The sequence below is a fragment of the Ferdinandcohnia jepli genome (assembly GCF_047246645.1).
Classification (GTDB): domain Bacteria; phylum Bacillota; class Bacilli; order Bacillales; family Bacillaceae_L; genus Ferdinandcohnia.
The window spans coordinates 1-57,671 of record NZ_JBFOKR010000020.1; the positions used below are offsets into that span (position 1 = coordinate 1).

Here is a 57,671-nt window from a genome sequence, read left to right on the forward strand (position 1 = left end):
CGAGCGAATGGCTAGTTCTTACTCGGCGGGAATCCCACCCGCTATATGATACGACCTAGGCTCGGCCGCACACCTGCTTTGTTAGTGAAATAATTTCTACAAAAATGGCTGCTTTTCCTTCTTATGAAGGAAAGCAGCCTTTGATCATCATTTACACTATTTATTTTCTAAACCAATTTTGAAGTTACCATCTTTAACAACATGCTTCCAAGTCAGCATCTATTAGTAGTGTATTTATTCACATTAAAAATAGATTACTTAGATTGATAATAAAAACTTTAAAAAGCCCACCTATATCATTATCATTCCTCAACAACCTTTAAATCAAATAGATAATCAGATAACTGGGTACCTTCGAAGCTTTCTTCTGTTATATTGCCTTGATCATTTCTTTTTTCACCCGTTTTCATCATTGCGAATGTTGAAATATAAAAAGCTTCAACTGGTAACTGGTCATCATCTAATAATTGTATTTTTCCATTAGATAAGTAAAAATGAGTTCCATTTTCTACTGCATAATTTATTCGTTCTCCTGTGCTTCGTATCACATAGGAAGAAAAGTCACCCTTCGCATGAGTAATATCTTTAATATCAAGAACATTAAGATTTTCAAAGAAATGGTCAGCTTCTATTAAGCGATTGTATTGAATCCATGTATCAGACTGACTATTCGTCACTTGATAGCTACTCTTATCAATATCATATCGAATTTGATAAAGATTAAAACTATTACTGTTTTGTCCAATAAGTTGCCAGCTTAAGTCTTTAATTCTACCATCTTTCACATATTCTATTCCAAAATCCTCTAGCCTTAAATTTTGGTTCTCTAGCTTTAACTCTTGCTTAATTAGTTCATACTCATCTTGAAAGTTCACCTTATATACTGAACCAAGTTCATGTTCGATTAATATTGGGCGGCTTTGCCATTCTTGAATGGCAAATGGCAATATCCAATGTACAAGAATAAATGCTAAAAAACCAAAGATAGCTGCCAATCGTTTTACATCTACGTTTATTGTAGGTCGAAGAAATAACAAGTACACTACAAACCCAAGAGGAAGTGAAATTTGATTGATATTAAAAGTAAATGAACCTAATATAAAGTATCCAATTATTTTTAATGCAGAGAAGGACTCTGCTTCTTCCTTTTTCAACACTAAATATAGAAAACTACCAATAAATATAACTGTGTAAACAATAGCTGCCAAAGCTTCAATTATCGATATACCAGCTATCGAAATAGATGGATAATATAGTTTGTTTACAATAGCAAACACTAAAATAATTGTTAATAAAATGCCAAAAATTACCCCGAATCTTCTCAAAGTACCCACCCATTCCAAATCTTCGTTTAACTATCCTGCTTGTTTAGATTAATAACTTCAACAAAAAGTGCTTTAATCCTTCTTGGTTTCAAAGCACCCGGTAGTTGAATAAGAAGATTAGTAATCCTTTAAGCCACTTAATTAATTTGAGTTAAGATCACGCTCAAACTCCTGTATCCATTTATAATCCAATGGAGCATTTACTACTACATAAATTCGTGTTGTAGCGACGACATCGCGTTCGAAAGTAAAAATCTCATAATCTCCGTTTTTATATACTATGCGAAGAGTAAACTGTTCTTTTGGATAATCAGAAGACCAACCCTCTTTCATAGTTAATCTTACTTGATATTGATTTAAAAATTCACCAAGTTGTTTTATTTGTTCTTGGCTAACCCTTGGAATTTCAACTCCGTTAAGTTCTCTTTCTTCTGTTGTCAAAAGAATACGGTCAACTTGTTCAATATTAAGTACATCATCTAAGTCTTGCAAACGGTATTTATAGAAAGTAAAAAATATAACAATAAGTAGAATTAGTGCAGCAACTAGCCCAAATTTCTTCAAAATGACACCACCGGCCTTACTATTTAAGGTTTGAAAAACTCGAATAATATCCTTTCTCAACTTCTTGGATCAACGCACGGGTTAGTTTTATAAGTAATGTATTCAAGTATTTGTAGCAAATCTCATTAATTGCCAAGCTAGCTTTAAATCTCTATTATCGAGTAGAGCCAGAGAATTCAAGCTGTTTTTTATGTATTTTTTTTACCCACTCGAGGTCATTCCAAATTGTAGGTTTGTCAATCGTTTGATTTTCTCCACGCACCAAGAAATCATAACTATCTTTTGTATCAGTATACCAATCAACAATAACTAACTTGCCGTTTATATTACGTACAAGAAATTCATTGTTTTCACCATAACTACCTACATCCTTTTTAATTTCTACTGGTAATTTTAAATAGAGAAAGCCTCCATTCACATCATCAGTATAATCAACTTCCCAATCACCAATCTCAATATCTTGCATATTATCATTTAAAATTCCCTTCGCATCATGTTGGGCTTGAATTTTCTTTTGAGTATACTGTTTAAGGTTATCGTTATCAATATATGTATCCAATACCAGATTCGATCCGTTCCAGACTGCTTTATAATAGTCATTAAGAATTCCCATACACATTTCATAAGCCGTTTCAAAGTCAACCTCAGATATTTCACCTTTATTTTTGGCTAAATAGTCATAATGATTTTGCGATTGATTTTGTTCGGTGCTTACTGTAATCCCTGTGTTAATAGCACTATCGGTTGTGACTACAGGTGTACTATTTTCGTCTTTATTAGTAGTAGAGGTAGTATCCTGTATACAGGAGCTCAGAGTAAATAACATTACTATCAAAAAAGAAAATTTCATTTTATCCCTCCAACTCAACTTTAACCTTATACTCCTTTTATGCTTTGACGATGTACGTGTAAAATTCGTTACAAAATAACTTAGTTTTTACCTTTAGTAGAATAAGATACATGAATATGCATATTTATTAAGACTTTTTTGTTAGTACGTTTACCTAAAAATCACATTAATCCTGGGATTAATGAGAAAATTAGTTATCATTATTCACGTATTCTACTTTACTATATTTTTTCAACCTAGAGTCGCTTTATCTTTGTTGCTAGAAACCCAGTATAATTTAACCAGTATTCCTTAACTTTATCTGGTTGTCTAATCTTCAAGGTTTATAACCAGTTAATGAAAGAAGTTAAAATTGCATTTCTCCTGTTAAAACTCCTATAAAAATAATCGCAACAATAATTGCTAATAAAGAAATTAAAACTTTTCCATATTTCCTAAAAGGTTTTATGTGTTTTTGAAACCTAATATAAAGATTAAAACAAATGATAATTATAGCAATTCCTGTAATTATTGCTAGTAAGTCGGTATAAGAAAACGGCTTACTAATATATTGGTCTAAATAAAAATTGGCGAAGATAATTACACAACATAGTACAAATTGAATTGAGAAGTATTTTATAACGTTCATTTTTCATCTTCCTTGTTATCTTAATTCCTGGTCCACTTTTCGGGTTTGGTAGTTTAGTAAATTCAATAAAAAAGGGCATTAAACCTTCAATAGATTAATGCACCTAATGTTTGGCCACAATATATTCACAAGATGTTTGGTTGAACTGAGATTCTAATTATTCACTTTTTGAACCGGTTTCCTCTACCAGACTATCTATTCAAATAAAAGTGAATTCAATTTACTATCCCTCTAATGCTCAGATATTGATCTATCATCTTCACTGGAAACCCAAGAATACTATAATGATAACCTTCCACTTTCCAATTTGCTTTTCTAACACTATGACACTCTCTTTAATTTAAAGATGCCATTTCCAACTTGAACAAAAGATCTCTTGTTATCCGAACAAGTATTAAACTACATAAAAAGAAGTTTCACAGATTCTATTAGATAAAAATCGATAAAATCGGAAGTACTAATAAGGCAATAACTACACTCTGAATCAATGTGAGTAAAATGTCCTTTTTCCATGAATTACTCTTTGGATAGCGATTATTAACTCTTTGGAACACCAAGAAAACTATCCAAAAAGTTAATATAGTATAAACTGCAGATAGAACACTATCGTACAAATCAATTCCTCCTCTTAGGTGTGTTTTATGAATATTGAAATTCTTTATTTATATATTACCATATTTCTCCATGAGAACTTCAAATAATCCGATCTAGTAATAACATAACAAGACAGAAATTTTTTTTCTTAATGATAACAAGTGAGTGGTAAAAAAATATGGATGCAGCTGCACCCATTTATGATTCATGGCTATTGAAAATTGTGAACTAGCACATCCAGTTTCTACTTTTTTGTTAAATGATAGCTTTGTCTAATATGGTCATGAATTATTTCCTGTGGTATGGTGCCGTCTAGAATTACAGAATTCCAATGTTCTTTATTGAGGTGAAAAGCTGGAACTATAGAAGAATAATTTTGGCGATAAAAATCTACCCAATCTCTATCACACTTTAGGTTTATCCAGATATGGTCGTTTCTATTGAAAATCCAGGAAAATACTTTCTTGTTCTCTTTATGACGTATCAATGTCCAATTCTTATCGTTAAATGGATAATCTTCATATGAATTTCCTAATTTTAAACAGAATTAATAGCTTCCCTTCTCGATTTCACTTACTACACACTCCTAATACCCACAAGGTTATTCACTCGTTCTTACAATATCGAATAACCAAGAAATAAAGTTATGGACTTTTACATTGTTTTTTATATTTTGGAATTCCATTTGATAAATCTTATAATAGCGTTTGTAATTAAAAGCATAACTAATGCAAATACCAAAGCTGACCACTTAAATTCGCGTGTTAGAAGCCCATAAATTAATAAAACCAAAAAACCACCTATAATACTAACTAACAATTCCTTTGAAGTCACTGAATTCCCCCTAATAGGTACATGATTTTAATAAATGATAAACATATTTCTTGAGACACAGCATATGACAACATCTAAGATATATAAGAGAATAAGACAGCCTACTATATCGAGAAATATTTTGGTTTCTCACTAAACTTCAACAAAAAACAAAGCTAATCCTTCTTTAACGATCATTTATTCCAAAAGAAAAATATGAATCTTACACCAATACCTATGCACAAAGCATAAAATACATGGAAGAAAAAGGAATAAGGAGGATAATCATGTTTTCAAATCTATATTTCCAATATGTTCCACATCATAATGTTGATAATTATAGAAACACAAATGAGGATTCACTTACAAAGGATATACAGAAAGCAATTAATGCGGAATATAGTGCGATCGCTTGTTATCAGAAGTTAGCTGATATGGCACCTACAAAGAATGAAAAGAACCAAATACTTGAAATACAAAAAGATGAAAAACGTCATCTTGAGTATTTTAGTGAAATTTATACAACTTTAACTGGAAGAAAGCCGACATATCAAATCAGCGAGGGATGTCCAGACAAGTATAGAGCTGGAATCGAATTTGCTTTCAAAGATGAACAAGGGGCCGTTGATTTCTATTTGGATATTGCAGAAAAAGCAAAGGATCCAATTATTAAAGAAAGATTTAAACGTGCAGCTGCTGACGAACAGAATCACGCTGTATGGTTTTTGTATTTACTATTTTTAAAGAAACCAATCATGAATAGACAAACTCAAAATTTTGGTGCAACTGGTGCATTAAGTGCTACAACTTTAACCTTACCACAAATGTTAACTTTTGCGATCCAAGATGAATATTTAGCTCAAGCAAGATATGATAATATTCTAGCAAATTTTGGATTTATTCGTACCTTTGCTCAAATTAAAACTGCTGAATTGAGGCATATAAATGCTTTATTACTACTATTTGAACGTTATCAGGTGCCATTACCACCCAATAATGCCCAGTCATTCGTAACTACACCAGAAAGTATTAAAGCAGCATATGCTGCGGGAGTTCAGGGTGAAATAGATAATATTGCTATGTACAATAAATTTCTAACATTTGCGATTCCTAATGATGCCAGAACTGTTTTTACTCAACTTCGTAACGCCTCTATGAACCATCTTGCAGCTTTTGAGAGAGGTCTTGCAAGATAAAAACTAGGAGCTTCTTCCTAAACCCTAAAACAACCTACCAGTTTCTTCTCCTGTTTAAAAGCACCCTTTCTCTAAGGGTGCCCGTTGTTATTTATAAAATGATTAATAGTAGAGATTACACTTTTAAGAAGATCAATAGACTTTATAGGTTCTTGATCAAGCTCCAAGTTATGATTTCCACCTTCAACTACTTTCAATTTGAGATTAGGATTATTCTTCAATTGTTCGAAACGCTCGACAACGAAACAAATATCGTTATCCCCTATAATACAAAGTCCCTTTTTATCGCTGTTAACCATTTCGTTAAAAACCTCATCATTTTGTAATATAGGAGTCAACCAAACTACTAATGCTTCTTTAAACATTGGATTATTCAGCAGATAACATACAGCTTTTGTTCCAATTGATTTAGCTACTACATAATAATTACTGTATTTCTTGTTCTTGATTGCATTGTCAATTGCAAGTTGGACATCTCTGGCAAAAGCTCTATTATTTAGAGCATTCATCTCTGCCTTACTAAAGGAATAGTTAATATGTAAAACATCAAAACCTTCCGCATAGAATAATGCTGTTGTATAGTGTAACAATGGAGCTTGCGTTGTGTAACCAGCTCCTGGTAAGATAATCACTAAATTCTCTACTTCTTCTTTCTGCACAATTAATCTAGTTGGAATGCTTTTTGAACCATTATTATTGGTCATTCTTTCACTCCTTACGTACTTATATCACCTTTAAAAAATATATTAAACACCATAATATTGCTTATTAGTAAATGATATGTATCTATAAATTTACTCTTCATTATTTATTATATTTCAGAGTAAATGTCTTCACATATATTACTATTCTATGCTAAATACGACTTTAAGAGTAGTAACAAAGTCAGTTCCATCTGCGCTAATATCTTTCAAGATTCGGTATCGTCCCTCTTCTTTCAGCTGATTCAAAGAAATATTTTGTTCAAATGTCTGACCAGGTTTAAGATCAAGACCAATCATTTCAAAAGCAACATCTATAGAAATCTGTTCCCATTTATCTTGCTTATATATTTCTATTTTATAAGGTAAGCCGAATGACAGGTTTGTAGGACCTTTATTATCTAATTTAAGTTTAAGTGTTTCACTTGAAGAATATGAATCTTTTTCTAAGTATAGCTTTCCGTAAATTAGTTGGTCAGGAACATAAATACTGGAAATCAACGTATCTTCCACTTGACCATCTTCTCCTAAGATTTCAGTGCTCAATATATAATGAACGTTACCGATATTAGGGAGATTTGTTGAAAAATATTCCCTTTCCGACGTAATAGTTTTGATATGTATTATTTTTTCTTTTACTACCTCAATCAGGTTGTTGTCTTTGTCTCGTTTTGTTAATTGAAATCTGACCTCTTTATCTAAACCTACTTCAGCTACAGGATGTGCCAATAAAGAGACTGAAACCTCTGAATTAGGTTTCATTGTCCCTGCAGAAACACCAAAGCCAATGCTACCGCCACCTTCAATGAACCATTTTCCAGTAGGGGCTGCGTATTCAGTATTCTTACTACTATTAGTAATAGTAGTAGTATCATTACTTACCGGATAGATAGAATATCCTTTATCATTATTAATATTTGAACTTTCACAAGCCGATAAAATTACTACCAAAAAAAGGGTAAATGGCAAAAATACTTTGAAATAGTTCATTTATCTCATCCTTTTAAAACAGAAGCTTATATTTAAGTAATTTTTTTTATTTATTTTCAATGACTATAACAAACTAACTATTTTTGCAGGTTCAATGTTCCAACAATTATAGGTATTTCCCCCAGATCATCAACCATATAATCTGCCGTAACGTTCTTCCATTGGTAATCTTTTTTCCAGATTCCTTTCATCCCCACATTTTGTGCTGCGCTTACATCATTATCTGGGTGGTCACCAACAAATATACTTTCATTAGGAGAGATAGATAGTCTTTCCAAGGCACGATTAAAGATTAGAGGGTCTGGCTTCTTAATACCTTCACATTCAGAGATTACTATCGTTTGAAAATACTTTTTTATTCCCAATGCCTCTATATTATTCATTTGGAATTTGCCTTTGCCATTTGTGATAATCCCAAGGACCAGGTTGTTGCGTTGCAACTCTTCTAACATACTAACCAAATTAGGGAAAGGAACGCAATTATACTTTAATTCTACTATGTAATCTTGGAGTAGTTCTTCCCAAGTCAAATCAGTAATTGAAAATTCACTAACTAATTGATGGTACACTTTATCCTTCCAAGTATAGCCCCTGTTATCTAACTCAATAAACCTCTTCACATATGTCGCTTTTGGAATATGACCAACTGCATGTTGAAACCTGTCATACTGTCTATGAATGAACATATTTACTGAGTCATCTCTATTTAACAATGTACCATCTAAATCAAATAAGACTCCTTTAATCATTACTGAACCCACTTTCTTGATTACCCTTATTCTTTTATACTTTGTGAAAATTTTATCATTTTAAATGCCGCTCAATTATGAACCAAGCATAAATTCTAATTAGCGGTATTAGTAAAACGATAAAACCTAATATACTATAAGAACTGTTAGTTAATAGTAGAATAATAGCTATAACCGCGGCAATAATTGCTTTAAGATTCCCAGAGAATCCATTTATCGGTTCATTTCCAACAAAAGCAGTTTTTATGCCTTTTAAAGACCTTGAATAGCATGAATCGTGATATGCAGCTAAAGAAAAGAAAAAAGTAGAGATTACAAGATTACTTCGCTCCTTAATTTCCATTGAACAATTCTCACAATATATATTCTTGTGATATTTTCTCACCTATTCATCTCCTTAGTAATCCAGTTATCTTTAATACGGTTTGTTTAGTAATGGGTTTCATAAAATTCACAATTAGTTTAGTTTAATTTCTTGTCTTCTTCTCTTCTACAACTGATAAGATTTGTGCGTCCCCACCATACTCCAAACGGATCGTTTTTCTTGCATCAACAGGTGTTCTTGCAGTTACTATCTTACTTTGCTTTTCTCCATTGACTTCTAGTTCAACAAGAAAGCATTTAGCTCCACATCTCATATGAACTCCTCCTTTTGCAGATGATAGCGTCTTTATCTGTTGTAATTATTATACCTCTTTTACTGAACAATTTTTGGCTCAAGTTATCTTTAGTGAGCATTCATTTAATCTAATAAGCACTAAGATAAAAATTTCTTTACGATATTTTTCGTTTTTATCACAGTTCCATGACATCGGTTCTTTTAAGGTTTCATTTACGTACCATAAAGTAAGAAATAATTGTGTATAAGAAAAGGAGTTGATTTTATGTCTACATCCTTATATATTGTTGGTATTCTATCACTGCTTATCATTTTATACCTTATCACTAAAGCGATAAAATATAGATCTACCGGTCCTGAAAGTGAAGAAGCAATTGAAAAAGTATGTAAACACTGCCAAGAACAAATACCAAGCAGATATACGAAATCTCTTTGTCCTAATTGTAAAGGGTTCTTGATGTAATATAAAAAAGTGCCTGAAACCCTCTAGGGTCAGGCACTTTTAAATGAGTAATAACTGTAAAATAATGGTAGGACAAGAGAACTGGACCCGCGTCCCGAGGTTTCGTCAGCCTAGAGATATGATTAAATACTTTCCTGCTTTAATCCATCGATGATGTTTTCTTTTTTGATTTTTTGGATGGAGTAAAGCATGGCTGTTCCAACGATAATGAAGATGATTACGATAACGAAAACGACGCTCATCCATGGAATTACAAATCCATATTCAAAAGTTTGATGTAATCCAAGATACATTAAATACATAATCACAACACTAATTGGGAGTCCGTATGTCAATGCCTTGATACCATAAAAAATACTTTCATAATTAATCATTTTATTAAAACCTTTTGGTGTCATTCCAACTGAACGCAGCATTGCAAATTCACGTTTACGAAGTGATATACTTGTTGAAATCGTGTTGAAAATATTAGCAACGGAAATCAACGATATCAATGTGATAAATCCGTATGTGAATACAGACATTAAAATAACTAGCTGTTCTTGTTCTTGTCTTCTTTCTTGTACGTTATAGACATGCATATTAGCTGTTTTAACTTCATCCAATACTTTCTGAGTTGCTATTGGATCAGATGAATTCATATACAAGTATGGGCTAATTTCACTTGCTGTCTGCTTATTTGAACCAACAAGTTGGTATAATGTGTCCTTACTTACAATAATATCTAGTCCGCCGAAGCTTGCTGTATGAACACCCATCGGAGCTTGATCAGTTAATGCACCTATCTCAACTTTGTTGATAAAATCCGGTTTTTCTCCATCACCTTCATAATTAAATGCATATAAATCTAATGTTTCTCCAACTTCACTTTCTATTGTCTTAGCTTCAATAAATTTACCAGTTTCGGCATCCTGATATTTGGTATGTTCAATAATAATTGCACTTGGTTGATTTACATTTGTTAGTTTTTCAACATCTGCTCCAATGCTTTTAGCATATTCTTGAAAACTTTCATTGTCTAACCCATGGATAGATGCGTAATAAGGATATTTGCCATCCATAAGAATTGATTCATCTTGTGCAATTTGTTCACGTATTTCTTGAGTAGCCTTTTCAACTTCTATATATGCATTAACATTAGCCTCATCAATCGTAACAGAATCTGTTACATAATCCAGTTTTTTTAGTGGCTCTAACTCCTCTGAACCAATTCCAGAACCAAACACCTGTATGTCATAGCTAATGTCACCTTGAGAAAGTTCCAGTGATTTACTAATATTACTCGTAAAGAATGAAACAGCTAAAAACAGAACAATACTAATAACTAATGAAAACACGGTTGCTTGATATCGTCGTTTATTACGTTTTAAGTTTTTAAGTCCGATTTCAGCTTCCATCCCGAACAACTTACGAACAACCTTGGATGTTTTTACTGCTTTTCGTGAAAGTTTTACATCCTGCGTTTGACGAATTGCATCAATGGCTGATACTTTAGAAGCTCTTTTTGCTGGATAGAATGTCGAGATGAAAATAGTTACAATTGAAATAGCACATGCAACGATAATTGAGCTAGGTGTCACGATTACCTTAAATTTTTCATCAATATTCAGTGCTCCTGAGAGAAATGAATTAATAAAATAAAACGTAATGGCAATACCACCAATCCCCGACAGTAACCCAATAGGGATACTAATCGCTCCAATGATTCCACCTTCAAAAAATACAGAGTTTCTCTTTTGTTTTTTCGTAGCTCCAACACTTGCAAGCATTCCTAAATGTCTTGAACGCTCTGAAACACTAATTGCAAATGCATTATAGATAAGGGCAACGGAACCAACAATAATTACAGCCATAATAATTCCTGCAAGTGAGAATAATGTGATACGCAAACTATCATTTTTCGTTACACCATAATAACGAAGGAGTTCTGAGTTATATGATACTTTTGATATATTATTCTGCTCTGCCAGTTCTTCAGCATGTTTAAAAAGTGAACCTTTAACCTTATTTAATACAACTACTGCATTTACCTTTTCAGAGTCACTTACTAAACTTTTATCAGTATAACTTACAATCGTATAACCCGGTGCCCATGATGGTTCAAAGCTTGGGCGTTTAATTGTACCAACGATCGTAAACGTTTCAGTCCTTTCAATCTTCAGATCTTCAATTACTGTTCCCTCATCGTCTGTAGACAACCCATAGGATTGACCAAGGTCTTCTTCTTGCTCGTTGATAACGCGACTGCCAATTTCAAGTGTAAGCTTATCGCCCACTTCATATTTTACACCTGCATTATTTTCAATTTCTTCCGATATAACAACTTCGTTATCTGCTAGTGGTAATCTCCCCTCTGAAATCTCAATAGGGAAATTCGAAAATGCGAGAGTATCGTATTCCTTAATAAATAAATACGGTTTACCTTCATTTTTAGATTCAGGTAAGTGTGCATATCCTAAATCCCGTGTTACCATTACCTTTTTAGTTTCGTTATCCTTCTCAATTGCTTCAATTTGCTCTAAATCCAAGTTCTTATATTGAACATGCCATTCACCATTCTTTGAAATTTCTTCCCGAATAATTAGATTTAAAAAAGAGACTCCAAGAGTTGCAACAGCGGTAATCATCGCTACAGAAATGATGACACCAATAATGGTAACAAGGGTTCTTCGTTTATTCTCCTTAAGATGTCGGATTGTTAATTTATTGATAATGTTCATGGACGAATCACCTCGTCTTTTGCAACCCTTCCATCTTCAATTGAAATGACACGGTCTGCTTGTAAAGCTATTCGTTCATCATGTGTAATAATGATCAGTGTTTGATTGAACGTTTTATTGAACATTTTTAACAGTTCAATGATCTCAGTACTATTTTTGCTATCTAAGTTCCCTGTCGGTTCATCCGCTAACATAATCGCAGGATTACTAATAAGAGCACGTCCGATTGAAACCCGCTGCTGTTGACCACCTGAAAGCTGGTTAGGCAGGTGATTTAAACGTTGTTCTAACCCTAATCTTTTAACAATATCCGCCAGTTGCTTTGGATCTACCTTATGTTCATCTAAAAGCATTGGAAGTGTAATATTCTCTTCAACAGTTAAAATCGGAATCAAATTATAAAACTGATAGATAAGTCCAATTTGTCTTCTTCTAAATATCGCAAGCTGTGTTTCATTTAAATCATATATATCTGTGTTATCAATTAATACCTTTCCAGTTGTTGGGCGATCTACTCCTCCAAGAAGATGAAGAAGAGTTGACTTTCCTGAACCCGAAGGACCAATTATCGCCACAAACTCTCCCTTTTTAACTGAAAAAGATACATTATCAAGTGCCTTAACCGCAGTTTCACCTTTACCATAAATCTTAGACAGATTCTCAATTTGTAATATATTCATCGTGTATTCCTCCATGTTTTTAATCTTACGTTCAGTATATCTGCCTAAAATGACTATTAAGTGACTACGAAAGTGACATTTTATTCACATTAAGACAATTGCTGCTGTTTCTCGTTTAGAAATGTAGTCTAGAATAGGACAAGGGGACAGGTCCGTTGTCCCAACTGGGACACGGAACCTGTCCCTCTGTCCCAGTTATACCACCTGTTTATAAAATTTGATGATGAATTGTGTACCTTTGCCGATTTGGCTCTTGACTTCTATGTCACCGTTTTGGCTTTTGATGATGCTGTGTGCCATGGCTAGTCCAATTCCGACGCTGTCCTCGCCTGCATTTTTCCCTTTGTAAAAACGTTTGAAAATATAGGGTAGATCTTCTTTTGAAATTCCTTTTCCATTATCAGAGATAATTAATTCGGTAAAGATTGTATTCTCTGAATAACTTATAGAAATCTCGCCACCCTCATGTGTATGCTCCACACAGTTTTTTAGGATGTTAATTATGGCCTCTGCGGTCCAGTTGAAATCCCCAATAAAGGAATCTTCTTTTTCGCCATTCACTTTTAATGTTTGCTGCTTAACATCAATTGGTACTAAGACAGGTTGAATCGCCCGTTCTATTAATTCTGAAACATAAACCGGATCTTTTTTAAAAGGAACCGTTCCTGCATCAATTTTTGAGAGCTTTAATAACGATGAAACTAGCCACTCTATTCGCTCAAGCTGCACTCGGATATTGTTCGTGAACTCTTCTCGTTTTGATTCATCTAGCTTTGTGTCACCTAAAAGGTCTGCCATTACCATCATTGATGTTAATGGTGTCTTAAGTTGGTGAGAAATATCTGAAATCGCGTTGGTTAGCTTTATTTTATCCTGTTGCAATAATGCATGGTGCTCTGACAGCATCAATGTCACTTTATAAATATCGCTTTTTAAAATACTAAGTTCACCTTCATGATTATCTCGTACATCCAGGCTGTAGTCTCCGCTTGAGATTTTACGGAGATAACCGGAAAGTTTTTCAATCTCCCTGTATCTCCATCTAGTAAACAGTAGATTACTTGCAATCAATAAGGCTGAGGTTAGAAAAACGACTACAGCTTCTATTTCGGAAAGAAAGAAATAGGTAGAAACTGTTGCAAGTAAAGTAATCCCTAATAATGCTACTAAAAGAATCTGAATCTCTTTATTTCGCAACATCCTACTCACCAACCTTATAACCCATACCGCGCACAGTCTTAATAATGGTTGGACTTTGTGGTTGATCCTCAAGTTTCTCTCGTAACCTTTTTATGTATACTGTTAATGTGTTATCATTCACAAAATCACCAGCTACATCCCAAATACGATCTAGTAATTGCGTCCTTGTAAGAACTTGTCCAATATGGTTCGCAAAGATTAATAGAAGTCGGTATTCCAATGCAGTGAGGAGTACTTCCTCCCCATTTTTATAGACCTTACCTTCTAATGTATTAATCCGGATTTTCTCAATATCTATGATGTTTTTTGCTTGTGTTGTTGTTTGTTTATTATAACGGCGGAGAACTGATTTAATCCTAGAAAGTAGTTCGCGGATTCGAAACGGTTTTGTAATGTAATCGTCCGCTCCCATATCAAGTCCCATCACCACATTCACTTCATCGTCCAAGGCAGTTAGAAAGATAACTGGTTTATCAGCACTTTTCTTCACTAACTCACATAGCTCATAGCCGCTTCCATCTGGTAAAGACAAATCAAATAAGCACAAATCCACATCTTTTAATTGCTGCTCAATAATCTTCTTAGCGTGTTCAGCATTGTGGCAAACAATCGTTTCGTAATCCTCCTGTTTCAACGAATAGTCCAATCCCACCGCTATTGTCTTATCATCCTCAACCACTAGTATTTTCATATATAGCACCTATTCTCGTTTATTTATAATTTCTAGGGTTATTTTACCAGAACTGTGAGTAAGAAAGAACAATCCAACTAAATTAAAAATTTATATTCTATAGAAGAATAATAACAACTGTTCGTTCAGCATTGTACAAGTATCCAAATTGTTTATGATACGGATACTCCCGATACTGTAGAATTTGTATATTTTGTATACTTTAACAAAATAATAGTCATGTATATATTCATCTTTTTAAGAGATTTAATTGTAACAACTAGTTCTTGAGTTAGAGGCTTACAATAAATTCGGAGAAATAATTTCGTTAGAGCAGCTGTTGAGAGAGGTGTTGAAAGGGTATGAGACTGGAGTATTGGATCCTAATTGGTATGTGGATTTTAGGTATTATAGGATTTATCCTTTTAATTCTTCGAAAAGAACCGCGAAAAGGAATTTTGTCACTTATGATGTTTCAATCAATTATCTGGCTTTTTAACATGTTTGTTTTTAAATACGGATTAATAAGCGCACCTGTACGGGAGCTTCCAAAAGCACATGATTTCCCTTTGACACTCGATTATTTTTTTCATCCTTTATTGTTCTCTATCTTTTACATTTATAAAAGAGGCATAGTTATACCCTTTCTTGTTTGGGTTTCTGCTGCCACTACACTCGACATAGTACTCGAACAATATACCGATTTGTTGGAATTCGGGAAAATGACCTGGTTTGGATTATACATGTATTTCGCATTTATATATTTCGTAAGTCTCCTTTTTTGTAATTGGTTCTATAAGGACAAAAAATTGTTTCAAGCAGATAGATGGGAAACTCAATGAGACTAGAGTCTTGGGTTTTTATAGTTGTTTACATACTCACAACAGTACTGCTTTTTTTCATTCCGAAAAATAAATTACGTCTTGCAGTAGTTGCGTTTTTGTTCAAACAAATACTGACTTTTTCTTTAGGATTAATTGTTGTAGAAATAGGATTACTCGAATACCCTGTTCGAATTTTCCCATCCGTAAGTCGAGCGAGCTTCACTTACGAATATTATGCTTATCCAGTTACGTGTGCAATCTTTAATGTATGGTATCCAACTAAGCGGAATATCTTTATTCAACTTGGTTATTATGCTGCTTTTTGCTCTGTACTGACTTTTGGTGAAGTTTTGATAGAAAAATATACAGATATACTGACATACGTGCACTGGAATTGGTATATTACATGGATATCACTTTTTTTGACATTCTTCTTAACACGTCTATTTTGTATTTGGTTTTTCAAAAAAGAATCAGTCAAGCATTAATGTTATTTAGTATGAATAAAAGTTCATCCTACCCCTTTTATAAAAGAATGGCAAAAAGTTAAAGATTCTTAATAAGAGGGGTAAGTTGATCAAGAAAAAAAGCCACTAACCTTTAATAGCTTTAGTCCTAGTTTAATAGTTCCTACTGAATCTCAGGTTCTAAAATACTTGACGCAATTCAATCTGACCTTCCCCTTGTCCTTGGGGATCCGGCATCCTCATTGCCCACTGAATAGCTTCTTCTCTAGACTCTACATCAATCAAAATAAATCCTGCTATCAGTTCCTTGGTTTCTGTGAAAGGACCATCAGTAACCACCTGTTTTTCTCCTGGTTTTGGAAACGAAATTCGAATCCCATTTGAACTTGGGTGAAGTCCTTTTGCCATAACCCGCACGCCAGCCTTAACTAACTCCTCGTTGTACTTATCCATGGCTTCCCTAAGCTCAGGACTTGGAAGAATACCCGCTTCCGAATTTTTTGATGCTTTAACAATTAGCATAAACAACATAAAATTCCCCTCCTCTTGGAGCGATAAAAGTCGTTTGCTTATAAGTAAACGATCCTACTTCTTTAAAATCTAAAAAGTATTCAATGAAATAGCATTTAGCCTTAACATTTCTAGCACCTTTAACTTACGTTGCTAAACACTAATACATTACTAGTCAATCGCACCCATAAATTTTATAACTTTCTATACCTTTAGAATTTCTTTCTCAAAAATTCATCAACTACCCAGAATAGTATTGCGGCTATTAATGTAATTACAATGAGAAATAAATGTTCAAAAAAGAAAGAAAGAACAACTCCAAAAAGCAAACCAAAAATACTATGAATAGAAAAAGCCATTTTTAATCTCTGTTTACTGTATAAATTCTTTGTTAAAAAATCAGATAAGATAGATACCGGTAAACCAATTAGAAGTATAAATGGAGCTGTACCAGAAAGAAGAACACCAAGTGCAGCAAATAAATGATCATAGCCGTCCATTATTGCAAAATAAAAAGTAAGAAATAATCCAGTTAATAAAGTGGTTAATACAAATCCTAAAAATTTTCTTAGAAGCATCAAATCCTCCCCGCTTAGTAAATAGTTCGACATGTTTTGTTGAACAATCCGCTTGTTAGTTATTAACTTCCACAAAAAATACGATAATCCTTCTTGTATCAACGCACCGATAATAAAATGTCCTCACTTCAGTTATCTAACACCAAACTGTTTTAGGACATTATTGTCAGAAGTATTACATTCTAAAATACTGCCTGACCTCCTGTAAAAGATCCGAACTATTCCTCTATAACTTCCCAAGTTTGAATTAGCCAATCAAAAAAAACGGTCTTTTCTTCAAATTGCGGATAATGTGCAGATTCTTCAAAGACGATAAAATCCTTCATTGGGGCCTCGACTTGATCAAAATATGCTTTTGCTGATTTGGCAGATGTCATAAAATCATATTTTCCCATGACAAAATACAAAGGGATATCTAAGCTACTAACTAATGTTGTAATATCATTCTCCTTTTCTTCGGAAAGCAATATTTCCTGAGTAGCTGAAATCCCTCTTAGGTAACGAATGACATCAAGTAAATTATATTCGGGGTTCTTTAGAAATCCTATGTAATAATCCATATTATCATTGATTAACCTTGATGCCCCTCCATACTTCCGTACCATATCTCTAGGAGTAGATGCTTCCCCTTTTTTAATCGAATCTTCAAGAAGTTTGAGTTTCTCTACATCTTTTTGATTTCCAGCTTGATGTGCCTGACTCATTGTAAAATTGAGACTATCTACTTCACTATCAATATAATTAGAAACTTGACCAATCCCGATATAAGCAGCATATTTTTCTGGAGCTTTGTTTGCAGCCTTCATCCCTATGTAAGTACCGAAAGAATGACCAACTAATAATACCTTTTCTTTAGAGAATTCATTTTTCACAAAGTCTGTTAGAGTCAAGAGATCTTTAACATGTTGATCAGAGGAAATATCAGAATAATCCTCAAAGAAGTGAAATGATTTTCCACTTCCCCTTTGGTCATAGTGAACAATAGTAAAATGTTCTTCAAGTGAATCTTGATACTTTCTAACATAGGGAATTTCAGAACACCCAGGTCCACCATGTACAAAAATGATAACTGGATTGTTTTTATCTACACCTCTAATCATAACTTCAAGTTCTGTTCCGTTTATCTCGATGCTCTTTAATAAAGCAATGCTGTTTTCTCCTTTTATCTTAGGTGTCCAAGTAGGAAACAATAGAATAAGAGAGATGAACAGAGTTATTGATATGAAAAAAATGATTACCTTTCTTTTACTTTTCACATAGAAGACTCCTTACTACTTCGGGCTGTACCATGAGTTGGAGAACAACCGGTATGGTATTGAATGTTAGCTCACCAAATATCGAACTCAATTTAGCCGTTTTATTATGTAAAGCAATTTATCTTATTCTTAATAAACTGAGATGATAAATAGCCTAGTATCATAAATAGCATGTAAAAACATTTACAATCCTATCGTTTGTTTATTAACTTCCACAAAAAATGCGATAATCCTTCATGGATCATCGCACCTTTTAGTTAATTAACATTAGTATTTACAGTGCTACTCTTCCCAAAATAATTCGTCAAGTGTTTTATTTAATGCTTTACATATAGAGATACATAAATTGATAGTTGGATTATATTTTCCGACCTCAATCAAACCGATTGTTTGTCTAGTTACTCCTACTAATTTTGCTAATTCTTCTTGAGATAGGTCATGCTCTATTCGAGCCATTTTCATTCGTTTGTTTTTCATACTACTACCACTTGCCTTCTGAGTCTTCTAACTCTTTTTGATTTATTTTTTCACTTTTCCTTTTTGCTATTGAATAAGTGATTCCATTAACCGCAGCAAATAGTGGAGCATAGATAAACAACGAAATAAAAAAGACAGAAATAAAGAAGAGCACTGACTCTTGTTGACTGTCTGCATAATTAACTGCGCTGTTTGTTGCAAAGATTATCGCAAGTATGACCCCTAAAGCAATACCATAAATGATATTTTTCTTACTTAATTTCATTTTACTGTTATTATCATGTAATTCTACCTCATCAGAATAGATACCTAGATACGCTGATCTTGCAACGTAATAAATTGAAGTAACTAATATTACAATCCATTCAAACATTACTGCCCGAAGAGAAAACTCAATGGTAAAATACTTCACAGCAACTGATATCAATGATAGTACCATAATAATCAAGTACATTTCTTTATATATTTTGTTTTGAATATTTATTACACGCTCATCGGTTTGCTTCTTTTTCCATATACCCATTTTATCTACCTCCAGTATTCTTATATCACCATTATACAATATATAATTTACACTACGCAATATATAAATTGCAAAATGACATTTATATATACTATTTTTTAAAATATAAACCTTATACAAATATGATGGATAGCTACCTCGGTTTGTTATGGGTCTATTTTACCTATCGTAGGAAATTGGCCACAAACACCCTTCGTAGCAATAGGGAGTTTCTTCCTGTTTTTTCTTCATTTATTCTTTTCTTCTTGTTCAACCATTATTTGGATAATATAATTTACCTTTGTATGATGAATTTTGGAGGGGAAACAAAATGGAGAAAAAGTGGATTGGTTTACTTTTAACAATCTTGGTAACAGTTACTTTAGCTGCTTGTGGTAGTTCTGATGAAACAGCTAGAGATAGTGAAAATGCTTCTGAGGAGATTCCTAAGGAACAGATTATTCAAGATGAAGTCGCTAAAGAGCAAGAAAATGGAGAATCAGAATCTACTGAAGAAACCAAAAACAAGGATGAAGAGGTTTTTAGATCCTCTGGTGAAAATGAGGAAAAACAAGAACCATCAGAGAACTTGTTTGATTCAGACAAAGTATTTTACTATGCTGAGGATGCAGTAGAAATAAGACTTTCAAATGCATCATTTGTTCAGGAATTTACAGCTACAAATGCAGATGTTGACAGTACTCTAGGTTCACGTACTATTCTTTCCGATTCTGAGACCTTTTTACATATAACAGGTACAATTAATAACGATACAACAAACATACTTCATTATGGTCACAAACTTGCTCCGATTAAATTCTTTTTACTTTATGACGGGAAACATGAATTTGAAAGTTTGGCTGGAACAGAAGAAGAAGATGGTACAAAAATCGGCGGGGCTAGTGTAAATTCATTATCAGAAGGAAAAGTTCATATCTATTTCCAAATTCCAAAAACTGTTTCTGAAACAGATAAACCATTAGTACTTAAGGTTCTAATGGATGAAGAAGTATTTGAAATACCATTACGATAAGAAAAATTATCAAACTGAAACGCTTGGATACTATAATTCCAAGCGTTTTATCATGTTGCAGTAATGCTTCTTTAGCTGAAAAACTGATACACTTTTAAAATAACCCAAAACATAATGATGCTCCATAACAAAATGATAAGTGAACCTACTACCCAATTTTTCGGCTTACTATTCTTCATCATTTCTTTTGATTTAACTTCACATTCGATTATTACTTCTTTTGGTATCATCTTTAATGCTAACATTACACCTAATGGAACAATGATAACATCGTCTAAATATCCGAGTATTGGTATGAAATCGGGTATCAAATCAATTGGGCTGAACGCATAGGCCACTACACAAACTGTAAATAGTTTGGCAAACCAAGGTACTCTTTCATCTTTATAAGCTAAGTAAAGTACAAAGATTTGTTGTTTTAATCTTTTCGCCCAAACCTTTATTTTCTCCATAAAAATATCACACCACTTTTATTTAATGTTTTGTCTTTACTTCCAATATATATAATACTAGATTTGCTTCCCCTTTTCGTCTTTTTACACAACTTCTCCGTTTTATAATGATTTATTAAATAACTCTTATACAGTTACGCAAGTACAAATTATACAAAATGCTTAATTTGGCAGGCATTTGGTGGGATCAATTCTAATAGATTTCCAGTTTCCTTCAGAATCTTTTTTATATTGAGAGATTAATACATCTGTATCATTTGTTAATTGATAAAAGATAAACCGGTAATCTGCTCCATCCATACCAATAAAATCAATGGTTTTGACGTACCCATCTTGTTTAGTAGGCAGCTGTTTTTTTATTAATTTGCACCATTCTCCATACATAATCGCAACTACTGATTCCGCATCATGCTGCCAGAGATGATAGGCTGCACACAGGAAGTCCTCTCCGTACAATTTCATCTGGTTAATTTTGTACAGGTTTTGAACTCTTTTTAAACTGACATAGCCGTAATAGTAAGCAAAATAGGTGACGCCTTTTGATGATCCTTCGATGCTTTCTAGTTCAATAAAAAAAGGAATAATGCCTTTTTCATCAGGTAGTCTGTTCATCTTAATCAAATTTAGGTGTCCAATACCAGCAAACGATTGAAGATATTCATTATAAGAAACCCTTTTTTGATAGTCTTTAGTAAAAAAGTTATACGCAATTGGAAATGGCAACTTTGCCATCCCCACAGTTCCGCACCCGCCCAACTGCTTTTTATTAAGGTTTTCTGCTTCTCTTAAAATACTAAAGTAGTTTAATACAGTTTCATTTGGTGTTTGAGTTAATGTTGAAGGGAGAATAATTTCTTTGTAGTTTTTATCATAATAAGGATCAAAGAATTGACTATATTTGACAGTGGTATTTTTTATTGGGAGGTTGGAAGGGCGGAAGTATTTTTCTAAATCACTGTTTCTTAGTAGCGAAGTTTCGGTTCGTTCAACCGGTTGTCCAAATGTTTGCGGTTCGTATTGCGCTCCCATAACGAGAGTTAATATTTTTCTGGGATAATCATTGAACGTCCGATTTATCCAATTTCTAAGTTGTTTCAATTAGACTCCCCCCTTCAAGACTATACAGTTATACCTTATTCATTTCTTACAAGATTATTAGTATATATGTAAAGTAGAATTGGGTTTATTTTGTCTGTTCATCGTACCTTTTGCACTGGTATTCTTCTTGAACTTACACAATACTGTTGTGGTATATTACATATACTTTTTTTAAACATGGAGTATAAAAATTATTCAATATTTCCTTCTCCAATAAGTGGTGTTCCATCGCCAAATTGACCAAAAGAAAATTATATTCTCATTGATTCCTCTTTTTATCACCATGAATATTAACATAATCATTACCTTAAACATTTAGTATCCCATTAGCTCTTTTTATTTAAGTATAAATTTCCACAGTTCTATCTACAATTTCCGCATTAGATCTTGATTAATAGTGAATAATATTTTAAAAAAGGGAGTATCTTTAAATGAAAAAAATATCTACACTTATTCTCCTATTGATAACATTATTCACATTAAATATTCAGTTAGTTTTAGCCGAATCTAATGCTGATAAAGAGCCCTGGAGTAAGTACCCCGATAATTCAACAAAGACTTTCCCAGATGCTGATTCATTTTATGATTCTCTTGATAAAAATTGGTATGTTGAATATAAAAATGCAAAATTAAATATTCGAGAAAAAACGTACTTTAAAGACATAAACAAAGTGCTGGCTAAAGCTGACAAGTACGGTGAGTCAAGAACTGGTGGTGAAGGTTATCATCCTAAACGCCAAGTATATGTATTTGTAACAGTAAGTGAAGATGGAGAAAAAATGCGTACTGCTGTTTTTGATGCTGAAACTAAGAGATTTATTTCGGGAAGTTCAAATTATGAATGAGAAAAATCCTTACAGCTCCTAAATTTAGGGGCTGTAATACTTTGAAAAGATCCTTATAGTAAACTGGAATAAATACAGGTGCAATTTTGCACCCGAATTCTTGTATAATGTCTCAAAAATAATGAAAACCTACTTAGTTTGAATTTGTATATGATTTTCTTCAAGCTTATGTTTAATTTTATTTGCCATTAAGCTGCGGTTGGTAATATCAAACGTCACATCTTTGTTATCCATGAAAGTTAAGTGAAACTTTTTATCCCCCGCTACTGTAATATTCTCCTCTTTTTTATATCCTTCGTCTATATAGATTGCTTCTTTGATATCATCCCATTGATAAACCTCTTTTGTAATGTTCTTGAATGTGATTTCTTGATCAGAAACAAGTGTATAGACTCCAAAGTTAGCATAATAGCCTAAAGAAATAGATACTACAAGAAAAAATATACCCGCATAATTCCACTTTTTATTTTCAAATATCATCCCAATACAAAATAATACGAAAAAACCAACAGCAACAAACATAGTAGTATTTGCAATAGGTGGCGTTATAACCCAGAAAGTGTCACCGTGTTTAAATAATGTATTATGTATCAAATCTGGTCCGAGGAAACCATACAAAACGCCAGTAATTCCACCGATTATCAATAATACTACCCAATATGTTTTATCAATATTTTTTAACAATTATCTTTTCCCCCTTTGTCATTCACATCATAATATTATTTACGAATAACAATTAGGAAAAGTTTCATTTTTCTAAAAGTAGATGTTCCTCTTAGTTTAACCTTGAATATTTCTTAGTTGTGTAATTAAAAAGTTAAAAACAAAAAGAACTTGGATTAAGTTCTTTTTAGTTTGCTTTACTTAGTTTTACAACACTAACAAGTAATCAAGTTACTAGCATTCTACTATGTCTAATTAGTATTTCTAATACCTACATTGCTACATGGGAGTTATATACCTTTCTGAATTTCGTATAACTTATAATTCTCCATAACCCTACATACACAAACAGAGAAATAATAGATAGCGCATTTAATGTCAAGAAATCAATTCCTGGTAAAAAGTAATTAACTAATCGCCGAATAACAAATATTGAAATTAAGGCAATCACAAAACCAATGCTTTTCTTTGCATAGATTTTCCCGTCCTCACGAACTTCATATCCAGTTGTATAAATTAAGGGTATAGATAAGACTAAACCAAACAACACAGAAACAAGTACTTCTTTTGATGTCATGTGAATGGAAGGTTGCAGTACCACTGAAAAGGCAGGTGACATATAGAGCAGCGGTAACAAAATCCGCAGGCCAGATCCCTTAATTGGACGGACCATGGACCTTGTTCGTCTCCAAAATATAAATCCAAAAATAACAAATAAAATTACATACATCCCATACTGCACGTTTATTATTCACTCCACCTCATATTCTACAATTGTAATTCTTCATCTAAATTAATAATTAAGAAAAACTAAATGTATTCTACTAACTCTTAAGAAGGTTCATTTTTTTAACCATACTTTATCGTCTATGCCCCTTTGGATAGAAAAACATTTAGTTATTAAAACAAAATTTTATAAACACAAAACTAATTTTATAATTTGTTACTTTACTCCCAATCAATATACCTTGGGTCTCCACCAAATAGTTCATCAGCTACTAATTTACCAGCTTTATCAAAAGCCCTAATAGTCCATGTATCCTCAGAATACTCGTCAGTTACAAATAGTACATAATTATCCGTTACTTCTTGTAAATAATATTCTCCAATGTTTTCTCTTACATCTTCTAGTGTTAATTCATATTTATCCAGTGGCGTGATTTCTTCCATGTGGTTTCCAAGCGCAATATACTCAATATTTGAATTTTTTGCAGTTTTTATGGCAACTAAAAAATCATCATCGTCACCAATTCCACTAGATTGGAATGGTTTACCCTCTTCTAACGTATAACCCCATGTACCACCGTCATATCGATAAAACAAACCAAACTTCTTTTCTATTTCTGCAACTCCAAAAGTTTTATGAATCTTATCTTCAAATAATACTGCTTTTGCATAGTCGCCAATATCACTTGAACGAATCATCTCAACATCTCCCGGTACTGCATTTATCTCTTTAAAGTGTAGTTCTGAAAAACTACCGATTAAGAATATACCTAAAATCAAAAGTACAACAAATAAAGCTTTCTTCATTCTCTCACTCCAGACACTTCTTAACCATCATCTATATTATCCATCTTTCTTAGACTTGCTTCGTTAATACATTAAACAAAAAATAAGCGATAATCCTTCTTGTATTAATTAACTAGATTACCTATACCCGATACTCCAATCTCTAACACATTCCAAATAAGACCTAGAATCTTAAAATATAGATAGAAAAATCCCGCAGCTAGAATATAGAACAAAATTTTACTTTTATTCACGTTCTCACACCGTTTATCTTTTTCATCAACATTGTAGAATTATAGGACTCTTCCTATTTTTGATAGAGCCCTATTCACCTGAATCTCACCTTCTAGCTATCATCTCAATTTCAACTTGAGCACCAAGAGGTAAAGATGCAACACCTATCGTTGTACGAGCAGGATATGGCTCTGAAAATTGTTTAGAATACACTTCATTCATTGCTGTGAAATGATTCATATCAGTTAAGAAAACATTCACTTTTTCAACATGATCAGGAGTTAAACCTGCTGCTTCTAGTACATTGAAAAGATTCTTAAAACACTGTTTTGTTTGTTCAACAATGTCACCTTCTACTAGCTTTCCAGTCTCTGAGTCTACTGGAGTTTGTCCTGATAGAAATACTAAATCACCTGATTCAATTGCATGTGAATATGGACCAACCGCAACGGCTCCAGGTGCATTAAATGCCTTTCTTGACATATAAAAATCCTCCTTTAGTTATTAAATAAAAATAGTTGTATGTGATATTGTAATGTATTCGAATAGATAACCACTTATTATGTAGACAGGCTTACCGTAGTATATTTTTAAATCACTTTTTGCTATTATTTTTAAGTTAATTCCTTTTTTTTCTTCTTTCTTCTACCTCCAATCAATATAGCACCCATAAATGAACCCCATCCCAGTAAGTTAATAATTAATTTTCCTTCAAAATCAAGCCCATCATTAGTTAGGCTAAGTAATAAAGCACCTATAAGAAGAAGCGGGATTGCTAATAGATATCTCAAACTCTTATATCTCCTTTATAAAAAATTTAAGTAATCAAGCATGCTAAATGTATATTAACTTATTTTACCATATATTTACTCTGAATAATGCAAAAAGCAGTGTATCTCTTGGTAGAAATACACTGCTCCTATCATTTTTCTTTTAGTTATCTTTTTCAAGCTTCCTGGACTTCATAACTCTTAGATCGCCCAATCTCCCTTACGGAATACTGGAACAACTGTACCATCTTCTTTAATTCCATCAATATCCATTTCACTTGAGCCAATCATGAAATCAACGTGGACCGTTGACACATTTAGACCACTTTCTTTCAGCTCATCTTCTGACATTTTTGTTCCGCCTTGAAGATTTGTTGGATAAGCAGCACCTATTGCTAGATGATTTGATGCATTTTCATCAAATAATGTATTAAAGAATGTAATTCCTGATTGAGAAATTGGTGATGGATCTGGTACTAACGCAACCTCACCAAGACCTGTTCCACCTTCATTATCAAATACAAGCTTCTTCATGATCTCATCTCCCGTTTCCGCAGAGATGTCAACAATCTTTCCATCTTTAAAATGAACCTCAATGCCTTCAACCAATGTACCAGCATAGCTTAACGGCTTTGTGCTGCGTACAACACCATCCATACGACGTGTGTCTGGTGCTGTAAACACTTCTTCTGTCGGCATATTCGCAATAAATTCTTCTTCTTTTGGACTATAACTTCTTGCACTTTCCCAAATGTGATTCTTTGGTAAGCCTAGCTTCAAGTCCGTACCAGGCGCGCGGAAATGTAGTGAATCAAACTGAATGTCATTTAATTTTGCTGCCTTTTCATTCAGAACTTTAGTATGCTCTGCCCAAACTGCTACAGGATCGTCTTCATAAACTCGGCATGTTTTAAAGATTTGATCCCAAAGTGCATCTACCTGCTCTTCAGATGTTGCAAGATCAGGAAATACCTTAGCGGCCCATCCAGCACCAGCTGCAGCAGCAACTGTCCATTTTATATCATTGTTAAGTGTAGCAGTTCTCTGTGCCTTAAAGGCCTTTGCAACTTTACTTTGATAAGCAGAGATCTTACCTGAATCCACTCCATTTAATAAGTCTGGATCACTAGAAACAATTGAAAGACGGCTAACCTTATGGTTTAAAACATGATCATCAGACTCTTGAATTTCATAATCAGGTATATCCGTTAATACTTCCTCAGGTTGGTGTAAATAGTGCTGCTTCGTAATCACATCGTCAGACCATTTAATAATGACCTTTTCAGCACCTAAAGCATAGGCTTCTTTTGTTACTAAACGAGCAAGTGGCGCTTGATCAACTTCAATTGTCATTTTAACCCATTCGCCTGGTTGTACATTAAGCCCATTAGCGACTAAGAGTTTTGCATATTTTTGCAAATTTTGTTCGAAATTTGGAAGAACCATTTTATTACCTCCAGTAATATATGTATATGGTTATACTAGCAAAAGTTTTTGAAAAGTACTAATATATTTGCTCATCTGTTGAAATTGAAGATGGTTATTAGAATATTACGTTGAGAGTTTAAAAAAGATTACCAAGTGTTCAAATCTTGTGTCCTACCTTTTATGATAGCAAATTCTGTTACCAGGGTTATAACAATTAATATTAATTAAGATTCTCCAAAAAAGTACCTTATCAATCATACAAATAAAGGAGAGGCTTCCTATATGTATCAAAAAATAGTATGATTGCCTGAATCATACTATTCTAATAGATTAGCTTTGTTTATTTTCCTGTTTATCAATGAGAAAAGTGATTGGAACGAATAATAAAAATGCTAACAAAAGTAATGTTCCCCCTACGATAAATAACACCATTACCAGTGTCTCATTAAGATTAAACGGGTTTATATTGTACATCCACATTCCGGCAGTTAAGCCTAGAGCACCCAGCATTCCTAGGATACTATGAATAGGTACAAGTTTTTTATATTTAATTGTATATACCTTATAAAATATTCCCCAAGCAAACACCGATAACCATCCAACTAATAAAATATGAGCATGGATGGGTCTTAACGAATAATCCATATTCCCAGACATATGAGATCCTAGAAAAGTTCCAATTATGCCGAATATAGCTGAAAATCGAATGAGCCGGATACTCCAAGTTTGTTCCATGATTTATTCCTCCAAGTTTCTATTTATATTTGGGAGTGTAATTATGAAAGTCGTTCCTTCTGCAATTTTACTATCAACCTTAATTTCTCCCCCATGCAGGTCAATAATTTGTTTAACAATCGATAACCCAAGTCCTGTACCATCGCTTTTTCTGGATGAATCTACACGATAAAAACGGTCGAAAATTTGCATTACAGCTTCCTTCGACATACCGATACCTGTATCTTTAACAGCAATAGTTACAAAGGATTCATTACTAGATAAGCTAATCCAAATACTACCTCCATGTGAATTATACTTTATCGCATTTGTTATCAAGTTGTCCCAGACGTTGCTAATTAGCTCCGCATCCAACATTAACCGAATAGATGGCAGTTTATATGAAACCTCTATTTCCTTTTCCTGTAATCGCCATTGATACCTGCGAATGGTTTGTTTTATCTGTTCATCCAATTGGACCTCTGATATCATCATTGGATAGGCTTTTTGATCAAGGGATGTTAATAACAGGAGCTGCTTTGTTAAATTTGACAGACGTTTTGATTCATGATCAATAATTTGTAAATATTCTCTGAGTTCACGATGATCTACTTTTTGTGATAATAGAAGTTCAGCATATCCCCTGATATTCATTAGAGGAGACTGAAAGTCATGTGACACATTATTAATAAAGGATTTTCGTGCTTCATCATTATGTTGTAACTGCTTCTGCATTGTATTGAAGCTTTCTACTAATTGTCCTATCTCATCGTTACGGTTAAACGTTAACGGATAATGAAAATTCTCTCGAGTAATCTCTTTGGTAGCTTCAGTTAATTTTGTAATCGGCTTGATAAGATGCTTTGCAAACAAAATTACCCCACTAATACTAACAACAGCAACCGCCATAATAAACCATGCTAGAATCATATGAACATCCGAAAAAAGTAGTTCATTGTTTGGACGTAAGAACAACCCGTATCGTTCACCATTCATTGTGAATGGAACACCTACCGTATTCTTTAAGTCATTAGAAAAGTGTCCCATCATTAAAAACTTATCGGAAAATTCGTTCATACCATGATAAATTTCTTCTTCTGAGAGCACCTTTCTGGCATCTCTAGGAAGATCAGTCTTTGTAAAAGGTTTGCCAAAATATGCTTCTTCACCAGATTCGTTTACAACATATATCTGATACCCAAGGTTTCCAATCGACTCTAAAAAGGGTTTAAATGAGTTATTATCAGAATGCATATTTTCAAGGTTTACTGTTATTCTCTCTGCAACCTCTACATTATGCTTATCAATCTTCTGTTTTGTAGACGTCATGTAAATAAAGTTTGCTAAAATCATTCCAACCGCTATACTTATCGTTAAAATCAATAGAGTAGCTACTATGAATTTTCGATACAAAGTGTTCATTCCGATACCTCAAGCTTATATCCAATACCTCGAACCGTTTGAATTTCCACTGATGCATCGTATTTTTTTAAACGTTCCCGGATTCGGTTTATGTGAGTATTTAGTGTTTGCTCTCCACCTTCATAATCAACTCCCCATACTTGTTCAACTAGCACGGATCTAGGTGTAATCTTATTTACGCGTGAAGCTAATAAGCTTAATAATTCAAACTCTTTTAAAGGTGGTAGAACTGTTTCTTGATTAATAATTAATTCAAAGTTTTTCCGATCTATCATAACATTTCCTACTTTAATGACTGTTTCTATGGCACGTTCAACCCGCCGTAAAACAACAGCAACACGGAATAGGAGTTCCTTCACCTCAAAAGGCTTGACAATATAATCCTCAGAACCAGATAAGAAGCCTTTTTCCTTGTCATCTATTTGACCTTTGGCAGTTAGTAGGATAACAGGAATATCAAAATCATTTGTCAGTATTTTTGTTAATTCAAATCCATTCATCTCGGGCATCATTACATCGACAATTGCTAAATCTACTGTTTTTTCTTCCAATAAGTCTAATGCTTCTGCGGCATGATTAGCTCTAAAAACTTGATAACCTTCTCGGCTTAAGTAGATCGATACAAGCTGTTGAATATAAAGATCGTCATCTACAACAAGGATCTTCATAAAAACAAAACCTCCTAAAATGGAGAATACAAAGGAAACCCTTTGTATTCCATTTTTCTATCTATTATGCGATGCTTGCTTATCCTTTTCAAATAATAGTATTAGAGCTGGCAGGAGTATCCCACGTACTAGGAAAGTATCCATTAAGATTCCAATCGCGACAATGAAGCCGAATACGAAAAGGTCGGCGATTGGCATTGTTGTTAAGGCAGCAAAGGTTGCTGCTAGAATAATACCAGCAGAAGAAATTACTCCTCCAGTATTACGGATTGCAATTTCAAGAGCAGCTTTAACTCGATGAGTCTTCTTCTCTTCTATGAACCTCGATGCAAGGATGATATTATAATCAATACCTAATGCTACAAGGAAGATAAAAGCATATACTGGAACACGAGTACTTAATGCATCATAACCAAACAAAATATCAACAAGGAAAATACCAAGCCCCAATGCAGATACATATGAAAGTAAAATTGTCGCCATCATGTAAAATGGCATCTTAACTGAACGAGCCAGAGCGAATAAGAGTACTAGTATTAGTAATGTCTCAAGGATCACAATTGTATAAATATCTCTTGTATTCACATCGCGTTCATCTACTAGTTTAGCAGTTACTCCGCTGAAATATGCTTCTCCAGATATCGAAAGATCGCTTAATAAATTTGTACTTTCTTCACGTAACTCTTCAATTACACTCATAGATTCCGCAGAATATGGATTCGTTGCTAATACGACACTTAGCTTTAAAGCCTTTGAATCTTCAGATTGTGCCATTAATCGAACAGAAGCAATTTCATCATATTCTTGTAGTTTTTCTATAAAAGCAGCTGATTCATTTTCTTCTATAGGTTTATCACTTTCTACTAGCACTGTAGTAGGAGCTAGTTCCCCTTTGTCATATCTAGACTCTACAATTTCATAACCAACTCGAGAAGGCAAATCCTTAGGAAACTTTTTGACTGTATCAAACTCAAAATCAAGATTAAACAAATTCAAAGCAGTTATGATAAGGACAATTCCAACAATGCCTCCAGAAAAACCAGGCTTATTCACAACAAACTTAGCAATTGGTCCCCAAATCCCGTGTTTTACTTCTCTTACCTGGCCGTATTTTGGAACTTTCGGCCAGAATGCTTTACGACCAAATAATGTGAATAAAGCTGGCACCAATGTGATCGATGCTATTATTATGAAAAACATCGCTAACCCGAATATAGGGGCAAAGTTTTGGTAGTCACGGAAATTAGCAAAGAATAATATTAGCATTGCCGCTAACACAGTTGCTCCTGCAAAAAATACAGGCTCTCCAGTTGCACGCATTGCCAGTTTCATAGCATCATATTTACTTTCTACTTTGTTAAGCTCTTCACGGTAGCGTGAGAATACAAATAGTGAATAGTCAATTACTGCAGCAAAAAGTAAAATGCTCATAATAGAAGTCGTTGAGTTATTGATTTCTAACCCACCTGCTCCTAATAAAGCAACACTTTGATTGACTACCTGATAGACTATAACTGTTGCTAATAAAGGTATAAAGGCAAGTAGCGGTGAACGATAAATAGCAATAAGTAGTACTAAAATAATTACTATAGTTGCTTGTAATAACACAAAGTCAGCTTGTTCAAATAACTTGAGTGTGTCCCCGGCAATACCAGCAGGTCCAGTGATATAAAAGGACATATTCTCAAACTTATCTGCTATCCTATTGCCTATTTCTGAAACCTTGTCGTTGATTTCTGAGTATGCGCTATTGCCAAGACCTTGTTCTAATTCCATTGGAACAATCATCGTTGTACCATCTTCGGACATATAGCCCTCTAATGCTTGAGGTGGAAACGCGCTGATATCAAGGATAGTTTCAATTCCTTTAATATCTTCAGCAATTATTCCATTTAGTATTTGTTTAACCTCATCTATACTGATGTCTCCATTCTCATTATGGAATACAAGGATTCCAGGTGTGCCTTGCTCATTTGGGAACAATTCTTCTGTCATTTTCTCTGCTATTATAGATTGTGCTGCATTGGGAAGCGATTGAAAATTTGATACTTTATAATCGCCAAGCCTTGGACCAGCACTTAACCCTACCATCAATACTAGCCAAGCGATAATTGTAATCCACATCCCACGTTTAGTTGATACCCAATCTGTAATGGGATTTAATAGTTTTCTCAAAATGTAAACCTCCTTTTATGTCTTCGCTTATGATCTTACTAACGAAACATAAATTTTATATCAACTTTTGTTTACATTTGTCGAAGGTTTGAAAGGTTAAGGGGAAAGTAAAATTATATTCCAATTAATCTATCCATACATCAGTTCCACCTTATATAACAAATCAATTTATAATTGTTTCAAAGTTATTATTTCTTTCTAGCTTAATCTATTTAATAAGTTATGCATAATTTGGAAACACAAACAAAACCTAACAATAGTTGGAAATTAGTTGGTGGGTGTTGATATGCAATTTTCTCGGACTCAATTATTCTTTGTTCTTATTCTTTTTATAGGGATTTCCAATCATGTGCTCATCATGCCCCATTTACTCACATCAGGAAAACGGGATGCTTGGGTTTGTGTATTAGTTGCATTTGCTATTTTACTATTATGGGGATGGATTCTTTATGTAATTATGAAAAAAAACCAGCAACGACTGTGTCTGCATGACTGGATCAAAGCCCGTGCAGGGAGAATAATTTCGCGTTTTTTAATTAGCGTACTAGTAGCTTACGTGTTCGTGATTACTGCCATTTCTTTTTATGATCTAATTCAATCAGTAAATATATATTTTCTGCCGCGAACTCCATCCTTGGTTGTAATGCTTCCATTCTTATTAATTAGTGTATGGTCAGCCTATACTGGTTTAAAATCGATTGTCTATGTGTCAGCAGTTTTACTGCCAATTGTTTGGATGCTTGGGATATTTGTCGCAACGTTTACAATGAAAGAAAAAGATTATTCCTATCTTTTCCCGATTCTTGCTGATGGTTATCATCCGGTTGTAAAAGGAACCATCATCATCCTTGGTGGGAGCGCTGATTTACTTATACTATTGCTACTTCAGCACCACTTAAAAAAATCATTTACATTAGGTAACTTATTTCTACTCATTACCATATTAGCTGGCTTAATCCTTGGACCAACTATGGGTTCCTTGTCTTCGTTCGGCCCATTTGTAGCCTCTGATATGAGGTTTCCAGCTTTTGAGCAATGGCGTTTGATTACCTTAGGAGAATATATATCACATGTTGATTTCTTGGCGGTATTTCAATTATTAAGTGGTGAAATCATTCGGGTATCTCTAGGGCTCTTCCTTCTTGCTGATATGCTAAAAGGCGATTCCCGGGCTTCTGTTAAAAAGCACGTATTCGTTGTCTCTTCAATTCTTTTAGGATTAATGACATTACTGCCATTAAGTGATATATGGGTGCAAACAATGGTCGGAAAATACTTTTATCCAGCTGCTTTTTTAAGTGCATTGCTACTTTCATTGGCATTATTACTTATTAGCTTCCTACCAATGAAGAAAGGAATACAGAACATATGAATATGACGACGGATATAGATGATTTACTATCAACTGGAACATTGACATGTACTGATTTGAAACGTTTTTTTAATCACTATGCAGATATTGAATTTATACCGATTGAAAAAGAAGAAACTATCCAAGCTTTTTATTGCAAAGGCATGCTTGATTCAACACAGTTAAATGAATATTTTAATCGAATTCTTCTTAGCGTTAAAACTGAAGAACCACGAAGTCAATTCGATGTTATCCCTCCTGTCCAACATATAACTAAAATAAAGGATCTTGTAAATCTCGTTTTTTCAGGATCTCTTATTTTCTACCGCGAAGGTACGACTTTCTTTCATGTGTTTGATATTAGCAAGGTACCACAGCGGAGCCCAGAAGAATCGAAAACAGAGGTTTCAATTAAGGGGCCAAAGGACAGCTTTACAGAAGAGATGAATATCAACATTTCATTGATTCGCAAACGGTTGAAATCTGAACAACTCTATTGCGAAACTTTTACCTTAGGTACTATTAGTAAAACTGAAGTATCCCTACTTTATTTAAATGATAAAGCGAATCAAAGCATTATTCAGGAAATTCGTAATCGCCTTAAAGATTTTCAAGGTGAAAGCGTTGTTGGCAGTGGACAATTAGAGCAATGGTTATCTGATCGCTCATTTTCTCTGTTTCCATTATTCGACTATGCGACACGTCCTGATTTTGTCATCGAAAGCATGATACGTGGAAGATTTATAGTAGTAGTGAATGGGTCACCCTCCGTATTAATTGGACCTATTAATATTTTTGAACTAATTAAATCTCCTGAAGATGTTCATTTTCCTTACTATCTGGTGATTTTTGGGCGGTTTATTAGGATTGCAGGCTTACTCATTGCTATTTTTCTTCCAGGATTTTGGGTTTCGCTTTCTTCTGTCAATATAGATCAACTACCGTTTGCTTTATTGGCCACTGTCGTTGTTTCGCGTGAAGGGTTGCCGTTGCCAATTGGACTTGAAGCATTTTTTATTCTAGCGTTGTTTGAGTTGTTACGAGAAGCTGGGGTTCGAATGCCAACCGTTCTTGGACAAACCATTTCCATTGTCGGTGGTATTATTATCGGTGATGCAGCAATTCGAGCTGGACTTGCTTCCCCGACGATGATAGTAATTATTGCGTTAACAGCAGTTGCAAGCTATACACTTGTCAATCAATCTCTTGTTGGAACCGTTAGTATCCTCCGTCTTTATACATTACTACTATCCATTTTTTTAGGAGTATACGGAGTATTTATTGGATTTTTAAGTGTTCTTGTTTATCTTTCTACGTTAGAATCATTTAAAATAGCCTATCTTGAACCGTTTGCATCGTTAACATTCAAAGAATATTTAGATGCTTTTTTTGTGAATCCATTTGATCGTAAAAAATTTGGAATTTCATTCATTCAGAAGCGGAGAAAATAAAATGAAGCGAAAAACAATTTCTGCCACTCTTGCTTTATGTCTGCTCTTACTAACTAGCTGTGAAAATGACATAGGCGAAATTGAAAATCAAAACTTTGCAACTGCTGTCGGTGTTGACTTCCGAGATGGGAAATATTATGTCTATATTCAATTATTAGGGTTAAATAATGTTGCAAAACGTGAAGGTGGAAGTGTAGCCCCACCTGATGTTTATGTTTCAGAGACGACTGGTGCGACGTTTATTGATGCATTTTTCAATGCGTACCATACAATACAAGAACGGGTCTTGTGGGCGAATGTGACTGCAATTGTTTTGAGCGAAGATGTATTAAAGAAAGGATTGGGTAGTGTCTTCGATGGTCTTACACGTTATTATGAGTTTCGCCCTACCCCATGGATGTTTGGAACAAAGGAACCAATGGTCGACGTTCTTTCATCAACCGGCTTTTTCAATCAAAGCTCATTAGACACAATTCTGCACAGTCCGGAAAGTACATATGAACAAAGCTCAACCATAAGACCTATTAAATTAAATCAATTTGCGCGTGAGTTATTCGACCCTGGGTGCACCACTTATTTACCTTCGTTAACGCTTGATGACAAACAATGGAGGAAAAATAAGAAGCCTGATACAAAGCTAGTAATCGATGGTGCATTTTTTATCAAAGACCATAAATACAAAAGTTATTTTCCGTATGAAAAGCTAGCAGGCTTGCGTTGGATTACACAGGAGACCGTACGAGCTTCAATCTTATTACCAAATAAAAAAAATCCGGAATTTATTACGGTACTCGAAGACCAAATAATTAAAATCATACCAGAAAAACAAGCTGACAACTTTCGCTTCACCATTCTTTATTTTGCCAACGGGATTGTGAGTAACCGCATGAAGAATAATACACTTAATGTGGAAGCTATGGAGGAATTCGTAAAAAAAGGAATCATTTCCGAGGTGAGACAATTATATCAGTTAGGTTTGGAACATGATATCGATTTCTTAAACTTGGAGCACCATCTGTACAGGAACTATAACGCCGATTGGAAAAGAATGCAAAATAAAGATACCTTACTCAAAGAAGATAGTATCAAGTCAATAGAAGCGCATATCACGTTGGAACATTCAGGTTCATTTAAAAACCGGAAAATCACGATTAAGGAGTAAACAAAAAGCTATTCTCTTACTTTGAGAATAGCTCTTTTTGTTGCTATAGACTCTTCAAATATTGTCTCTATACTATAGTTGTGGTATTATCCCCACACTTTTATATAGTTTTTTCCGCTTCGTAATGTTGAAATTGGTCCTAGTACACTCTTTTCTTCCCTTTGGTTCCCTACTAAATCCATATCCAACACTACTTCGCTTCCATCTGGATTTTCAAATTCGGCATCTACGATACGGACTCTTTCCAACGTATTCGTTGAGTGAATCTCACCACTGAATGTCTCAAAGTTTTCAGGGAGCTCAATGGAAAGATACACTTCATTTCCTTCTTCGATAATTTTAACATCAGGATTAAAATCCTTCGCTTCAATCTTCTCGTTTTCTCTATCAAAAGACTTTGCACCTTTAAAGTATGCATTATGGTTAATATAAACCGGCTGTTCAACTTTATTAAATGCTTCATGATCACCGGGGCTTTGATGTACAGTTTCAATGTATTCTTCAAGTGAAGCAGGAGAACCGTTATAATGGGCCGTACCAACATTATCTAAAGCATCTTCTCCTATGAAAATATTATTATAAAAACAGTCATCTCCACCATATGTCACAGCAAAGCCGGCTACCTCTGTACTATGTGGTACATGATATGGTGTGGCACGATCAAGCATTTTCCGATTAACCATTTTACCTCGGATTAAATTATTTACATAGGCTCCACCTTGTGCATGATTATCTAAAGCATAGTCTGCAGTTAAGATGTTGTGGTCAACGATATAAGGACCACTACTCACTTCCACAAATAAATCACGACTGTTTCGGTAAAACAGATTTCTGCTGACTCTTGTTCCTTGTGTTTGCCAATCTAACCAGGTTCCTAATGAACAGTCATGGATCCGATTATTGTGGATTTGCACGTCGATTGCTGCATGTAACTTGATACCAGCAATCTCATGTCCGTAAAACTCACGCTTTATTGCTATATTATAAATATGATTGTTATAGATTTCGCTAAATACACAGCCCAGATGACCGACAATACCATTTTGGCCGCAATCATAGATTGTATTATTACGAATGATATGAGAACCGATTTTTTCTTTGCTCCAGCCAGCTTGCTTTGCTAGAAAAACTGATTCTAATTGATATTGATAGCCAGGCTTATCTTTCCTTTTTGTACGATAATTATTTCCTGTTGAAGCTTCCTTTCCAATACTAATAGCACTACATTTTGAGTCATGAATAATATTGTCCTCGATAATCCACCCTTTGCTCCAATGAGGTCCAATTAATCCAGGTTGGTCGGCTGTTGGAGGAGTCCAAGGGGTTGCCGCCTGGCATAGCTCAAAACCTCTCACCGTAATATAGTTAATGCCAATTTGCTCTGGATAAAAACAAGCTTTCCGTACATTAATTTCTACTAACTCTTCATTAGGATTTGAGTCGTGAAAATTTGCGTAGATGGTTGTAGTAGTCTCATCCACTTCAGCAAACCAAAGATATTTAGTTTGCTCTACGTTTACAACTGGAGCAATCGTTTGTGTCCAGTGGTCCAGGACTTCAGTACTAACTTCAGGGTTATACAATTGTTCAAGGTTTTCAGCCTCATAGAAAGACATGCCATTTAAAATAAACATCACCAAGATGTCTACCCGGATTATACACAACCCAATCCCCAAAGATTTCTTCTATGTATGGGTTATAATCTCCGAAAAATTCATTTGGTAATTCAACTTTCCAGACACTACCATCCACTTGTTCCCATTCTTGAATCTGCTCGGAACCTTTTATAACTACCTTCTCACCTTCAGCTGCTTGATAGGTAATTCTTCTATATTCACTTAATCCGGCATTCTTCGGTTTCACCCACTCGCGATATACACCCTCATGGACAATAATCGTATCTCCCGCTACTGCAACAGAAGCAGCTTTATTAATCGTTAAGAACGGATTTTGTTTTGTACCTTGCGCCTGATCAGAACCAGTTTTTGCTACATGATATTCAAATGGCATGTTATTTCCTCCTTCATGTACAATATACGTCCATTATAGTTGGAAAAATCTCCATGTATCTATTCGAAAAATAGTATAATATAAGACGATATTAGTGTTTTTTTAGGGGGGAGAAACTTGTGGCTTTTTTTGAACGTCATGGAGTTGAAGAGAAAGAATTATTTCAAACGTCTAAACTCAGTAATTTCACCTTTCCTCTCCACTTTCACTATGCATATGAGCTAATCATTGTACATGCTGGAGAATTAGTAGTAACGATTGATCAAAAAGAGTATTTGCTCCGTAAAAATGATGCTGTATTTGTTTTTAACAACCAGCTACATGAATTGAAAACAATGAATACGTCTGAGATCTCAATTGTTATTTTTTCACCTGAAATAATCGGACACTTTTTTATGAATTACAAGGGACACGTTCCAGAAAATAATTGTATACACCTCAGCGCTGTACCCGACTTACCTAAACTGGATTCAATATATCGGCAAAAAAGCTTTCTGTATGATATTTGTGATTCCTTAGTGAAGAATACAGCTTTTATTCCAGTTGAACACTCAACAAAAACGAAGGTGTTACATAAAATATTGCTTTATGTCGATCAAAATTATAGTCGAGATTGCACCTTAAAAAGTATTGCAAAGCAACTCCGCTATGATTATGCCTATCTATCAAAACTGTTTGTTCAGATGACCAATATCACCTTTACCGAATATCTAAATAACTATCGGACTGCTCAAGCGTGTTATCTATTGAAAAACAGTGACCAGTCCATAAGCGAGATAGCCAGTACTTGCGGGTATAATAATCTCAGGTCGTTCAATCGCAATTTTAAAATGATAATGAAAATTTCACCTAGCAGATATAGAAGAGACGAACCTGCCACCCATAAACAGGAAAATGCTACTTTATAATTCAAAGTAGCATTTTCGATTAAATATGTAAGACTCAACTACTCATTTAATCCCTTACCGCTGAGAATGTGCTGCACATATTTCTCTATCCTGGACTCCCGGGTTTTGGATTGTTTAGGCTTTGTAAAATAAATGATGTATGCCCGCTGCCGTCCTGGTGTCAACGCTTCAAAAGCTGTCTTCAAAGCTGGGTGTTCATTAAATTTAGTTTGAAGTTCTTCAGGTATTGTGTACTCTGCGGTCTTTTTAAAGGTAACTTCCTTACCTGCTTGTTCAATTTCGATAGCCTCATGTATATAGTCTTTAATGACATGTTCCAGCTCATTGATTGCTTGAACACTGGTAAAGCGAAACTGACGCTGTGTCTGCGAATTTTCGCCAGGTGCGACTAATCTCCCTTTTGGATCTTTTAATAACACACCTTTAAAAAACATAAGTGCACAATATTCTTTAAATGGTTGAATGATCGCGATATTACTTCCCTGAAACGAGTAGCAGGGTTTACGCCACTTAAATTCTTCTGTTAGTCCGCAATCAAGACTGACTTTTCTCAGTTTCTCAATTTCTACTTTCCATTTTTCAGATTCCCTTACGTATTCATCAACCTTAGGATTAAAATTTGTGTTCAAAGAAACACCTCCCCGTTTAATCATCCGATTTCTCCGACATTTTTATCATAGTAAAACAATGATTTAATTTCTAGTATCTTTATTTCTTTGAATAGGCTCTTTATTTGATCTTTCCACTATTTTATTTAACTCTCCCGTATCCCCTTTTGCATTGATGATTTCTAGTAGTTGATTTAAACCCTTATCAGCTTGATCATTTTTATCACTCATCGTCTGACCTCCTTCATTATCATCTTTAGTATGTAAAACTAGTGCCTATAAACGATCTTTCATATTGGCATACATTGTCCTTACCGACTCATCTATTTCATCACGGGACATCCTCATTGCTTTTTCGGCACGAGCATAACCAATTTCGGTTTTTCCTTCTTCAAGGCCTTTAAAAATTGCATCTGCAAATTCATCTACAGGAGTGCCAAATGTATGTAGACCAGCTCCTCCCAAATCGGTATTAACTGCCGGCGGTGCGACTTCGATTACCTCAATGGAGGTATCTTCGAGTTGGTGCCTTAAACTCATTGTAAATGAATGAACCGCTGCTTTCGTTGCAGAATAAACGGTGCAACTGCCATTGGAGTAAATGCTAACCCAGATGAAACATTAACAATCGCAGCATAGTCTTTACTCGCGAAGTACGGCGCAAATAGCATGGAAAAATGAAACGGCGCCTCGATGTTGGAGGTTATTTCTTGATTGTAATAGTTCCAATCGTCCCTCGCATTTGACGTAAGCAAATTATAGCGTTGCTGTATGCCTGCGTTGTTTACAAGTACATTCACCTCAGGGTACTCGCTTATTACCCAGTCAAACAAACCAATCCGGTCAGATTCTTTTGTGACATCACAAACACGTGTAATTAAATCTGGATATTTTTCCTTAGCTTCATTAAGTTTTGATTCACGTCTACCACAGATAATGACTTTATTGCCTGCTTTTAAAAATCTCTCAGCAAACGCAAACCCAATTCCTGCTGCACCGCCGGTAATAAGTACAGTATTTTCTATTAGCTTCATTTAATCCCTCTTTCATATGACGTAACTGTATTTTCTTATGGATAGTGTAACCTTTTTAAATCTTCTTAAAAGCCATGGTTAATAGATATTGTAGAAATTCTAAATCGCTTACTTTCTCCACCAAATGTGCTATGACCCAATCCAACGTTGCAGAATAACAGTTCGTCCACGGTCGATGCATTTGGTCTATTCCCAGCTGCAATATTTCTTTTGGCGATTGTTTTCATTTTTGGCATGGTCCTTATAATCTTGAGAATGTATTTTCGAATAACAATAAATAAAGGATAAGGACGTAGAAGTTACACAAAAAAAACGCTCATTGTTGAACGTTTTTGCTTGTAATAAATTGCTAACCCTACTCTTAGTTAGTAGGGTTTTATAATTTAGACTCTTATCTTTTAAACTCTTAAACTCTTAGCTTCCTGGTATTTCAATTTTTTTCTTTTCAACTTTTTTAGTCCATTTAAATACCTTGTTAAGTTTTTGATAAATACTCTTGCTTTCTTTCGTCATAAGTGGTCCTAGTATTGCTAAGATGAGAACATATAGGGCAGTAAAAGGGGTTAAAATTGAATTCAAACCAGCGGCAATTCCTAAATTAGCAACAATAATGGAAAATTCCCCTCGAGCCATAATTGTTAATCCAATACTAGTAGAAGCTTTATGAGATAGACCAGCTTTTCTTCCTGAGATCATCCCGGCAACAAAATTTCCGACAATTGTTATGACGGCGGCGCCAATCGCTAACCAAATTGCATCTGCTAAGGTCGATGGATCAATGCTCAGTCCAAAACTGAAGAAAAATATGGCTCCAAAGAAGTCGCGAAATGGCACAACAAGATGCTCAATTCGGTCTCTGTGTTCGGTTTCTGAAAAAACTAAGCCCAATAATAGAGCGCCAATTGCTTCTGCTACATGAAGTGTTTCAGAAAATCCTGCTACAAAAAATAAGATAGCGAATATAACAATAATGAATAGTTCATTTGATTTTATATTTAGCCACTTATTTAACAAAGGAGCACCTTTTCGTGCAATTATGAAAAACAATAACATATAGCCAACTGAAATGAGGACGGAAGTAATTATTCCGAAAGCGGAGGTAGAACCTGCGAGTAAAACACCAGACATGGTGGTTAAAAACAAAGCTAAAAAGATATCATCGAATAATATAATCCCCAAAATCAGCTCTGTTTCGGGATTTGCAGTTCTTTTTAAATCAACTAAAACTTTTGCAACTATTGCGCTCGATGACACACTTAGTAATCCTGCAATAATCAGTGTTTCTAACCAAGGCATACCTACTATAAAACCATAGAAAATACCTAATACAAAATTGATAGCTACATAGATACTTCCACCAACTACAATATTACGCCCCGACTTTGCAAGCTTACCAACTGAGAATTCTAGACCTAGATAGAAAAGTAAAAATAGCACACCTATACGGCCCAAAAATTGGATGATCTCATTACTCTCTATAAACCTTAAATCTATTATTCCAAAGTGTGGTGCATGAGGACCCACCAGCATACCTAATATAATTAAAAATGGTATGATCGAAAACTTAAGTTTATTTGCAATTATTGAACCAATGGCAACAAGGACAAGCGCAGTACCTACATCTAATACTAAATGGTTCATCTACATACCTCACCCCCTACTTGATAATAAATTTTTTATGACCTCTTTAATCTGTTCTCTTTCACCTGAGATTACTAGAGTATCTCCTACCTCAATGACCGTGTTTGGACCTGGATTAAGAGACTTTTTTGTTGTTTTTTTCTTAATGGCAATAACAGTAACACCAAAGTTATTTCTAATATCAATCTCACCAATAGTCTTATTTATAGCTGGTGCATCAGGCTCTACTTGATACCATTCCACAATAATTTCATCAAAAGCAAAATCCACAGTTTCTAATGCTTTTGGTTTGTATGCCATTCCACCTAAAATACCTGCAATTTGCCTAGCCTCTGAATCATCAAAGGTAACATTACTTATTACTTCCTCATGATCATCTTGATCAAAGTGATAAATTTCTCTCCGCCCATCATCATGTATAACGATTACAAGTTTATCTTGATTTTTTGTGATAATTTCAAATTTGTAACCAATACCAGGTAATTCACTTTCTCTAATATTCATTTTTACTATTCCTCCTTTAATACGTTAGATTTTGATTTACGTGTTACGGTTAAAGATTTACATCAATCTCAGTTTTAAGCTTTTCTTCCTTCGATATGCCAAGATATTTGAGTGTTTCAGATGGAGTTGAATGATGAAAATGTTTTTGAAGCAAAGAAATGGCAACACCCCTTTTGTAAGCATGGAATCCAAAAGTTTTGCGCATAGAATTAGTTCCAATCTTTCCTTGAATCCCTACAGCCTCTGCAGCATTATGGATGATGCGATAAGCTTGTTGACGTGTAATGGGCTTTCTCGTTTTAGCTGATTGGAATAAATATTCATCATTGCCCAAATGATTTTCCTGGATATAGTGTTGAACTGCCATTTTAACCTTGTGATTGAGGTATACTTCTTTGGTTACTTTAGTTTCTTTATATGGGAGCAAAATGAAATCCCTTATGGAGCTGTTCTCCTCACAAACATCGCCGGCCTTTATATCCAATAATTCTGTAATTTTTAAGCCTGTGTTAATTCCAAAAACAAAAAGAACATAGTCTCGTTCAGAGTGTTTTTTCAAATATCGTTTTATGGCATTAATTTGCTTAACATCTCTAAGTGCTTCAACATATTCCATTCTTTTTCGCCCCTAAGTAATGTTACATAATCATATTATATAATACTATTATGTAACATTCAAATTTTAAGTCTTTGAATTTATTCTGCAAGTTGTTTTAAAAAGATTCAAATTAAGATTGATACTATAATAGAGCCCCAAAATTTAAAAACTGTCCTACTATTATCATCAGAACAGATTCTTATGAACCAGAAAATTATGAAGAATGTATATCCATTAGTTCATAAACATCGACAACAAAAATACGCGATAACCTTAATGAATCATCGCGCTCTTTAATTCCTCTTTCCAACTCTACCTAAGATTTACTACTTTCAAAGATTACAGATTAATACCTAGTTAAGCAAAAAAACCGCCACTCAATGTGAATGACGCTATCTCTTTCAACTTCTTCTGATTTTTTTATAAGAAATATATAGCAACAAAGGTGGGTTAATCCTGATGAATAACGCAGCTGTTATTTGAACATACGTTACCGTTGTTCCTACCTGTAATTTTTAAGTGATTGTATGAATTCTTTTACGTTTCTTATCTTTTCGTCGGGTTGAACACTAAACTCTAATGTCTGATAATTCGGCAACCACTGTACTCCGACTGTATGTACGTTAGCACCTTTACCAGCCAGAATGTCAGCATCACTATCTCCCAAAAAAATAGCATCAGTGTTTTTAATGTTAAGCTGTTCCAATGCCTTATTTAATCCCTCTGGATGTGGTTTGGGTATAGTAACATCATCACCCGTAATAATTACATCAAATATATCATTCATCGAAAGGCAATCTAATGAGATAAGTAGGCTTCTGCTTGCTTTTCCTGTTACAATCCCTAATTTATAACCTTCCCTTTTTAAAAGTAGAAGTAAATCGTTAATCTCCTTATTATCAACAACAAGTTCACGATGCTTTTCACTATATTTTTCATAATACAATTCAATTGCTTTATCGTGATTTGAATTCATAAGATTTTCTTTAATGATCCCGGTCTCAGATGGGCCGAACATTGCCTTTATTTCATCTGGGGTAACCTCAATATTGTCAAACTCCTTAAATACAGATTGAAAAGCATAGAAACATACTGGCAAAGTATCAGCAAGAGTACCATCGAAATCAAATATAATCGCTTTAATAACTACACACCCTTTATCAAGATATTGTATCTTTATTGGCTTCTAAACTTAGAAAAAGTTTATAAATTGAGAAGAGTTTTTAACTCTATTAAAAATTCGTTTATAAATAATACTACTTCTCTATTGTGTTATAAATTCCGTTATAAACTATCCTGCACAGTAAGTTAGTACAAATAAAAAGTGAAGTTCTCCTTCTTAAGGGATGCCCCCTTTAACTCAATAAGGAATAACTTATTTTTTACCTTTTAAGTCTCCATAATGGTCAACAATACTTTTCAACTTGCTTAATGTCGAGGTTAGATAACTTTGTTCACTTTCAAGCTCAAAATGTAGAATATTCTCTTGATGTGCCACTTCTTGAAAACATCCTTGGATGTTTATTTGACCTAACCTATTAAAATTAAGTTCGATTCTCAGATTATTTCCTGATTCTGAAAAAGTAACTCTGCCTTTTAACTCGTTATAACATTTTTCCAACTCAATGAAGAACTGATATACCTGACCAGTGGAAAACCATATTTCAGCATCTTTAACAAAATAATTCCCACTCTTTATGTCGATTTTGCCTTTAACATCATAACCACCCAAATAGCTTGTTTCATTAGGAAAACCATACACTTCTTTAAATTCAATCTTTATGAAACCCTGTTTTCCATCAATTATAAACTCATTCATTTTATATCACTCATTTCATTCAGGAACGTATTTTTAAGGATACTGAATTTCCCCACAACACAACAGTTCCTTCTTCATCGATCATTCGAACTTTAATAACATATTTGATATAAATAATGTGACAATAAGTGATTATTTCTTAGCTTTTCGTTCTAAAAGTATTGGTGCTATATTTAATAAGATAGAAACAATTGTCAAAAACCATAATGCCCTTTCCATTCCAGGCACTACATCCATTATAGCTGCCCAATCTTCCACTTCTACCCACACCGATACAAGACTGTATTCTGCACAAAGTGTTAAGGCTGTAAATGATAGCCCTATCGCCATTGCAAGCTTATAATCCTTACCTGCTGTATACATATAAAGATTTATAAAAGTTGCTACTATTGCAATAACCCCTAATAATAACCACATGACTATACCTCCAAATAATTTAATTGCTTCTTCGTACAATAGTTAATTTCAATAATAAATGCGTTAATCCTTCCTGGACCAACGCACCCTTTATCCTAATAAGAATCCGATGATATTCCCTTCCCACCTCTTGTTAGTAAGGTGTTGATTCTCTCCATTCCAGTAATGATTGGTTTTGCACGGCTTATTAACGTTTGCGTAGATTCAAGAGATAGAGAAGCTTGGTGGGCATTTTCATTACTCCACACTTCATAAACATATACACAATTTGGTTCACTTTCAGTTGTATTAACGAGATATACCTCGCATTCATCCAGATTCTTCATTGATTCTGCCGCTTCCAACAAAATATCTACCATTGTGTCACGTTCGCCTTCTTGTACCGTAAATTTGCCAAATAAACTAAATTTGTTCATTATAGTCCTCCTAATTGTAGTGACCTGTTAATTGTTTATTCATACCATCATTGTAATCCTATAATTTTGGTACAGAGATACTTATAATACTTCTATCCCGCATCGGTAGTTTAATAAATTTAACAGAAAGGGCATTAATCCTTCTTACGTCTTTATTGTTAAATAAAAGAAAAGTTTTATTTTTTTATTTCCCACTCTAAGTCTTCATCCTTAATTACTTTTTCTAGTATGTTATCATCTACGATTTTAAAAGATCCATCTCCTATTTGTACTTCACCATCACCAAAAACAATACCATCTACTTTTGAATCAGTATAAAGAGTAAGCCAGTATTCTACGCCCGGGGTTATATCGTGTTTCTTTAATTTCATGTTTGAAGGCTCTTCTATGATTCTTTTTATCGTATTTTCATCAGTGATAGAAACTGTTTTCTGTACATAACCTTTTTTATCGTCCCTTTTTGTCCAAAGGATTTCAATTTTATTAACTTTTTCGCCTTCACTTAGCATTTCCGATACGGCTTCATTATAATAAGTGTATTTCATTCTATCCAAGATAAATATACATCCAGAAACGATGACAATTAGACTTATTACAGTAATAGTTATATTTCTTTTCAACCTTTTCTCTCCCTTCGAGTTTAATATTCTATTAAACTATGGCCAAATCCTTTTTTAAACTATTTTGCATCGTTTTAAATATCAATATAAAAATGCGATAATCCTTTTTGGATATCGCACCCGTGAGTCATATAAAAAGAAGCTAGCAGATTGGATTCTTCCCTCTAAAATTTATACTTATCAAAAGTCCTATTTGGAGCAAGAACCGTTTCATCAGGCACATAACATTCTCTATCATGATAAGGCATTTCTAACTCTTTCCATTCAAAGTTATCTTAAACACTTTTAATGAATAGATCATATCCCTCGCCATCTAAAGGCATTAGACCTATTCTTGCTTCTTCATGCTTTAAGGCTACATCAATCGCCTCTTTTAATACCAATAAAGCTGTTCGATTGAAAATTAGGTAGGCGTTTCTATGCCACAAAAAGGATAGTCAATAACGATTCATTCAACTAATGTTGTGATAATGAAGAAAATCATACGTTTGTTAAATAGCATATATAAGATTCACCCTTACTTATGAAATAATATCAAAATTCTAGGTACTGAGCCTTCATAGAATTCCTCTAAATTTTCCAACGACAGATTTCGCAAATTAATTACACTTTGAGGAATTTCTGAACTATCAACACTATAGTCATCTTCTAAGACCCGCCATAGTTCAAGTTCTGTCCAAGTATTTGAATATTTCCCAATATATCCAGCAAGATGAGAAACTACTTTATCTGCACCCGCTACTTTATAAATAAACTTCTTGTCCGTTAAATATCGAGCATACGAATGATGGAAGTCCTCCTCGATTACCAACGGACTATTTTGTAGTTCTTCTGGGATTTGGATTAAGAAAACCTTCTTATCGCGGTCAATATTCGTTAAATCAATACCACGAATATGGATTTGTTCCTCTGTATAACCCATGCTGAGCAGTTCATTATAAGACTTTACCTCTTCATCTGCTAATGCATCTTCAAAGGATGTCAGCTTTTGGTCGCAAGCGATAAACTCATAAACAGCCATAATTATAACCTCTACTCTAAATGATTTTTTACAATAACGTTTTACTGGAACAAATCCTACTATAAATCATTAATCACAATATAAGTTGCCTTCACTGGTCCATGTACTCCAACGACTAAATTAAGTTCAATATCTGCTGAATTGCTTGGTCCCGTAATAAAATTTATACAAGAAGATACTCTTCCGGTCTTTTGATTGAATTCCCGCATTTTCTGAGCTGCCTGGGTCATTCTTGGAACAAGTGAACTTTTCGGAATTAAGGCAATATAAGTTGCCGGTAAAAAGCTAACCGTTCTCCCTTTATCTTTATCACTAAACAGAACAACAGTTCCAGATTCAGCTAAGGTAATCTCACTTATTGCAATTCCCACATTCGCATTTTCAGCTCTTTTAATATTGTCTCTACCCTTTGTATAATCCCATTCGGTAACTTCAATATTCTGAGATGGCCATTCAGTTTGAAGTAGTGGATCGAGTCCCCATTCTGCGAATCTATTATCCTTCCATGAGATAATTGGGCCACCACCATGCTCTGTTACTACTTGTTGCAGGGTTGCTGTAAGATTAGTTAGTTCTATAGTAAAAAGAGACGTGTGGATTTTCGTACATTGCTCTTTTAATACTTCAAGTAGGTCATCCTGTGTTGCGTCTATTAGTACTTCATCTTGAGGACGATACTTCCAATTTGGTCTTTCAAGCGGGGAAGTTTTTCTAGGACGGCCGAGTTGATTGGAAATTTTGTTTAAAAATACTTCTCGATTATGAATTTGTCCAACCACAATCACTCGCCCCCTTTTTCACGATTTTTAAACCAGTCTCTAAATCTCACTTTAGTTGGTGCAGGAAACTCACGTATACCAGTCCATTCTTTTAATGGACCTGGTCCCTTTGAAATCATTTCATCTACTGTAAATGGATTCAAAGCTTTTGGAGCCATTTTTGATCCAATATTATATAGGAAAGGTGAAGCAGCACCTACCCCAAAAGCTTTCATTGCGAGCTTCTCTGAGATTGGCGCTTTTCCTTCCTTCTCAACAATTACTTCTCTGTGTTTATGAAGTAGATTATGCAAGGGTATTTTTACAGGGCAAACCTCTGTACATGCACCACAGAGTGTTGATGCATAGGGAAGTTCTTTGTACTCCTCATAGCCACCGAGTAATGGAGATAACACAGCACCAATCGGTCCTGAATAAATCGAACCGTAGGAATGCCCTCCAACATGGCGATACACCGGACAGACATTGACACATGCTGCACAACGAATACATTGTAAAACAGACTTGAACTCCCCACCAAGGATATTCGAACGTCCATTATCTACTATCACTAAGTGGAATTCTTCAGGCCCATCTACATCTAATTCTTCCTTAGGTCCAGTTAGTACGGTAATATAACTCGTTAATTTTTGACCGACTGCACTTCTCGTTAACAAGGAAACGAGTACTTCCATTTCTTCAAAGGTAGGTACAATCCGCTCCATCCCCATTACAGTAATTTGTGTTTTAGGAAGGGATGTGACTAGATCTGCATTTCCTTCGTTAGTAACCAAGCAAAACGATCCCGTTTCTGCTACGGCAAAATTACATCCAGTAATCCCGATATCAGCCGTTAAGTACTCCTGTCGCAACATTTCACGAGCATGCCACGCCAACTCTTCAGGCTTCGATGTTTTCTGGTAATCTAGTTTCTCTTTAAACACATCGCGAATTTGTTCTTTGTTTTTATGTAAGGCCGGTACTACAATATGTGACGGCGGATCATGGTCATCCACTTGGAGGATATACTCTCCGAGGTCAGTTTCAATTACCTTACAGCCTTCCTCTTCTAATGTCGCGTTTAAACTGATTTCTTCTGTTACCATAGATTTAGATTTAACAACTTTTTTGGCGTTCTTTTTTTGAACGATTTCGCGGATATAATCATTCGCTTCTTCCTTCGTCTGGGCAAAAAATACATTCCCACCACGCATGGCTACATTTTCACTTAACTGCTCCAAATAATAGTCCAGGTTCTCCAATACATGCTGACGAATTGCTTCTCCGTGCGAACGCCAGTCTTCCCAGTTCCCAAATTCCTCAACCGCCGTTTGCCTCTTTACACTCATTCCATCCTGTGCACCCGAAACTGCTCCACGCATAAAGTCGTTTTTGATCCCTTTATCTACGCGTTCCTTAAAAGGCTCATTGCCTACTTTCATCGCCATACGTGTATTCCTCCAATCAAAAGAGAGTTTAATCGGCTGTAACTCGACTATTTAACACTTCCGCTATATGTAACACTTGAATCGGTTTGTCTTTTCGTTGAATCCGACCACCTATATTCATCAAACAACCGGCATCAGCCCCAATGAGAAAATCAGCATTGGTTTCTTCTACATGGCACACCTTTTCATCTACCATCTGTTCGGAGATTTGACTCATTTTCACGGAAAAGGTACCACCAAACCCGCAGCACTGTTCTTTTCCGGGTAACTCTGTGAATTGCAGGCCTCTCACATTTTTCAAAAGAGTAATTGGTGCCTCTTTTACACCTAGAAATCTAGTCATGTGGCAAGAGGTGTGAAAAGTTACGTTTCCTTTAAAAGTGGCCCCCACGTCTTCTATCTTTAAGACATCTACTATAAATTGTGTTAATTCATATGTTTTCTCGGCTAACCGTTCGGCTTTCGGTTCCCAAACTGGATCTCCTTTAAAGACATGAGGATATTCATGAAACATATACGCACATGAACCTGACGGTGAAACCACATATTCCGAGTCTTCAAATGTGGCTATCATTCTCTTCATCGCCTCTTTGGATTCCTTCGTGTAGCCACTATTATAAGCTGGCTGGCCACAACAAACCTGCGAGTCAGGAAAGTCGACCTCACAACCAAGTCTTTCCAGTAACTCAACTGTAGCCTTACCGACGTTTGTTTGAAACATATCTACAAGGCATGTCGCAAATAAGCTCACCTTCATCATTACATCCCCTTTTTAAAGAGCGAAATTTCTAATTAGTTTTATTATATATGAAATTTGGAAGGTTCTGGAGGGAAATATTGTAGTTTGCTAGTTTAGAATGGTTGCATTTTGACTTATGAACGACCTCGAGCTGTGGATATTTCGTTGAGAGGGAGCTCATTGGTGTTATGAATGACCTCGTGCTACATTATTTCGTCGTGAGGGCACTCATCCCTCTTATGAACGACCAACTGTTTCAATTGCCTCTGAAGTTTGTCCCTCATTCAGACTACTCAAACAAAAAAGGCTAAATTGCCCTTCAGCAATCTAACCTCTTTAAATTACCTATTATTATTGCACAGCTTCCTGTCTTCTTCTCTCATCTTCCTCGTACTTCGCCATCCATTCACGCTGAGCAGCGAATCTTTCTTTCAGCACCTTAGATCTATGCTCTAATTGTAACTTCCACACTCTTTCTTCTAATTCCTTTTCAGCCTCAGTTCTTGCTCGAACTGTACGATCTAAAACTACTTTAGGTCTTACTGTAACTATATCTTCTATGTCTACGGGTTTATTTAAAAATTTACTAACTAATCTTTTAAGAAATTTCATCCTTGCTCCCCCACTTACTACTATTTTCCTATTATTCTACCATAAAGTGGAATAAGCTAGTCAAATAATTTTACTTCCCCAACAACTGCTCAAACAATCTCCCAACGTTCACAACTCCAACATTCTTATACTTCCCTAAAATCACTAGTTCCTTCGGAAGCTCGCCAACCGTAAGAATGCCATCATCATTCAACTGTTGAATCAAACTCGGTACACCTTTGAATTCATTTTTCGTAAGTGGTATCTTCTTCAGGTCTTCTGTTAGGATAATATAATCTGTTTTATAGAATAAAAAGACTTCCCCTTGGCGCTCCAGAGTAATTTTCCTACGAATCTTTTCTTCTTCAATAAACACTCTCAACTCTTCAAATAGCTGCTTATCATTGTTTTCGTTGAATCTCTTCACATGCTTATGCAAGTTTTCAAGATTACTCGGTAATTCACTCATAATCCGTGCTTGTTGCTCTGCACCTAAACGGATTAGAAATGTCTCTGACTTGTCAAATCGTTGTGGTAAAAGGAATGCATCCCTCAGAAAATATGGAACTTCCAGTTTCTCACCTTTATATTCGATCGTTCGAATAGTTGTATAACCAGGTTCTAGAGATACAGGATCATTCGCAACAGTAACTGCAACCTCCAGCTCCGCTTCTTCAGTTGGCTGTTCCTTCTTCATCGAAGCTAGCAACAACTCTTCAAGTGTTTTCATGCGGACTTCTAATTCAGAGATGTCGTAGGTTTGCTCCTTTGGTGTTGTTGGGTCCTGGTATTCAGGCACTGTGATGGATAATGGCGCATATACCTCCACATACCATCTCACAATCTTGTAGATAGCTTCCCATGACAGCAATGCTTCTGAATAACGGAACCTTCTTTTATCATGTGCAGCCTGGTTGCCGATTTGTCGGATTTCATGAAGAGCATCGCGCACATCAGAGGTGAGAACACCTTGTTCATCCAATATGGATAAGCGCCCCTTTAGCGTAATGCGTGGCTCTTCCTTGATACTTTCGTACTCCATAACTTGCTGCAGGATATTTTCGATAAACACGCGGGCATGTGTCAACATTGTTCGTGGACTTGTAAAAATACTGTTCTCCAGTTCTCTTGCAAGGAATGCTAATTCCTTAGATACTGGCTCTAGAAATTCGTAAAAATAAGTTGAAGATTTCATACTACGTTCTCCTCTTCGTTTTCATTCAATTCTATTATTCTACCATAATGTTTTCCCCAATCGGTGTTGCAAATCGTTGGTAGTTTCCGTTAATACGAAGAAAGTTTGTCCACCTTTTAGTTCTTACTTACTACTCTCTTCTATATATTGTAGTAATAAACTATGAAAGGTGGTAAAAAGGATGATTGAAAATAATTACTATACCCAGGAATTCCATGGTCCCTACGAGCTTTATAACGTAGGTGATTTTTTACTTGAAGAAGGTGGAGTAATTCCTAACTTACAGCTTGCTTATGCTACTTTCGGAGAATTGAACGAAGAAAAAAATAATGTAATTGTTATTCCAACATGGTTTTCAGGAACAAACAAAGCCTATGAACCTTATATTGGTGAAGGACGAGCACTCGATCCTAGCAAGTATTTTATCGTGATCATTAATCAGATTGGGAATGGCTTATCAAGTTCCCCTCATAATAGCCCTGAACCAATTGCGATGGGAAACTTCCCTAATGTGCGTATTGGAGACGATGTTCGTGCACAGCATCAGTTCCTAACAGAAAAATACGGAATCGAAGAAATCGCTCTAGTTGTCGGCGGTTCAATGGGAGCTCAGCAAACGTATGAGTGGGCCGTTCGATACCCTGATATGGTGAAACGTGCTGCACCAATTGCAGGTACTGCTAAAAATACAGTACATGATTTTATTTTTACAGATACATTAATGGAAGCAATCACTTCAGATCCAGGTTGGAATAATGGAAACTACCAATCTTGCACAGATGTTGCCGATGGTTTAAAGCGCCATGCGAAAATATGGGCTGTAATGGGGCTAAGCACTGAATTTTACAAGCAGGAAAAATGGCAACAATTCGGTGTAAACTCAGTAGATGAATTCGTTAATGCTTTCCTACAACCGCTTTTTGAAGCAATGGACCCAAATGCCTTGTTAACAATGGCATGGAAATGGCAGCGTGGAGATGTTAGCCGGTTAACAAATGGAAACCTGGAGGAAGCACTAGGTCGTATTAAAGCGAAAACATTTGTCATGCCGATCGACGAAGACATGTTCTTCCCTCCTAGAGACTGTGAAGCTGAGCAAAAGCTAATTCCTAATAGTGAATTAAAAGTAATTAAGAGTATCTGCGGGCATTTCGGCTTGTTTGGAGCTGATGGTCCGGAGTATTTCAATCAGGTAGATGCATACCTATTTGAATTACTAAATACAGAAGTTTAACTTTATTCAGCAGAAGTCCCCTACTTCTATAAGTGGGGGATGAATGCAAAAAGAGTATACAATACAGCCGGGGTTTAAACTCCGGCTGAATAAAGTTAAAGCCTCCGGCGGATGCCTCGATTTTTAAAAGGAAATTTTTCAAGCAAGCTCGAAAAAAATCAGGCGCAAATACGCCAAGGCGCATTTGATTAGTAAAATCTCCTCGGATATATGTCTGAGGAGATTTTTTATACTAGCAATTACTCTATTGGTAATCATTTCCTCAAGTATGTCCCCTATGTAACGTCATTGTAAACAAGCTGTAATACTATCAATCTATTTACATACATATAGTTTAACAAAGAGTTTCCCAGTAACTAAATTAACTAGGAGGACTAAAATTATGAAAAAATTTATATTTGGACTAGCATTACTTGCATCTCTTTTCTTTGCAGATGAGGCATTTGCATATACCGTTCAAGATGGCGATACAATGTCAGATATCGCACGTGAGGTTGGCGTAACATTAGAAGAATTAGCAAAGGCAAACCCACAAGTTGAAGATTTAGATCTAATTTTCCCTGGTCAACATATCAATACTGACTTTGATACTAACTCTCCTGAGCTTTCAAAAGGAGTTCATTATATAGAAGATATGAAAGAAGAAGTGAAAGTAGCAACTACTGAAAGTGCACCAAAAGAAGAAACAAAAGTAGCAAGCGTTTCTACGAATGTAAAATATACAGAAGCTGAGATTGACCTATTAGCACGAATTGTACGAGCTGAAGCATTAGGAGAATCATTTGAAGGTAAAGTTGCTGTTGCAGCAGTAGTTTTAAATAGAGTAGAAAGTCCGAAATTCCCTGATACAATTAGAGGCGTTATTTATCAACGCGGTCAGTTTTCCCCTGTTTCAAACGGTTCTATCAATAAACCGGCCGATAAAGAATCCATTCGAGCGGCATACGCTGCTATGACAGATATGAGACATATTGCAAAAGACGCATTGTTCTTCTACAACCCTGACATCGCGACGAGTCGATGGCTAGATTCACGAGCGACGGCGGTTGTAATCGGAAACCATGTGTTTAAATACTAAGTAATACTAACTTTGAAAAAAATAATGGCGTAGTGTTCTACAACATTTTAATATAGATAACCCAAATACCATCTCGAATGAGGTGGTATTTTTGATTTTCTTACACCTCTTTCTATAACCTCGCTATCGACCGCATACAAAAACCAAAATAGTCATCACCTATTCGTTACTTCTTTTGTGACTTTTATATGATTATCGTCACTACCCGCATATGACTTATTTTCCTTATGATGAAAACATGTTAAAGAAAAGCGGAGAGTGAAACATTATGAAACGAAAAAATGTTCTTTTGTATTACCTGATCTTTTTATTACTTGTGAGTATAGTGGCCACTACGTTTTATCAATTCAAGCCTTTTTCAAATATGAAGAGTAACCTCGAGGAATTGGATGATTATTTGGTAAAGCAAAACTTTAGTGGTTCCGTTCTAGTTGGTTATCAAGGCGAGATTGTGTTTGAAAAAAGTTATGGCTATCAAGACCAACAAAACAATATAAAAAACTCAAGTGAAACAGCATATCTAACTGGATCTATTACGAAACAATTTACCGCTGCAGCGATCCTACAGCTTCAGGAGCAAGGCAAACTAAACGTAGAAGACACAATTGATAAGTACTATCCAAACTATCCAAACGGAGAAAATATCACGATTCACCAATTACTTACGCATACAGCTGGACTTCCAGAATATCTAGACATCTACGAAAAGGATGAACTGGTGAGTAAAGAATACACAGTTGACCAAGTAATCACCGAAACAAGTAAACTCGCACCAAAAAGTGAACCTGGTGAAAAGTTCGAATACAACAATACGGATTATTTTATGCTTGGCGGCATTATTGAAAAAGTAAGTGACCAAAGCTTTGAAGAGTATGTTCAACAGCATATTTTTGAACCTGCGGGTATGAATACTGCTGCTTTCGGATATGACCCGAACAGACAATCACAAATGGCAGTTGGATACATGAATGAAGAGTTTGAAGTGGTTCCCTATGTACATCCGACTTTATCCTTTGGCGGCGGAGCGTTCTCAGCAACTGCGTTAGATTTATATAAATGGGATCAAGCATTATACGGCGAACAGGTTCTAAGTTCTAAAAGTAAAGAAATGATGTTCACACCTTATACATCAGAGTCATTACTACCGAATCAAGCCTATGGATATGGTCAGTATATCGTTAAGAAAAACACGATCATGTACCACCCTGGTTTTATCACAGGATTTAGTTCCAATATATATCGAGATACAGAGAAAGAGTTAGTGATTATCGCTTTAAGCAATACAGATAGCGGATTAATTCCGATGATTCCAGCACTACTAAATGACTTTAGTGAGAACCTGCAGCATTCGTATATTGGATATGGCATTCTTGCTGCCCTTGCTCTTTCATTCATCTTTATCGTATACACTCTATTAAAATGGATCAGAGGTTTCATGCAAGGAACAATAACCATTCAACGGGCAAAATGGTTCCGCATCGTCTTCCAAACGATTCCTTTGCAACTTGTCGGTCTGTTGTTTATTGCTGTACCATTCTTACCTGGTTTCTTTCATGAGCTCTTTTCATCTACTAAGCTATTACTAGTAGCAGCTCCGGTTTGGGTAACCATTGTGAATTTGCTCATTCTGTTATTTGTCCTTTTCAGCATTGCGAGTATTCAACCATTTATACAAAAAACACACGTGAAAGGTCGTATTGAACATGTTAAAGAAATTATCTGATTTACAAAAAGGAATTCTATTTAGTTGTATAACGCTTGTCTTAAGTACTTCTCTTACTTTTTTATTACCAGAAAACGTAGATATCGGTATCTTAATGTTTGTCCCTCTCCTCGTTGTCTTAGTAACAATGCTTGTAACAGGAGAAATACGTAACAAACAAAGCTGGTTATCACTTGGATTCCACCGTTTTCCTATGAAAGTATTTTTGATTGGCTTTATTGTACCAATCATCCCTACTCTGATTGGCTATATCATTGTTTGGAACACTGGATTAGGAGATTTTACGGTCCCTGAAGAAATGAAATTAAATGTATTTATACTTATTTTTGGTGCTGTAATCACCATTATCCTTAATTCATTAACAAAGATGCTTGGAGAAGAAATCGGTTGGAGAGGCTATCTACTCCCTCGCTTACAAGCAATAGGAATTGAAAAAGCATTATTTATCAGTTCATTCATTTGGGGTCTATTTCATATCGCACCGATCATGTTTAGCGGCCAATACCATTCGGACACAAACTTTTTCATCTTCGTCCCGTTATTTATGATCAGTGTAATGATGGCTGGTTATTTCATTGGGTATTTACGAATTGTGAGTGGAAGTATTTGGCCAGCGATTATTGCACACTGTGCTCATAATATGGCATGGGGTTACGGTTCTATGCTTACGACTAATGCTGATCCGGTTGTTAGTTATGTAACAGGTGATGTAGGGTTGATTGGTATTGCTTTCTACTTTGTGGTTTATCTTGTGATACGTAGGAATTTGAAGAAGAGAAAAGCGATGAATGTGAATGGTATCTCTGTAGCGAAGTAAAATAAAAAGGAACGGTGTCTAAGCTAGAGATATAGTAATAGCGCCGTTCCCTGATTAAGGACATTAGATAATTCTATTACAATGCCAAGGGATTTTAACTGATAAAAATGTCTAATTCCTCTAAAATTTTTACCGAGT

Annotated in this window: 64 protein-coding genes and 2 pseudogenes; 14 read left to right on the forward strand and 52 right to left on the reverse strand. The window is 34.9% G+C overall.

Features of this window, described 5'->3' with window-relative positions:
• Positions 1–302 precede the first annotated feature (302 nt).
• The 6 genes and pseudogenes from AB3M96_RS19275 to AB3M96_RS19300 form a co-directional block, all read right to left on the reverse strand.
• Complete coding sequence (locus tag AB3M96_RS19275) at positions 303–1,325, reverse strand: hypothetical protein (RefSeq protein ID WP_412969231.1); 1,023 nt, start codon at positions 1,323–1,325, stop codon at positions 303–305.
• Between the two features lie 141 nt (positions 1,326–1,466).
• The gene (locus tag AB3M96_RS19280) at positions 1,467–1,889 is read right to left on the reverse strand and encodes a hypothetical protein (RefSeq protein ID WP_412969232.1); all 423 of its coding nucleotides are present in this window, start codon (positions 1,887–1,889) and stop codon (positions 1,467–1,469) included.
• Positions 1,890–2,043: 154 nt separating this feature from the next.
• A complete protein-coding gene (locus AB3M96_RS19285; protein ID WP_412969233.1) occupies positions 2,044–2,715 on the reverse strand; it encodes a hypothetical protein in 672 nt (223 codons plus the stop codon).
• 370 nt (positions 2,716–3,085) lie between these two features.
• Complete coding sequence (locus AB3M96_RS19290) at positions 3,086–3,367, reverse strand: hypothetical protein (protein WP_412969234.1); 282 nt, start codon at positions 3,365–3,367, stop codon at positions 3,086–3,088.
• Between the two features lie 428 nt (positions 3,368–3,795).
• The gene (locus AB3M96_RS19295) at positions 3,796–3,981 is read right to left on the reverse strand and encodes a hypothetical protein (RefSeq protein WP_412969235.1); all 186 of its coding nucleotides are present in this window, start codon (positions 3,979–3,981) and stop codon (positions 3,796–3,798) included.
• Positions 3,982–4,205: 224 nt separating this feature from the next.
• Positions 4,206–4,534, reverse strand: a pseudogene (locus AB3M96_RS19300) (MmcQ/YjbR family DNA-binding protein).
• Positions 4,535–5,061: 527 nt separating this feature from the next.
• Here AB3M96_RS19300 and AB3M96_RS19305 point away from each other — a divergent pair.
• Positions 5,062–5,970 (forward strand): ferritin family protein, encoded by a 909-nt coding sequence (locus tag AB3M96_RS19305; RefSeq protein WP_412969236.1) that lies wholly within the window; start codon positions 5,062–5,064, stop codon positions 5,968–5,970.
• 71 nt (positions 5,971–6,041) lie between these two features.
• On the opposite strand, the gene AB3M96_RS19310 is transcribed toward AB3M96_RS19305, so the two are convergent.
• From AB3M96_RS19310 to AB3M96_RS19330, 5 genes are all read right to left on the reverse strand, one after another.
• Positions 6,042–6,674 carry an alpha/beta family hydrolase gene (locus AB3M96_RS19310; protein WP_412969237.1) on the reverse strand — a complete coding sequence of 211 codons (633 nt, stop codon included), beginning with the start codon at positions 6,672–6,674 and terminating at the stop codon, positions 6,042–6,044.
• A gap of 141 nt (positions 6,675–6,815) precedes the next feature.
• Complete coding sequence (locus AB3M96_RS19315; RefSeq protein ID WP_412969238.1) at positions 6,816–7,661, reverse strand: immunoglobulin-like domain-containing protein; 846 nt, start codon at positions 7,659–7,661, stop codon at positions 6,816–6,818.
• Positions 7,662–7,738: 77 nt separating this feature from the next.
• The gene (locus AB3M96_RS19320; protein ID WP_412969239.1) at positions 7,739–8,410 is read right to left on the reverse strand and encodes an HAD family hydrolase; all 672 of its coding nucleotides are present in this window, start codon (positions 8,408–8,410) and stop codon (positions 7,739–7,741) included.
• Positions 8,411–8,465: 55 nt separating this feature from the next.
• Positions 8,466–8,753, reverse strand: a complete 288-nt coding sequence (locus AB3M96_RS19325) for a hypothetical protein (protein ID WP_412969240.1) — start codon at positions 8,751–8,753, stop codon at positions 8,466–8,468.
• A gap of 124 nt (positions 8,754–8,877) precedes the next feature.
• A complete protein-coding gene (locus tag AB3M96_RS19330) occupies positions 8,878–9,048 on the reverse strand; it encodes a hypothetical protein (protein ID WP_412969241.1) in 171 nt (56 codons plus the stop codon).
• A 246-nt stretch (positions 9,049–9,294) separates the two neighbouring features.
• Here AB3M96_RS19330 and AB3M96_RS19335 point away from each other — a divergent pair, with 246 nt between their 5' ends.
• Positions 9,295–9,492 (forward strand): hypothetical protein, encoded by a 198-nt coding sequence (locus AB3M96_RS19335; RefSeq protein WP_412969242.1) that lies wholly within the window; start codon positions 9,295–9,297, stop codon positions 9,490–9,492.
• Between the two features lie 122 nt (positions 9,493–9,614).
• Here AB3M96_RS19335 and AB3M96_RS19340 read toward each other — a convergent pair whose 3' ends face one another.
• From AB3M96_RS19340 to AB3M96_RS19355, 4 genes are all read right to left on the reverse strand, one after another.
• Positions 9,615–12,212 (reverse strand): FtsX-like permease family protein, encoded by a 2,598-nt coding sequence (locus AB3M96_RS19340; protein ID WP_412969243.1) that lies wholly within the window; start codon positions 12,210–12,212, stop codon positions 9,615–9,617.
• Positions 12,209–12,892: an ABC transporter ATP-binding protein gene (locus AB3M96_RS19345; protein WP_412969244.1), complete on the reverse strand. Its 684-nt coding sequence runs from the start codon at positions 12,890–12,892 to the stop codon at positions 12,209–12,211. The genes AB3M96_RS19340 and AB3M96_RS19345 overlap by 4 nt, the downstream gene beginning before the upstream one ends.
• A 195-nt stretch (positions 12,893–13,087) precedes the next feature.
• The gene (locus tag AB3M96_RS19350) at positions 13,088–14,092 is read right to left on the reverse strand and encodes a sensor histidine kinase (protein WP_412969245.1); all 1,005 of its coding nucleotides are present in this window, start codon (positions 14,090–14,092) and stop codon (positions 13,088–13,090) included.
• Position 14,093: 1 nt separating this feature from the next.
• Positions 14,094–14,783, reverse strand: a complete 690-nt coding sequence (locus AB3M96_RS19355; protein WP_412969246.1) for a response regulator transcription factor — start codon at positions 14,781–14,783, stop codon at positions 14,094–14,096.
• A 371-nt stretch (positions 14,784–15,154) separates the two neighbouring features.
• Between AB3M96_RS19355 and AB3M96_RS19360 the strand changes: the two genes are divergently transcribed.
• Both AB3M96_RS19360 and AB3M96_RS19365 read left to right on the forward strand, forming a co-directional pair.
• Entirely contained in the window at positions 15,155–15,604 is a 450-nt protein-coding gene (locus tag AB3M96_RS19360; RefSeq protein WP_412969306.1) for a CBO0543 family protein, read from the forward strand.
• Positions 15,589–16,074 carry a CBO0543 family protein gene (locus tag AB3M96_RS19365; protein WP_412969247.1) on the forward strand — a complete coding sequence of 162 codons (486 nt, stop codon included), beginning with the start codon at positions 15,589–15,591 and terminating at the stop codon, positions 16,072–16,074. The genes AB3M96_RS19360 and AB3M96_RS19365 overlap by 16 nt, the downstream gene beginning before the upstream one ends.
• Positions 16,075–16,233: 159 nt before the next feature.
• Here the strand turns inward: AB3M96_RS19365 and AB3M96_RS19370 are convergent, their stop codons facing one another.
• The 5 genes from AB3M96_RS19370 to AB3M96_RS19390 all read right to left on the reverse strand — a co-directional run bounded on the left by AB3M96_RS19370 (position 16,234) and on the right by AB3M96_RS19390 (position 19,397).
• The gene (locus AB3M96_RS19370; RefSeq protein WP_412969248.1) at positions 16,234–16,584 is read right to left on the reverse strand and encodes a YciI family protein; all 351 of its coding nucleotides are present in this window, start codon (positions 16,582–16,584) and stop codon (positions 16,234–16,236) included.
• Positions 16,585–16,775: 191 nt separating this feature from the next.
• Positions 16,776–17,141: a hypothetical protein gene (locus AB3M96_RS19375; protein WP_412969249.1), complete on the reverse strand. Its 366-nt coding sequence runs from the start codon at positions 17,139–17,141 to the stop codon at positions 16,776–16,778.
• Positions 17,142–17,359: 218 nt separating this feature from the next.
• Positions 17,360–18,397, reverse strand: coding sequence for an alpha/beta fold hydrolase (locus AB3M96_RS19380; RefSeq protein WP_412969250.1), 1,038 nt, complete (start codon positions 18,395–18,397; stop codon positions 17,360–17,362).
• Positions 18,398–18,679: 282 nt separating this feature from the next.
• The gene (locus AB3M96_RS19385) at positions 18,680–18,874 is read right to left on the reverse strand and encodes a helix-turn-helix transcriptional regulator (protein WP_412969251.1); all 195 of its coding nucleotides are present in this window, start codon (positions 18,872–18,874) and stop codon (positions 18,680–18,682) included.
• Positions 18,875–18,878: 4 nt separating this feature from the next.
• On the reverse strand, positions 18,879–19,397 hold the full coding sequence (locus tag AB3M96_RS19390) for a DUF6773 family protein (RefSeq protein WP_412969252.1): 519 nt from the start codon (positions 19,395–19,397) through the stop codon (positions 18,879–18,881).
• Positions 19,398–19,707: 310 nt separating this feature from the next.
• Here AB3M96_RS19390 and AB3M96_RS19395 point away from each other — a divergent pair, with 310 nt between their 5' ends.
• A complete protein-coding gene (locus tag AB3M96_RS19395) occupies positions 19,708–20,409 on the forward strand; it encodes a hypothetical protein (RefSeq protein WP_412969253.1) in 702 nt (233 codons plus the stop codon).
• 71 nt (positions 20,410–20,480) lie between these two features.
• On the opposite strand, the gene AB3M96_RS19400 is transcribed toward AB3M96_RS19395, so the two are convergent.
• Positions 20,481–20,861, reverse strand: coding sequence for a YkvA family protein (locus tag AB3M96_RS19400; protein ID WP_412969254.1), 381 nt, complete (start codon positions 20,859–20,861; stop codon positions 20,481–20,483).
• 162 nt (positions 20,862–21,023) lie between these two features.
• Positions 21,024–21,959 (reverse strand): hypothetical protein, encoded by a 936-nt coding sequence (locus AB3M96_RS19405; protein WP_412969255.1) that lies wholly within the window; start codon positions 21,957–21,959, stop codon positions 21,024–21,026.
• A gap of 431 nt (positions 21,960–22,390) precedes the next feature.
• Between AB3M96_RS19405 and AB3M96_RS19410 the strand changes: the two genes are divergently transcribed.
• On the forward strand, positions 22,391–22,804 hold the full coding sequence (locus AB3M96_RS19410; RefSeq protein ID WP_412969256.1) for a hypothetical protein: 414 nt from the start codon (positions 22,391–22,393) through the stop codon (positions 22,802–22,804).
• A 129-nt stretch (positions 22,805–22,933) separates the two neighbouring features.
• On the opposite strand, the gene AB3M96_RS19415 is transcribed toward AB3M96_RS19410, so the two are convergent.
• The 10 genes from AB3M96_RS19415 to AB3M96_RS19460 all read right to left on the reverse strand — a co-directional run bounded on the left by AB3M96_RS19415 (position 22,934) and on the right by AB3M96_RS19460 (position 32,390).
• Positions 22,934–23,488 (reverse strand): hypothetical protein, encoded by a 555-nt coding sequence (locus tag AB3M96_RS19415; RefSeq protein WP_412969257.1) that lies wholly within the window; start codon positions 23,486–23,488, stop codon positions 22,934–22,936.
• Between the two features lie 250 nt (positions 23,489–23,738).
• The gene (locus AB3M96_RS19420; RefSeq protein ID WP_412969258.1) at positions 23,739–24,197 is read right to left on the reverse strand and encodes a CcdC protein domain-containing protein; all 459 of its coding nucleotides are present in this window, start codon (positions 24,195–24,197) and stop codon (positions 23,739–23,741) included.
• 218 nt (positions 24,198–24,415) lie between these two features.
• Positions 24,416–25,000: a hypothetical protein gene (locus AB3M96_RS19425; RefSeq protein WP_412969259.1), complete on the reverse strand. Its 585-nt coding sequence runs from the start codon at positions 24,998–25,000 to the stop codon at positions 24,416–24,418.
• A 318-nt stretch (positions 25,001–25,318) separates the two neighbouring features.
• Positions 25,319–25,696: a RidA family protein gene (locus AB3M96_RS19430; protein WP_412969260.1), complete on the reverse strand. Its 378-nt coding sequence runs from the start codon at positions 25,694–25,696 to the stop codon at positions 25,319–25,321.
• A gap of 131 nt (positions 25,697–25,827) precedes the next feature.
• The gene (locus tag AB3M96_RS19435; RefSeq protein WP_412969261.1) at positions 25,828–26,004 is read right to left on the reverse strand and encodes a hypothetical protein; all 177 of its coding nucleotides are present in this window, start codon (positions 26,002–26,004) and stop codon (positions 25,828–25,830) included.
• A gap of 180 nt (positions 26,005–26,184) precedes the next feature.
• Complete coding sequence (locus tag AB3M96_RS19440) at positions 26,185–27,429, reverse strand: aminopeptidase (RefSeq protein WP_412969262.1); 1,245 nt, start codon at positions 27,427–27,429, stop codon at positions 26,185–26,187.
• A gap of 312 nt (positions 27,430–27,741) precedes the next feature.
• A complete protein-coding gene (locus tag AB3M96_RS19445) occupies positions 27,742–28,146 on the reverse strand; it encodes a hypothetical protein (protein ID WP_412969263.1) in 405 nt (134 codons plus the stop codon).
• Positions 28,147–28,149: 3 nt separating this feature from the next.
• Positions 28,150–29,547: a sensor histidine kinase gene (locus AB3M96_RS19450; RefSeq protein ID WP_412969264.1), complete on the reverse strand. Its 1,398-nt coding sequence runs from the start codon at positions 29,545–29,547 to the stop codon at positions 28,150–28,152.
• Complete coding sequence (locus AB3M96_RS19455; protein ID WP_412969265.1) at positions 29,544–30,215, reverse strand: response regulator transcription factor; 672 nt, start codon at positions 30,213–30,215, stop codon at positions 29,544–29,546. Before AB3M96_RS19455 ends, AB3M96_RS19450 begins: the two co-directional genes overlap by 4 nt.
• 57 nt (positions 30,216–30,272) lie before the next feature.
• Positions 30,273–32,390, reverse strand: coding sequence for an MMPL family transporter (locus tag AB3M96_RS19460; RefSeq protein ID WP_412969266.1), 2,118 nt, complete (start codon positions 32,388–32,390; stop codon positions 30,273–30,275).
• Positions 32,391–32,676: 286 nt separating this feature from the next.
• On the opposite strand from AB3M96_RS19460, the gene AB3M96_RS19465 reads away from it, so the two are divergent.
• From AB3M96_RS19465 to AB3M96_RS19475, 3 genes are read left to right on the forward strand one after another with little or no spacing between them, the layout of a single operon-like run.
• The gene (locus AB3M96_RS19465; RefSeq protein WP_412969267.1) at positions 32,677–33,762 is read left to right on the forward strand and encodes an endospore germination permease; all 1,086 of its coding nucleotides are present in this window, start codon (positions 32,677–32,679) and stop codon (positions 33,760–33,762) included.
• On the forward strand, positions 33,759–35,192 hold the full coding sequence (locus AB3M96_RS19470; RefSeq protein ID WP_412969268.1) for a spore germination protein: 1,434 nt from the start codon (positions 33,759–33,761) through the stop codon (positions 35,190–35,192). Before AB3M96_RS19465 ends, AB3M96_RS19470 begins: the two co-directional genes overlap by 4 nt.
• A gap of 1 nt (position 35,193) precedes the next feature.
• Complete coding sequence (locus AB3M96_RS19475) at positions 35,194–36,354, forward strand: Ger(x)C family spore germination protein (protein WP_412969269.1); 1,161 nt, start codon at positions 35,194–35,196, stop codon at positions 36,352–36,354.
• An 86-nt stretch (positions 36,355–36,440) separates the two neighbouring features.
• Here the strand turns inward: AB3M96_RS19475 and AB3M96_RS19480 are convergent, their stop codons facing one another.
• Positions 36,441–37,988, reverse strand: a complete 1,548-nt coding sequence (locus AB3M96_RS19480; protein WP_412969307.1) for a right-handed parallel beta-helix repeat-containing protein — start codon at positions 37,986–37,988, stop codon at positions 36,441–36,443.
• Positions 37,957–38,364 carry a DUF1565 domain-containing protein gene (locus AB3M96_RS19485; protein ID WP_412969270.1) on the reverse strand — a complete coding sequence of 136 codons (408 nt, stop codon included), beginning with the start codon at positions 38,362–38,364 and terminating at the stop codon, positions 37,957–37,959. The genes AB3M96_RS19480 and AB3M96_RS19485 overlap by 32 nt, the downstream gene beginning before the upstream one ends.
• Positions 38,365–38,483: 119 nt before the next feature.
• Here AB3M96_RS19485 and AB3M96_RS19490 point away from each other — a divergent pair, with 119 nt between their 5' ends.
• Entirely contained in the window at positions 38,484–39,272 is a 789-nt protein-coding gene (locus AB3M96_RS19490; protein ID WP_412969271.1) for an AraC family transcriptional regulator, read from the forward strand.
• A 38-nt stretch (positions 39,273–39,310) separates the two neighbouring features.
• Here AB3M96_RS19490 and AB3M96_RS19495 read toward each other — a convergent pair whose 3' ends face one another.
• From AB3M96_RS19495 to AB3M96_RS19580, 18 genes and pseudogenes are all read right to left on the reverse strand, one after another.
• The gene (locus tag AB3M96_RS19495) at positions 39,311–39,925 is read right to left on the reverse strand and encodes a YdeI/OmpD-associated family protein (protein ID WP_412969272.1); all 615 of its coding nucleotides are present in this window, start codon (positions 39,923–39,925) and stop codon (positions 39,311–39,313) included.
• A gap of 39 nt (positions 39,926–39,964) precedes the next feature.
• Entirely contained in the window at positions 39,965–40,111 is a 147-nt protein-coding gene (locus AB3M96_RS19500; RefSeq protein ID WP_412969273.1) for a hypothetical protein, read from the reverse strand.
• Positions 40,112–40,156: 45 nt separating this feature from the next.
• A pseudogene (locus tag AB3M96_RS19505) lies at positions 40,157–40,914 on the reverse strand (SDR family oxidoreductase).
• Between the two features lie 65 nt (positions 40,915–40,979).
• Positions 40,980–41,150, reverse strand: a complete 171-nt coding sequence (locus AB3M96_RS19510; protein ID WP_412969274.1) for a hypothetical protein — start codon at positions 41,148–41,150, stop codon at positions 40,980–40,982.
• A gap of 178 nt (positions 41,151–41,328) precedes the next feature.
• Positions 41,329–42,555, reverse strand: a complete 1,227-nt coding sequence (locus tag AB3M96_RS19515; protein WP_412969275.1) for a cation:proton antiporter — start codon at positions 42,553–42,555, stop codon at positions 41,329–41,331.
• A gap of 9 nt (positions 42,556–42,564) precedes the next feature.
• Positions 42,565–43,059, reverse strand: a complete 495-nt coding sequence (locus AB3M96_RS19520; RefSeq protein ID WP_412969276.1) for a cation:proton antiporter regulatory subunit — start codon at positions 43,057–43,059, stop codon at positions 42,565–42,567.
• Between the two features lie 49 nt (positions 43,060–43,108).
• Positions 43,109–43,675, reverse strand: a complete 567-nt coding sequence (locus AB3M96_RS19525) for a tyrosine-type recombinase/integrase (protein WP_412969277.1) — start codon at positions 43,673–43,675, stop codon at positions 43,109–43,111.
• Between the two features lie 484 nt (positions 43,676–44,159).
• Positions 44,160–44,801: an HAD family hydrolase gene (locus AB3M96_RS19530; protein WP_412969308.1), complete on the reverse strand. Its 642-nt coding sequence runs from the start codon at positions 44,799–44,801 to the stop codon at positions 44,160–44,162.
• A gap of 231 nt (positions 44,802–45,032) precedes the next feature.
• The gene (locus AB3M96_RS19535) at positions 45,033–45,476 is read right to left on the reverse strand and encodes a WapI family immunity protein (RefSeq protein ID WP_412969278.1); all 444 of its coding nucleotides are present in this window, start codon (positions 45,474–45,476) and stop codon (positions 45,033–45,035) included.
• Between the two features lie 132 nt (positions 45,477–45,608).
• Entirely contained in the window at positions 45,609–45,893 is a 285-nt protein-coding gene (locus AB3M96_RS19540; RefSeq protein WP_412969279.1) for a hypothetical protein, read from the reverse strand.
• Between the two features lie 95 nt (positions 45,894–45,988).
• The gene (locus AB3M96_RS19545; RefSeq protein ID WP_412969280.1) at positions 45,989–46,309 is read right to left on the reverse strand and encodes a putative quinol monooxygenase; all 321 of its coding nucleotides are present in this window, start codon (positions 46,307–46,309) and stop codon (positions 45,989–45,991) included.
• Between the two features lie 176 nt (positions 46,310–46,485).
• Positions 46,486–46,929, reverse strand: a complete 444-nt coding sequence (locus AB3M96_RS19550; RefSeq protein WP_412969281.1) for a hypothetical protein — start codon at positions 46,927–46,929, stop codon at positions 46,486–46,488.
• A gap of 517 nt (positions 46,930–47,446) precedes the next feature.
• Positions 47,447–47,950: a hypothetical protein gene (locus tag AB3M96_RS19555; protein WP_412969282.1), complete on the reverse strand. Its 504-nt coding sequence runs from the start codon at positions 47,948–47,950 to the stop codon at positions 47,447–47,449.
• Between the two features lie 59 nt (positions 47,951–48,009).
• The gene (locus tag AB3M96_RS19560; RefSeq protein ID WP_412969283.1) at positions 48,010–48,729 is read right to left on the reverse strand and encodes a LutC/YkgG family protein; all 720 of its coding nucleotides are present in this window, start codon (positions 48,727–48,729) and stop codon (positions 48,010–48,012) included.
• Positions 48,730–48,731: 2 nt separating this feature from the next.
• Positions 48,732–50,156: a LutB/LldF family L-lactate oxidation iron-sulfur protein gene (locus AB3M96_RS19565; RefSeq protein WP_412969284.1), complete on the reverse strand. Its 1,425-nt coding sequence runs from the start codon at positions 50,154–50,156 to the stop codon at positions 48,732–48,734.
• Positions 50,157–50,184: 28 nt separating this feature from the next.
• Positions 50,185–50,913: a (Fe-S)-binding protein gene (locus AB3M96_RS19570; RefSeq protein ID WP_412969285.1), complete on the reverse strand. Its 729-nt coding sequence runs from the start codon at positions 50,911–50,913 to the stop codon at positions 50,185–50,187.
• A gap of 333 nt (positions 50,914–51,246) precedes the next feature.
• Positions 51,247–51,507, reverse strand: coding sequence for a hypothetical protein (locus AB3M96_RS19575; RefSeq protein WP_412969286.1), 261 nt, complete (start codon positions 51,505–51,507; stop codon positions 51,247–51,249).
• Between the two features lie 70 nt (positions 51,508–51,577).
• Positions 51,578–52,681 carry a DUF4145 domain-containing protein gene (locus tag AB3M96_RS19580; protein WP_412969287.1) on the reverse strand — a complete coding sequence of 368 codons (1,104 nt, stop codon included), beginning with the start codon at positions 52,679–52,681 and terminating at the stop codon, positions 51,578–51,580.
• A 181-nt stretch (positions 52,682–52,862) separates the two neighbouring features.
• Between AB3M96_RS19580 and AB3M96_RS19585 the strand changes: the two genes are divergently transcribed.
• The 4 genes from AB3M96_RS19585 to AB3M96_RS19600 all read left to right on the forward strand — a co-directional run bounded on the left by AB3M96_RS19585 (position 52,863) and on the right by AB3M96_RS19600 (position 57,533).
• Positions 52,863–53,915, forward strand: a complete 1,053-nt coding sequence (locus AB3M96_RS19585; RefSeq protein ID WP_412969288.1) for an alpha/beta fold hydrolase — start codon at positions 52,863–52,865, stop codon at positions 53,913–53,915.
• A gap of 382 nt (positions 53,916–54,297) precedes the next feature.
• The gene (locus AB3M96_RS19590; protein WP_412969289.1) at positions 54,298–54,993 is read left to right on the forward strand and encodes a cell wall hydrolase; all 696 of its coding nucleotides are present in this window, start codon (positions 54,298–54,300) and stop codon (positions 54,991–54,993) included.
• A gap of 268 nt (positions 54,994–55,261) precedes the next feature.
• Positions 55,262–56,716: a serine hydrolase domain-containing protein gene (locus AB3M96_RS19595; RefSeq protein ID WP_412969290.1), complete on the forward strand. Its 1,455-nt coding sequence runs from the start codon at positions 55,262–55,264 to the stop codon at positions 56,714–56,716.
• The gene (locus AB3M96_RS19600) at positions 56,697–57,533 is read left to right on the forward strand and encodes a CPBP family intramembrane glutamic endopeptidase (protein WP_412969291.1); all 837 of its coding nucleotides are present in this window, start codon (positions 56,697–56,699) and stop codon (positions 57,531–57,533) included. The genes AB3M96_RS19595 and AB3M96_RS19600 overlap by 20 nt, the downstream gene beginning before the upstream one ends.
• Positions 57,534–57,671 lie beyond the last annotated feature (138 nt).

Excerpts from the sequence above, each read along its gene's own strand:
- AB3M96_RS19395 (WP_412969253.1), top strand. The coding sequence starts at position 19,708 with ATGGAGAAAAAGTGGATTGGTTTACTTTTAACAATCTTGGTAACAGTT.
- AB3M96_RS19440 (WP_412969262.1), bottom strand. The coding sequence starts at position 27,429 with ATGGTTCTTCCAAATTTCGAACAAAATTTGCAAAAATATGCAAAACTC.
- AB3M96_RS19285 (WP_412969233.1), bottom strand. The coding sequence starts at position 2,715 with ATGTTATTTACTCTGAGCTCCTGTATACAGGATACTACCTCTACTACT.
- AB3M96_RS19335 (WP_412969242.1), top strand. The coding sequence starts at position 9,295 with ATGTCTACATCCTTATATATTGTTGGTATTCTATCACTGCTTATCATT.
- AB3M96_RS19570 (WP_412969285.1), bottom strand. The coding sequence starts at position 50,913 with ATGAAGGTGAGCTTATTTGCGACATGCCTTGTAGATATGTTTCAAACA.
- AB3M96_RS19400 (WP_412969254.1), bottom strand. The coding sequence starts at position 20,861 with ATGGAGAAAATAAAGGTTTGGGCGAAAAGATTAAAACAACAAATCTTT.
- AB3M96_RS19425 (WP_412969259.1), bottom strand. The coding sequence starts at position 25,000 with ATGAAGAAAGCTTTATTTGTTGTACTTTTGATTTTAGGTATATTCTTA.
- AB3M96_RS19445 (WP_412969263.1), bottom strand. The coding sequence starts at position 28,146 with ATGGAACAAACTTGGAGTATCCGGCTCATTCGATTTTCAGCTATATTC.
- AB3M96_RS19545 (WP_412969280.1), bottom strand. The coding sequence starts at position 46,309 with ATGAACAAATTTAGTTTATTTGGCAAATTTACGGTACAAGAAGGCGAA.
- AB3M96_RS19455 (WP_412969265.1), bottom strand. The coding sequence starts at position 30,215 with ATGAAGATCCTTGTTGTAGATGACGATCTTTATATTCAACAGCTTGTA.
- AB3M96_RS19555 (WP_412969282.1), bottom strand. The coding sequence starts at position 47,950 with ATGGCTGTTTATGAGTTTATCGCTTGCGACCAAAAGCTGACATCCTTT.
- AB3M96_RS19510 (WP_412969274.1), bottom strand. The coding sequence starts at position 41,150 with ATGCCAAAAATGAAAACAATCGCCAAAAGAAATATTGCAGCTGGGAAT.
- AB3M96_RS19290 (WP_412969234.1), bottom strand. The coding sequence starts at position 3,367 with ATGAACGTTATAAAATACTTCTCAATTCAATTTGTACTATGTTGTGTA.
- AB3M96_RS19320 (WP_412969239.1), bottom strand. The coding sequence starts at position 8,410 with ATGATTAAAGGAGTCTTATTTGATTTAGATGGTACATTGTTAAATAGA.
- AB3M96_RS19525 (WP_412969277.1), bottom strand. The coding sequence starts at position 43,675 with ATGGAATATGTTGAAGCACTTAGAGATGTTAAGCAAATTAATGCCATA.
- AB3M96_RS19430 (WP_412969260.1), bottom strand. The coding sequence starts at position 25,696 with ATGTCAAGAAAGGCATTTAATGCACCTGGAGCCGTTGCGGTTGGTCCA.
- AB3M96_RS19465 (WP_412969267.1), top strand. The coding sequence starts at position 32,677 with ATGCAATTTTCTCGGACTCAATTATTCTTTGTTCTTATTCTTTTTATA.
- AB3M96_RS19310 (WP_412969237.1), bottom strand. The coding sequence starts at position 6,674 with ATGACCAATAATAATGGTTCAAAAAGCATTCCAACTAGATTAATTGTG.
- AB3M96_RS19315 (WP_412969238.1), bottom strand. The coding sequence starts at position 7,661 with ATGAACTATTTCAAAGTATTTTTGCCATTTACCCTTTTTTTGGTAGTA.
- AB3M96_RS19580 (WP_412969287.1), bottom strand. The coding sequence starts at position 52,681 with ATGAAATCTTCAACTTATTTTTACGAATTTCTAGAGCCAGTATCTAAG.
- AB3M96_RS19355 (WP_412969246.1), bottom strand. The coding sequence starts at position 14,783 with ATGAAAATACTAGTGGTTGAGGATGATAAGACAATAGCGGTGGGATTG.
- AB3M96_RS19475 (WP_412969269.1), top strand. The coding sequence starts at position 35,194 with ATGAAGCGAAAAACAATTTCTGCCACTCTTGCTTTATGTCTGCTCTTA.
- AB3M96_RS19540 (WP_412969279.1), bottom strand. The coding sequence starts at position 45,893 with ATGTGGTTATTATTAGGGGTTATTGCAATAGTAGCAACTTTTATAAAT.
- AB3M96_RS19330 (WP_412969241.1), bottom strand. The coding sequence starts at position 9,048 with ATGAGATGTGGAGCTAAATGCTTTCTTGTTGAACTAGAAGTCAATGGA.
- AB3M96_RS19340 (WP_412969243.1), bottom strand. The coding sequence starts at position 12,212 with ATGAACATTATCAATAAATTAACAATCCGACATCTTAAGGAGAATAAA.
- AB3M96_RS19370 (WP_412969248.1), bottom strand. The coding sequence starts at position 16,584 with ATGTTGTTTATGCTAATTGTTAAAGCATCAAAAAATTCGGAAGCGGGT.
- AB3M96_RS19585 (WP_412969288.1), top strand. The coding sequence starts at position 52,863 with ATGATTGAAAATAATTACTATACCCAGGAATTCCATGGTCCCTACGAG.
- AB3M96_RS19345 (WP_412969244.1), bottom strand. The coding sequence starts at position 12,892 with ATGAATATATTACAAATTGAGAATCTGTCTAAGATTTATGGTAAAGGT.
- AB3M96_RS19470 (WP_412969268.1), top strand. The coding sequence starts at position 33,759 with ATGAATATGACGACGGATATAGATGATTTACTATCAACTGGAACATTG.
- AB3M96_RS19495 (WP_412969272.1), bottom strand. The coding sequence starts at position 39,925 with ATGATTAAACGGGGAGGTGTTTCTTTGAACACAAATTTTAATCCTAAG.
- AB3M96_RS19420 (WP_412969258.1), bottom strand. The coding sequence starts at position 24,197 with ATGTATGTAATTTTATTTGTTATTTTTGGATTTATATTTTGGAGACGA.
- AB3M96_RS19350 (WP_412969245.1), bottom strand. The coding sequence starts at position 14,092 with ATGTTGCGAAATAAAGAGATTCAGATTCTTTTAGTAGCATTATTAGGG.
- AB3M96_RS19410 (WP_412969256.1), top strand. The coding sequence starts at position 22,391 with ATGAAAAAAATATCTACACTTATTCTCCTATTGATAACATTATTCACA.
- AB3M96_RS19595 (WP_412969290.1), top strand. The coding sequence starts at position 55,262 with ATGAAACGAAAAAATGTTCTTTTGTATTACCTGATCTTTTTATTACTT.
- AB3M96_RS19360 (WP_412969306.1), top strand. The coding sequence starts at position 15,155 with ATGTGGATTTTAGGTATTATAGGATTTATCCTTTTAATTCTTCGAAAA.
- AB3M96_RS19365 (WP_412969247.1), top strand. The coding sequence starts at position 15,589 with ATGGGAAACTCAATGAGACTAGAGTCTTGGGTTTTTATAGTTGTTTAC.
- AB3M96_RS19565 (WP_412969284.1), bottom strand. The coding sequence starts at position 50,156 with ATGGCGATGAAAGTAGGCAATGAGCCTTTTAAGGAACGCGTAGATAAA.
- AB3M96_RS19325 (WP_412969240.1), bottom strand. The coding sequence starts at position 8,753 with ATGGAAATTAAGGAGCGAAGTAATCTTGTAATCTCTACTTTTTTCTTT.
- AB3M96_RS19485 (WP_412969270.1), bottom strand. The coding sequence starts at position 38,364 with ATGCCATTTGAATATCATGTAGCAAAAACTGGTTCTGATCAGGCGCAA.
- AB3M96_RS19535 (WP_412969278.1), bottom strand. The coding sequence starts at position 45,476 with ATGAATGAGTTTATAATTGATGGAAAACAGGGTTTCATAAAGATTGAA.
- AB3M96_RS19480 (WP_412969307.1), bottom strand. The coding sequence starts at position 37,988 with ATGTTTATTTTAAATGGCATGTCTTTCTATGAGGCTGAAAACCTTGAA.
- AB3M96_RS19450 (WP_412969264.1), bottom strand. The coding sequence starts at position 29,547 with ATGAACACTTTGTATCGAAAATTCATAGTAGCTACTCTATTGATTTTA.
- AB3M96_RS19375 (WP_412969249.1), bottom strand. The coding sequence starts at position 17,141 with ATGCTTCTAAGAAAATTTTTAGGATTTGTATTAACCACTTTATTAACT.
- AB3M96_RS19515 (WP_412969275.1), bottom strand. The coding sequence starts at position 42,555 with ATGAACCATTTAGTATTAGATGTAGGTACTGCGCTTGTCCTTGTTGCC.
- AB3M96_RS19590 (WP_412969289.1), top strand. The coding sequence starts at position 54,298 with ATGAAAAAATTTATATTTGGACTAGCATTACTTGCATCTCTTTTCTTT.
- AB3M96_RS19600 (WP_412969291.1), top strand. The coding sequence starts at position 56,697 with ATGTTAAAGAAATTATCTGATTTACAAAAAGGAATTCTATTTAGTTGT.
- AB3M96_RS19385 (WP_412969251.1), bottom strand. The coding sequence starts at position 18,874 with ATGAAAAACAAACGAATGAAAATGGCTCGAATAGAGCATGACCTATCT.
- AB3M96_RS19390 (WP_412969252.1), bottom strand. The coding sequence starts at position 19,397 with ATGGGTATATGGAAAAAGAAGCAAACCGATGAGCGTGTAATAAATATT.
- AB3M96_RS19520 (WP_412969276.1), bottom strand. The coding sequence starts at position 43,059 with ATGAATATTAGAGAAAGTGAATTACCTGGTATTGGTTACAAATTTGAA.
- AB3M96_RS19305 (WP_412969236.1), top strand. The coding sequence starts at position 5,062 with ATGTTTTCAAATCTATATTTCCAATATGTTCCACATCATAATGTTGAT.
- AB3M96_RS19575 (WP_412969286.1), bottom strand. The coding sequence starts at position 51,507 with ATGAAATTTCTTAAAAGATTAGTTAGTAAATTTTTAAATAAACCCGTA.
- AB3M96_RS19500 (WP_412969273.1), bottom strand. The coding sequence starts at position 40,111 with ATGAGTGATAAAAATGATCAAGCTGATAAGGGTTTAAATCAACTACTA.